The sequence below is a fragment of the Paenibacillus campi genome (assembly GCF_034659835.1).
Taxonomy (GTDB): domain Bacteria; phylum Bacillota; class Bacilli; order Paenibacillales; family Paenibacillaceae; genus Saccharibacillus; species Saccharibacillus campi.
Window position 1 is genome coordinate 346028 of sequence record NZ_JAXSQZ010000003.1, and the last position, 57671, is coordinate 403698.

General features: G+C 45.2%; 43 protein-coding genes (2 of these 43 running past the window's edge). 41 read left to right on the top strand and 2 right to left on the bottom strand.

From position 1 onward, the window contains the following. A protein-coding gene (locus U1I11_RS10190; RefSeq protein ID WP_322905987.1) for an aldo/keto reductase crosses the window boundary here: on the top strand, positions 1-553 show its 3' portion. It extends 275 nt beyond the left edge of the window; the window shows 553 of its 828 coding nt (coding positions 276-828); its start codon lies beyond the left edge, outside the window; it ends in the stop codon at positions 551-553. A gap of 107 nt (positions 554-660) precedes the next feature. On the opposite strand, the gene U1I11_RS10195 is transcribed toward U1I11_RS10190, so the two are convergent. Then, on the bottom strand, positions 661-2370 hold the full coding sequence (locus U1I11_RS10195; RefSeq protein WP_322905988.1) for a methyl-accepting chemotaxis protein: 1710 nt from the start codon (positions 2368-2370) through the stop codon (positions 661-663). Between the two features lie 262 nt (positions 2371-2632). Between U1I11_RS10195 and U1I11_RS10200 the strand changes: the two genes are divergently transcribed. The 23 genes from U1I11_RS10200 (at position 2633) to U1I11_RS10310 (ending at position 33218) form a co-directional block, all read left to right on the top strand. Next, entirely contained in the window at positions 2633-3109 is a 477-nt protein-coding gene (locus U1I11_RS10200) for a GNAT family N-acetyltransferase (RefSeq protein ID WP_322905989.1), read from the top strand. Next, the gene (locus U1I11_RS10205; protein WP_322905990.1) at positions 3106-4308 is read left to right on the top strand and encodes an alanyl-tRNA editing protein; all 1203 of its coding nucleotides are present in this window, start codon (positions 3106-3108) and stop codon (positions 4306-4308) included. Before U1I11_RS10200 ends, U1I11_RS10205 begins: the two co-directional genes overlap by 4 nt. Before the next feature lie 111 nt (positions 4309-4419). Next, complete coding sequence (locus U1I11_RS10210) at positions 4420-4965, top strand: GrpB family protein (RefSeq protein WP_322905991.1); 546 nt, start codon at positions 4420-4422, stop codon at positions 4963-4965. A gap of 448 nt (positions 4966-5413) precedes the next feature. Continuing rightward, positions 5414-7249: an assimilatory sulfite reductase (NADPH) flavoprotein subunit gene (locus U1I11_RS10215; RefSeq protein ID WP_322905992.1), complete on the top strand. Its 1836-nt coding sequence runs from the start codon at positions 5414-5416 to the stop codon at positions 7247-7249. Positions 7250-7298: 49 nt separating this feature from the next. Beyond that, on the top strand, positions 7299-9023 hold the full coding sequence (gene cysI, locus U1I11_RS10220; protein ID WP_322905993.1) for an assimilatory sulfite reductase (NADPH) hemoprotein subunit: 1725 nt from the start codon (positions 7299-7301) through the stop codon (positions 9021-9023). Positions 9024-9422: 399 nt separating this feature from the next. Further along, positions 9423-10745, top strand: coding sequence for a hypothetical protein (locus tag U1I11_RS10225; RefSeq protein WP_322905994.1), 1323 nt, complete (start codon positions 9423-9425; stop codon positions 10743-10745). A 54-nt stretch (positions 10746-10799) separates the two neighbouring features. Continuing rightward, positions 10800-12557 (top strand): hypothetical protein, encoded by a 1758-nt coding sequence (locus U1I11_RS10230; protein ID WP_322905995.1) that lies wholly within the window; start codon positions 10800-10802, stop codon positions 12555-12557. Between the two features lie 420 nt (positions 12558-12977). Beyond that, positions 12978-13514, top strand: coding sequence for a cysteine hydrolase family protein (locus U1I11_RS10235; RefSeq protein ID WP_322905996.1), 537 nt, complete (start codon positions 12978-12980; stop codon positions 13512-13514). Between the two features lie 597 nt (positions 13515-14111). Next, entirely contained in the window at positions 14112-15089 is a 978-nt protein-coding gene (locus tag U1I11_RS10240; RefSeq protein ID WP_322905997.1) for a sugar ABC transporter substrate-binding protein, read from the top strand. Continuing rightward, the gene (locus U1I11_RS10245; RefSeq protein ID WP_322905998.1) at positions 15086-16561 is read left to right on the top strand and encodes a sensor histidine kinase; all 1476 of its coding nucleotides are present in this window, start codon (positions 15086-15088) and stop codon (positions 16559-16561) included. The genes U1I11_RS10240 and U1I11_RS10245 overlap by 4 nt, the downstream gene beginning before the upstream one ends. After that, positions 16539-18083: a response regulator gene (locus tag U1I11_RS10250; RefSeq protein ID WP_322905999.1), complete on the top strand. Its 1545-nt coding sequence runs from the start codon at positions 16539-16541 to the stop codon at positions 18081-18083. Before U1I11_RS10245 ends, U1I11_RS10250 begins: the two co-directional genes overlap by 23 nt. Beyond that, positions 18080-19279 (top strand): D-xylose ABC transporter substrate-binding protein, encoded by a 1200-nt coding sequence (xylF, locus tag U1I11_RS10255; RefSeq protein ID WP_322906000.1) that lies wholly within the window; start codon positions 18080-18082, stop codon positions 19277-19279. The genes U1I11_RS10250 and xylF overlap by 4 nt, the downstream gene beginning before the upstream one ends. A 376-nt stretch (positions 19280-19655) precedes the next feature. Beyond that, entirely contained in the window at positions 19656-20774 is a 1119-nt protein-coding gene (locus U1I11_RS10260) for a sugar ABC transporter substrate-binding protein (RefSeq protein ID WP_322906001.1), read from the top strand. Positions 20775-20900: 126 nt separating this feature from the next. After that, positions 20901-22421 (top strand): sugar ABC transporter ATP-binding protein, encoded by a 1521-nt coding sequence (locus U1I11_RS10265; RefSeq protein ID WP_322906002.1) that lies wholly within the window; start codon positions 20901-20903, stop codon positions 22419-22421. An 11-nt stretch (positions 22422-22432) separates the two neighbouring features. Beyond that, the gene (locus tag U1I11_RS10270) at positions 22433-23608 is read left to right on the top strand and encodes a sugar ABC transporter permease (protein WP_322906003.1); all 1176 of its coding nucleotides are present in this window, start codon (positions 22433-22435) and stop codon (positions 23606-23608) included. Positions 23609-23861: 253 nt separating this feature from the next. Then, the gene (locus tag U1I11_RS10275) at positions 23862-24281 is read left to right on the top strand and encodes a hypothetical protein (protein ID WP_322906005.1); all 420 of its coding nucleotides are present in this window, start codon (positions 23862-23864) and stop codon (positions 24279-24281) included. A 252-nt stretch (positions 24282-24533) separates the two neighbouring features. Continuing rightward, positions 24534-26090 carry an ABC-F family ATP-binding cassette domain-containing protein gene (locus U1I11_RS10280; protein WP_322906006.1) on the top strand — a complete coding sequence of 519 codons (1557 nt, stop codon included), beginning with the start codon at positions 24534-24536 and terminating at the stop codon, positions 26088-26090. A gap of 404 nt (positions 26091-26494) precedes the next feature. Beyond that, entirely contained in the window at positions 26495-27217 is a 723-nt protein-coding gene (locus U1I11_RS10285) for a YebC/PmpR family DNA-binding transcriptional regulator (RefSeq protein WP_322906007.1), read from the top strand. Positions 27218-27422: 205 nt separating this feature from the next. Continuing rightward, positions 27423-28376, top strand: coding sequence for an MBL fold metallo-hydrolase (locus U1I11_RS10290; RefSeq protein ID WP_322906008.1), 954 nt, complete (start codon positions 27423-27425; stop codon positions 28374-28376). Between the two features lie 318 nt (positions 28377-28694). Continuing rightward, positions 28695-29168 carry a DinB family protein gene (locus tag U1I11_RS10295; RefSeq protein ID WP_322906009.1) on the top strand — a complete coding sequence of 158 codons (474 nt, stop codon included), beginning with the start codon at positions 28695-28697 and terminating at the stop codon, positions 29166-29168. A 315-nt stretch (positions 29169-29483) separates the two neighbouring features. Continuing rightward, a complete protein-coding gene (locus U1I11_RS10300) occupies positions 29484-31325 on the top strand; it encodes a UbiD family decarboxylase (protein WP_322906010.1) in 1842 nt (613 codons plus the stop codon). A gap of 375 nt (positions 31326-31700) precedes the next feature. Further along, complete coding sequence (locus U1I11_RS10305) at positions 31701-32399, top strand: protein kinase family protein (protein WP_322906011.1); 699 nt, start codon at positions 31701-31703, stop codon at positions 32397-32399. A 390-nt stretch (positions 32400-32789) separates the two neighbouring features. Further along, positions 32790-33218: a DMT family transporter gene (locus U1I11_RS10310; protein WP_322906012.1), complete on the top strand. Its 429-nt coding sequence runs from the start codon at positions 32790-32792 to the stop codon at positions 33216-33218. Positions 33219-33314: 96 nt separating this feature from the next. Here U1I11_RS10310 and U1I11_RS10315 read toward each other — a convergent pair whose 3' ends face one another. Further along, positions 33315-33890, bottom strand: coding sequence for a GNAT family N-acetyltransferase (locus U1I11_RS10315; RefSeq protein WP_322906013.1), 576 nt, complete (start codon positions 33888-33890; stop codon positions 33315-33317). A 212-nt stretch (positions 33891-34102) separates the two neighbouring features. On the opposite strand from U1I11_RS10315, the gene U1I11_RS10320 reads away from it, so the two are divergent. The 17 genes from U1I11_RS10320 to U1I11_RS10400 form a co-directional block, all read left to right on the top strand. Then, on the top strand, positions 34103-34804 hold the full coding sequence (locus tag U1I11_RS10320; protein ID WP_322906014.1) for a Crp/Fnr family transcriptional regulator: 702 nt from the start codon (positions 34103-34105) through the stop codon (positions 34802-34804). A gap of 89 nt (positions 34805-34893) precedes the next feature. Further along, a complete protein-coding gene (locus tag U1I11_RS10325) occupies positions 34894-35295 on the top strand; it encodes an NUDIX hydrolase (protein WP_322906015.1) in 402 nt (133 codons plus the stop codon). 176 nt (positions 35296-35471) lie between these two features. After that, positions 35472-35882: an RrF2 family transcriptional regulator gene (locus U1I11_RS10330; protein ID WP_322906016.1), complete on the top strand. Its 411-nt coding sequence runs from the start codon at positions 35472-35474 to the stop codon at positions 35880-35882. A gap of 172 nt (positions 35883-36054) precedes the next feature. Continuing rightward, positions 36055-36978, top strand: coding sequence for an NAD(P)/FAD-dependent oxidoreductase (locus U1I11_RS10335; protein WP_322906017.1), 924 nt, complete (start codon positions 36055-36057; stop codon positions 36976-36978). Positions 36979-37216: 238 nt separating this feature from the next. Then, a complete protein-coding gene (locus U1I11_RS10340; protein ID WP_322906018.1) occupies positions 37217-37717 on the top strand; it encodes a DinB family protein in 501 nt (166 codons plus the stop codon). Positions 37718-37865: 148 nt separating this feature from the next. Then, on the top strand, positions 37866-38441 hold the full coding sequence (locus U1I11_RS10345; protein ID WP_322906019.1) for a TetR/AcrR family transcriptional regulator: 576 nt from the start codon (positions 37866-37868) through the stop codon (positions 38439-38441). Positions 38442-38596: 155 nt separating this feature from the next. Further along, positions 38597-39838: an MFS transporter gene (locus tag U1I11_RS10350; RefSeq protein WP_322906020.1), complete on the top strand. Its 1242-nt coding sequence runs from the start codon at positions 38597-38599 to the stop codon at positions 39836-39838. A gap of 319 nt (positions 39839-40157) precedes the next feature. Then, positions 40158-41495, top strand: a complete 1338-nt coding sequence (locus U1I11_RS10355; protein WP_322906021.1) for a dihydrolipoyl dehydrogenase family protein — start codon at positions 40158-40160, stop codon at positions 41493-41495. Between the two features lie 466 nt (positions 41496-41961). Then, the gene (locus U1I11_RS10360) at positions 41962-42753 is read left to right on the top strand and encodes an NRDE family protein (protein ID WP_322906022.1); all 792 of its coding nucleotides are present in this window, start codon (positions 41962-41964) and stop codon (positions 42751-42753) included. 267 nt (positions 42754-43020) lie between these two features. Continuing rightward, positions 43021-43782: a copper resistance CopC family protein gene (locus U1I11_RS10365; protein ID WP_322906023.1), complete on the top strand. Its 762-nt coding sequence runs from the start codon at positions 43021-43023 to the stop codon at positions 43780-43782. Beyond that, positions 43782-44897, top strand: coding sequence for a copper resistance D family protein (locus U1I11_RS10370; RefSeq protein ID WP_322906024.1), 1116 nt, complete (start codon positions 43782-43784; stop codon positions 44895-44897). Before U1I11_RS10365 ends, U1I11_RS10370 begins: the two co-directional genes overlap by 1 nt. Before the next feature lie 542 nt (positions 44898-45439). After that, a complete protein-coding gene (locus tag U1I11_RS10375; RefSeq protein WP_322906026.1) occupies positions 45440-47179 on the top strand; it encodes a glycoside hydrolase family 43 protein in 1740 nt (579 codons plus the stop codon). A gap of 339 nt (positions 47180-47518) precedes the next feature. Then, entirely contained in the window at positions 47519-48232 is a 714-nt protein-coding gene (bglS, locus tag U1I11_RS10380; RefSeq protein WP_322906027.1) for a beta-glucanase, read from the top strand. 449 nt (positions 48233-48681) lie between these two features. Continuing rightward, complete coding sequence (locus U1I11_RS10385) at positions 48682-50037, top strand: glucoamylase family protein (RefSeq protein WP_322906028.1); 1356 nt, start codon at positions 48682-48684, stop codon at positions 50035-50037. 505 nt (positions 50038-50542) lie between these two features. After that, positions 50543-50932 (top strand): GNAT family N-acetyltransferase, encoded by a 390-nt coding sequence (locus U1I11_RS10390; protein WP_322906030.1) that lies wholly within the window; start codon positions 50543-50545, stop codon positions 50930-50932. 152 nt (positions 50933-51084) lie between these two features. Next, positions 51085-51750: a sugar O-acetyltransferase gene (locus U1I11_RS10395; RefSeq protein WP_322906031.1), complete on the top strand. Its 666-nt coding sequence runs from the start codon at positions 51085-51087 to the stop codon at positions 51748-51750. A 275-nt stretch (positions 51751-52025) separates the two neighbouring features. Continuing rightward, positions 52026-57671: the 5' portion of an S-layer homology domain-containing protein gene (locus U1I11_RS10400; protein WP_322906032.1), read on the top strand. The gene runs 138 nt beyond the window's last position; only the first 5646 of its 5784 coding nucleotides appear in the window; its start codon is at positions 52026-52028; the stop codon falls past the right edge of the window.

The window sequence follows — 57671 nt, forward strand, 5'->3', positions numbered from 1 at the left end:
GTTTGACCAAAGTTTGCACAAGCTCGGTCTAGATTATGTCGACCTGTATCTCGTTCATTGGCCGGTTAAAGGCAAATACAAAGATACATGGCGAGCGTTGGAAAAGCTACATCAAGATGGCAAAGTGCGTGCGATCGGGGTGTCGAATTTCCAAATTCATCATCTGGAAGATTTGCTTGCCGATGCCAAAGTGCGTCCGGTTGTAAATCAGGTCGAGCTGCATCCGCTGTTAAGCCAAGTGGAACTGCGTCATTACTGCAAACAGCAAGGCATCCAGATTGAAGCATGGGCACCACTTGCGCAAGGACGATTACTCGATAATCCGACATTGCAAACGATTGCGGACAAGCAGGGTAAATCGATTGCACAAGTACTGCTGCGCTGGGATGTGCAGAGCGAGATTGTCACGATTCCGAAATCAATTAATAAAGAGCGGATCGTGCAAAACGCGGATATTTACGATTTTGAACTATCGGCTGCAGAAATGAAGCAGATCGATGATTTAAATGAAAACCGTCGTTTTGGCGCTGATCCAGACAATTTTAATTTTTAAATGAGTAGAATGATGACAATGATCATATAAACAAAAAGAAGCGAACTGCCGCTCGCCGGCATCGCTTCTTTTGTTATTGATGATCTGTTGTTCATGCGCTGTCTCATTTAAATTTTAAATTGATCAACGACCTGCTGCAATGAAGTTGACATTTCTTTTAACTGTTCGGTCGTTGACACCATTTCGGCTAATGAAGCGGTCTGTTCTTCGGTCATGGCGGATACTTCTTCGGTAAAAGAAGCCATATCTTCGGTAATGCCATTAATTTCTTGGAGCGATGTACCGACGGATTGAGTGCCTTTGGACATTTCGCTAACCGAATCAGCGACCTCGGTAATCTGTACATTTAATTGCCCAATTTGTCCCATAATATGAGTAAATGTTTCCCCGGCTTCACCAAGCAATACAACACCTTCATCGACCTGGCTTGTAGTTGATGTTACTAGCTCTACCATACCTTGAATAGCGGTCGTCATCGCTTGAATGATCGCTGTAATTTCCTTTGTAGAATTTGACGATTGATCGGCAAGCTTGCGAATTTCATCAGCTACGACGCTAAAACCACGTCCGTGCTCACCGGCGCGCGCCGCTTCAATCGCTGCATTCAGCGCTAGCAGATTCGTTTGATTGGACGTTTCGGAAATATAGCTCGTAATCGATAAAATTTGTTGCGAGCGCTCGGATAGCTCGGTAACACCGTCTTCAATCGCACGGAATGCAGTTGCCATACTTTGCACACTTTGCACGCTGTTTTGAATTTTGGCGCCGCCAACAGTTGCCAGCTCCTGCGTCTGGCGTGCCATACCTGCTACCGAGTCACTCGTATCAGCTACCATTTCCAAGCCGGCGATCGATTGCTGCATAACGGAAGAAATATCTTCGGTACGTGAAACTTGGCGCTCCGAGCCTTCAGCGATTTTCTGAATCGATTGGGCGACTTCATCAGAAGCGCGTGCACTTTCGCGTGCGCCTTTTTCAAGTTGCAGACTGGCAGCAGCGAGCTGGACAGTGTTATGCTGAATATCTTGAATGATACGTTGCAAGCTAATTAACAATGTATTAGTTGCTTGCCCGAGGTCTTTGACTTCATCATTCGTTTGGACTTCAATCCGGCGTGTAAGATCGCCGCCAGAAGAAGCGATATCGTTAATCGTATAGGTAACGAGGCGCATATTGCGTGTGATCCGGTAGGCGGTAATAAAGCCGATAATGAGCGACAGTATGATGACAGCGGCAAGCAGCCCATACAGTATCATTTTCAAATGAACATTGCTGTCGTGCAGATTGTTAACACGCTGGTGGGTTAACTGATCTTCGGTATTTAGAAAATCGCTAATTTCTGTGCGAAAGTTATCCATATCTGTTTTGCCCGGGTCATCTACAAAAAAGCGCTGGATCGCTGCCGTATTGTTTTGTTGGCGCAGCGCAATGACCGGATCACCGGCTGTGCTGATCCACTTGGCAATGTTGGCTTTAATTTCGTTAAGCTTTTGCTGTTGCGATGGATTGTCTGCCAGCAACGTGTACAATGCGTCATAATTGGATTGCCACTGGGATTTACCGTTGTTATACGGAGTAAGATAGTTGTCATTACCGGTAATAACATAGCCGCGTTGCCCGGTTTCCATATCAATAATATTCAAACGAATATCGTTAGTCAGCTTATGCACATCCATATCGTGCTCTGAAATATAAGTAATATTGCTTTCCAGCTCATTAATTTTGATATGCACAATGACGATCGCTATCGCAAAGCAGCACATAATTAAAACATAGCCTGCTAAAATTTTACTTGTAATGCCAAATCGAATATTCATAGGTCACCTCATATTTGTAGTAATAAAATAGTAGTAACAAAGTAGTGGTAAAAAAGAATCATTAGATGCAATTCAACCAAATCGATTGCACTAAAAAGATCGAATATTGTCTAATACTTATTTGCTTTAATGTTAACCGTATTTGCATGATATTAATCTAGTAGCGACCAATTTCTTGATCTTCTTGTATCGATATGATTAACTTTTTCATAATGTATAACATGTAGCGTTTGCACCTACATAAGCCAAAGGAGTGGTACAATTGAACGAATTACACATTATACGCATTACAACTGCCGATCATGAGCGCTATGAGCAAACGCTGGAATTGCGCGACCGTGTGCTGCGGCGTCCGCTCGGTATGAGCATCCATCAGGAGCGACTTGAAGGGGAAGAAGGGGCGATTCATCTGTGTGCATTGTACGAAGATCGGGTCGTCGGTGTGTTGCTGCTCAAGCATACAGCTGAACATACACTGCAAATGAAGCAGGTTGCCGTCGATGAATCACTGCGTGGTCAGCAGATCGGGCGTCGTCTCGTACAAGCAGCCGAGCAGGTCGCTATGCAAGCAGGATATCGGCATATTATGTTGCATGCACGTCAGGTGGCAATTCCATTTTATGAAAAACTGGCGTATGAAACGTATGGAGAACCATTTACCGAAGTCGGCATTCCACATCAGGCGATGCGCAAAACAGTGATAGATACGGAAACAGATCAAAGGAGGGCTGAAGCATGAATGAACTGTATTTTGATTCCTCCTATTTGACGAGCTGGACGACAGCGCTGGAGGAGGCATTTACACAAGCTGGGCAACATTATGTCGTACTAAAAGAGACCGCTTTTTATCCACATGGCGGCGGGCAACCTTGTGATGGAGGTACGATCGATGGGATGCCTGTACTGGACGTATCTCGGGTCGACGGGCGCATTTTGCATCAGGTGCCTAGTCTGCCAGAGCAGTCGCCGGGTGCAGAGCTGTATTGCGAAATTGATTGGCAGCGTCGTTTCGATCATATGCAGCAGCATAGCGGTCAGCATTTGCTATCGGCTACATGCCTAGAAGTGCTGAATGCGCCTACGCTGAGTTTTCATCTTGGCGAGCACGAATGTACGATCGATATAGAGCTTGCCGAGTTGGAGCTTGCTAAACTGCAAGCGGTTGAGCGACAGGTCAATACATACATTTACCGCAATCTGCCGATTCGCAGCTATATGGTCGATGAAGCGCAGCTTGCCACATTGAAGTTGGTTAAGCCGCCGAGTGTGACCGAGCGTGTGCGTATCGTCGAAATCGAAAGCATTGAATATAATGCTTGTGGGGGTACGCATGTATCACGTACCGGCGAGATTGGCATCATTAAACTGTACAAAGCAGAGAAAAACAAAGGCAATATCCGTCTGTATTTTCGCTGCGGGTTGCGGGCACTAGACGATTATAATGAGAGTCTGGCGATTAACGATGCACTGGCGGCACGCTTTAATACCGGACGCAAACATATCGTCGGTCGCTTTGACAAATGGGACGAGGAACAAAAGCAGCAGCGCGAAGAAGTGGAGCGTTTGCGGCGCGAAAATGATCAATTTATGCTGGAACGGTTGTTAAGCCAAATACAGTCCGGCGCGACTCAAGCGATTGTGCAGCAGGAATGGACGGAGCGCTCATTGCAAGATTTGCAGCGGATCGCTAATCTGTTACTGGAGCAAGGCGAGTTGATTGTACTGCTGTCATCAACCGCTGAACGAAAAGTCGTACTTGCGCAAACTGGTCATGCCGAGCTGCAATGCGGCATCTTTTTCAAACAGCATCTGGCTCGCTTTGGTGGAAAAGGCGGCGGCAATGATCGGATCGCACAGGCGGGGTTTGAATCAACCGAGCAATTGCGTGAATTTGTCCATTTTGTGCGGGAGCAGTGGAGTGGAGACGGGGCGTTGTAATGGAGGCTTTTGCATGGGCGGAGGCAAATGATACGTTGGATCGGTTAGACTGCAAATGTACCAGTTTAAAACAGGTGTTATGATCCTATTAGCGATAGGGAGAAGATGAAGATGAATGATCCTATACTCGGTCTAAAACGAGGCGAGGTCAAGCTGGTTGATCATGATCCACGCTGGAAAGATGAATTTGGACGTGTGAAGCAAGCGATAATCGTCGCTATCCCTCAACTGGATGCACGGCAGATTGAACATATCGGCAGCACTGCAATTATCGACATGCAGGCGAAGCCGGTAATCGATATCGCTTTCGGTGTACATTGGCAACCAGCATATCCTGATTGTTATGATGCGCCATTAAAATCGCTCGGCTTTTATCGTTTAAACGTTCAGCGTGAACAGGAGATTGTGTTTGCCAAGTTTACAGATACAACGTATGCGGTGAAAACACATTTTATTCATATGATTCCATTCGAAGGCGAGCATTGGCAAAATATGCTGTTTTTTCGCGATTATTTAAATACACATCGATCTGTACGGATCGAGTATGAACGGTTAAAACAGTCTTTTAGCATCGAACACGGCGATATTAACGACTATACGGCGTATAAACAACAATGGATACAGTCCATTTTTGCCAAACGTACGGAACAGGATTAATGTGAAAATATGGTCATATCGTAACAGCGTATACGAAATAGACAGCGATTGGATGTGTAAAAGTGATAGTTTAGCAAAAGCGCTCATCCCAAGTGCAGCTTGCCTAATTGTGCCGGATCAACATACGAATCATGATAGATCAGATAACGAAAATTATAACAGCCTTTTTTGTCGGCAAGCTGGCGGATCAGCTGCTCGCTATGCAGCAAAAGAAGGCTTTTTGTCGTGTATATCGCTCCATATTACCGCTTGTTTGGGATCGGTTCATTGACCATTATTGTTAATGAAATATCGTTCATCAGGAGAACTGATAAAACCTATAAGGCATTCTAATTGACCGTTTACGCGCACTGTGATACCTTCAAATAAGCAGAATAAATCTGAGCACTATACTAGGAATTAGCGCATTGTTTGAAAGAACAGGTGCTAGATGATGGGGTGGATATCGTTGGAATTTCAAGCAACTAACAGTCCTTTTACACAGGAACAAGCCGAGCTGCTAAATCGCTTGCTACCTGGATTGACCGACACACAGCGCATTTGGCTAAGTGGGTATTTAACCGCTACACTGCAGACCGGTGCAGTGGCAGCTTCTCCAGCACTAACAACGTCAACCGAACCAGTATCCGCCATTCCAGCTGTTAGCGTACCGAAAGATGTTACCGTGCTGTTCGGTTCGCAAACTGGCAATGCACATGGATTAGCGAAAAAGCTGGCACAACAGCTGACAGCACAAGGTTTTGACGTCACATTGTCTGCAATGGGAGATTACAAACCGAACAATTTGAAAAAGGTAAATCATCTGTTCGTACTGGCGAGCACGCAAGGTGAAGGTGATCCGCCGGACAATGCGATTCCATTTTATGAATTTTTACACAGCAAACGTGCGCCACAGTTAACGGATACGAAGTTTGCCGTACTGGGGCTTGGTGATACATCGTATGAATTTTTCTGTCAGACAGGCAAAGATTTTGACAAACGTTTGGAAGAACTCGGTGCACAGCGCATCGTACCGCGTGCGGATTGTGATGTGGACTTTGAGGAACAAGCCGGCGAGTGGATCGGTCAAGTGCTTGCTGCGCTTGGCGAAGCGAGTGCCGCATCTGTAGCAGTAGCTGCACCGGAAGCGACTGCAAGTGAAGCGGAGGCAACATCGCCGTATTCGCGTACCCATCCGTTTCCGGCAGAAGTGTTGGAAAATCTGAATTTGAACGGACGCGGTTCCGATCAGGAGACACGCCATGTGGAATTGTCACTGGAAGGCTCCGGTTTGCAGTATGAACCAGGCGATAGTCTCGGTGTGTATCCGCAAAATCATCCACAGCTCGTGGACGACATTTTGCAGGCGACCGGTTGGAATGGCGATGAAACGATTACACTTAACAAAAATGGCGACACTGCCAGCGTACGCGATGCGCTGCTGCGTCATTATGAGATTACCGTGCTCACGAAGCCACTGTTGGAAAAGGTAGCAGGGCTGGCAGACAATGAGCAGCTTGATGCTTTGCTGGCAGAAGGGCGTGAGCAAGATTTACGCGCGTATTTGCAAGGGCGCGATTTGCTTGATTTGATTCAAGATTACGGACTGGGCAGCATCCCTGCCGATGAACTGCTGTCACTGCTGCGCAAAATTCCAGCACGACTGTATTCAATTTCCAGCAGTTTCAAAGCGTCACCGGATGAAGTGCATCTGACCGTGCGTAAAGTCGCGTATGAACAGCATGGTCGTCAGCGTTATGGCGTCTGCTCGGTACATCTTGCTGAGCGTTTGGAAGCGGGCGATACATTGCCTGTTTATATTCAGCATAACGACAATTTCAAGCTGCCACATGATCCGTCAACGCCGATCATTATGATCGGACCAGGTACAGGTGTAGCGCCATTTCGTTCGTTTATTGCCGAGCGTGAAGAAACAGGTGCAGAAGGAAAAAGCTGGCTATTTTTCGGTGATCGTCGTTTTGCGACCGATTTCCTGTATCAGACCGAATGGCAACGCTGGCTTAAAGATGGCGTGTTGACACGGATGGATGTTGCTTTCTCCCGTGATAGTGATAAAAAAGTATATGTACAACATCGCATGCTGGAACGTAGCCGCGAACTGTACGAATGGATTCAAAGTGGTGCCGTATTGTACGTTTGCGGCGATGAAAAACATATGGCGAACGATGTGCATCTGACATTAGAACAAATTTTGATTCAGGAAGGCAATCTAAGTCAGGAGGCAGCAGCCGACTATTTGAGCACGATGTTGCAGCAAAAACGTTATCAGCGCGACGTATATTGAGCAATCGCTCGATGGGGAATGTCCGTGATTACGAGAGGAGAACGAACCAATGGTCCAGTATGAAAAATATCCACCGCATGATCGTCCGCATAGCGATGTAGAAGACATCAAGCGGAACAGTAACTATTTGCGCGGTAGCTTGGAGCAGACGCTTCAAGACCCGATTACCGGTTCCATTCCTGAGGATGATAACCGACTGATGAAGCACCACGGCAGTTATATGCAAGATGATCGTGATTTGCGCAACGAACGGAAAAAACAAAAGCTCGAACCGGCGTACCAGTTTATGCTGCGTGTGCGCGCATCCGGCGGCATCGTTACCCCGGCGCAATGGCTAATGATGGACGATATTGCGCATAAATACGGCAATGGTACGATTCGTCTGACAACTCGCCAATCGTTTCAATTGCATGGCGTATTAAAATGGAATCTGAAAAATACGATTCGTGAAGTGAACGATGCGCTGCTTAGTACGCTGGCAGCGTGTGGTGACGTAAACCGTAACGTCATGTGCAATACGAATCCAGATCAATCAGCTGTGCATGCGCAAGTATATGATTGGGCATGTAAAGTGAGCACACATCTTGATCCACGTACCCGTGCCTACCACGAAATTTGGCTTGATGAGGAAAAGATCATCGATAGCCGTGAGCTGGAAATCGAGCAGGAGCCGATCTATGGCGAAGTATACTTGCCGCGTAAATTTAAAATTGGCATCGCCGTACCGCCATCTAACGATGTTGATGTATTTTCACAAGACTTGGGCTTTATCGCGATCGTTGAAAATAACAAACTGATCGGCTTTAATGTGGCAGTTGGCGGCGGAATGGGCATGACACATGGCGATACCGCCACCTATCCACAAGTATCCAAAGTGATCGGCTTTATTACACCAGAGCAGATGATCGAGGTGGCGGAGAAAGTCGTCACCATTCAGCGCGACTATGGCGATCGGGCGGTACGTAAACATGCCCGCTTCAAATATACGATCGATGATCGCGGATTGGACTGGCTCGTTGCCGAACTGCATGCACGTCTTGGCTGGCAATTGCAAGCAGCGCGTCCGTTCCATTTTGATCATAATGGCGACCGTTACGGCTGGGTAAAAGGCACGGACGGCAAATGGATGTTCACGCTATTTATCCAAAACGGTCGTATCGTCGATCTGGACGATTACAAGCTGATGACCGGCTTGCGCGAAATTGCCAATGTTCATACTGGCGATTTCCGCCTGACACCGAACCAAAACTTGGTCATCGGCAATGTGAGCAGCCAGAAGAAGAAAAAGATCGAAGCGCTCATCACGCAATACGGTCTGACCGATGGCGCTCATTATTCCGCACTGCGCCGCAACTCGATGGCATGTGTATCATTGCCAACATGCGGCATGGCGATGGCGGAAGCGGAACGTTATTTGCCGACGCTGATCGACAAGCTGGAACTTGAGCTCGATCAAGCTGGGCTGCGCAACGAAGATATCGTCGTACGTATGACCGGCTGCCCGAACGGGTGTGCACGTCCGATGCTGGCAGAGCTGTCGTTTATCGGCAAAGGGCCTGGTAAATACAATATGTATTTGGGCGGCGGATTCGACGGCAGCCGTCTGAACAAGCTGTACCGTGAAAATATCGGGGAGGAAGAAATTCTCTCCTCACTGAAGCCGATTTTCCAACGCTATGCAATCGAGCGCGAGCAAGGTGAACATTTTGGTGACTTTGTGATCCGGGCGGGATTTGTGGAAGCGGTGTATGATGGACAGCAGTTTCATGCTTAATGACAGATCGGCAAAGCGAAGAACGATAAACGTAAAATGATAGCAGTATTAGGGTGGATCATCATTTATGCTGACAAAGCTGTAAGCGAGGGAGCTGTAAAAGAAGGGAAATCCTTACTTTTACAGCTTTTTGTTTTTTGGTATACATAGCGATCCAGTACAACACCGCTAACTATAAGTTCATCGTCAAAACATATTTTAAAAAATCAATATATGAAAAATTCATAATAATAGATGCACATGATGCACATAAAATAACACTAACAAACCAAATCGATCCTACACAATCATTTCATCTCGCAACGCATAAGTAACTAGCGACACAAAACTGGAATTATTTTATAATCATACTTAATAACCGCTATACATAGATCGAACAGAATGGAGCGAGATGCTGATATGGAAATGGAATACCCATCACACAAGCCTTCATCACCGCAGGCAGATGTTAATGTAGAACGAATGCAAACTGTGCAAGACACAGCTTATACAGCATACAGAAGTGGAACTGGCAGCAATGCCAGCAGATCGACAGCAAATGGCAACCTGCCGTTAAAATCATCGAACTTGTTGCTCATGCAGCGACAGCTTGGCAATCAGGCAGTCAAACAGTTAATTATGCAAACACGTCCCCATGCCATACAATCATCTCCATCCGCTGATATACAGCCAGCATGGCAAGTAGATACAAGTGTACCTTTGTCAACGCTGGATCATTCATCTGCTAATCATGCACAGCCATCTGCCAACGACGCATTAAGTTCAGCTTCTGAATTAACATCAACATTGAATGGTGGTAGTAACCGCGTTTTACAAGCAAAATTCATTTATACGAATACAGCCCGCTTAAGTCGGTCAGATGGGCAGGCGAACGTGAATAAAGTCAACAATTACAAAATAAACGCAATTCAATTACCTGCTTCTTTTCGACCGCCTACGCAATTTGGTCAAGCTCAGATGGCTCACTCCATCTCATGGACATTACTCAAAAAAGGATACGAATCTGTCCATGAGATGGATGCAAACGATTTTATTATAAATTATTTAAAAAAAGATTGGAGTGCTTTACGTGAGCAATTAAACGTAATTAAGTCACGACAAGATGAAGCATCACTCGCTCCACAACTCGATTACACAGATTTTACGAAGTATGCAAACAAATATTCTGATGATTATTTTGATCATTTACTGCAAAAAGATGATACCTCTTTGCAATGGGTAGCTAATATTCAACAAGCAGTATCTGATTATTTTGTCGCATTACAGCTAGCTCCGTTAACAACCCATACAGGATTTACGCAAAAAAAGGGGAAAGCGGGCGTTAATGAATCCAAGCCTTCCGGGCATGGAGAACCAGCCGCTAATTTGGTATTAACGGAATTAGAAGCAATCATAGCCCAAGCGCCGTCTTATGTTCCTAACCCACAACATCAAATGCTCGTTGAAAAGGCAGCAGCAATGTATTGGGACCCTGGTGCAGATAATATAAACGGAATTAGTGATGAAAATGAATTAAAGCTGCTCAGACAAGAATATGGAACGGCATTTCAGCGTGTTTATCCAAAAATTTGGCAATTTTATCAAAAAAATGTGGAGTCCAAACTTGGTGCGAACTCAATACCAGCGAATGAATCCGAATCTGTTGCAGAGCTTATAAATGTAGCCAAGACGATTAATAAAGATGAACTAGAGGAAGAATTGCAAGAACAGCAAGCTGAATAAGAACAAGCGGAAGCCGAAGTAAACGAACTATCAACTCCATCGAATTTTCGAGCTTTGGTTGATTTACAAGATAAACAAGAAGCTGACAATAAAGTACCAGCCAGTGTATTTAACATAGATGAATTACTATTATCTAATGATCGACCACCAACTAAATATGGCCCAATCGGTCAAAAGTCGCACACGGTATCATGGTCGCTTACACTTAACGCATTAAGCCAAATCGGAGAACATCGACCATTAACTAACATGCTCATAGATATGAGTCTGAAATGGGATCATTTAGCAGCACAAAGTTGGAATGAAATGCTTTCTGATTCTTTGATTGCTAAAAGTGACTTTCAAGCAATAAACATGTCGGACCAAACCTATGAAAAGCACCTTAAAAATAATAAAGATCGATTGCAGGAAATTAACGAGTTAATTGTAATTAATCAAAATAAAGTGCAACACGCATTGAACGATCTTGAATTAAGTGAGTTAGGCTGGCAAAGCTTTATTCAAACGATGGTTTCCGATTATGTTATCGCTTATCAATCAGCACCGCTTACTTCTGCTAAAATGGGTAAACCAGACGGTAGGGGGGAAGCGGATGCCAATAAGTATTTAGATTTACTTGATCAAAACTATACTGAAAAAGCTGAAAAAGCTTCCGATTCATCTGCTATAATCAATGACCCGCATGCTGTTGCTCAACAATATGTTCATCACGATATTTTGCTTAAAAAGTTTAAAAGTGAGTTTACCAAGGAAAAAATTAATAAATATAACAAAGATACACAAAAATCAATTGTCGAACTAAAGGACAAAGCAAAAAAAGTTATAGACCAAAAGCAGCAAACAACAAACCCTACAACATTGAGTCAAGAAGATTGGGATAAAATGATGACGCTACTTGCTGTACACGAAGCGTTAAAGCATATGGAAGTCAATTGGAAGTTATTTCAAGGAAAAGACTATAATAGTCAATATAAAAGAACAGCTATGGCGAGCATTTTACACGAATGGGAGCAAAGTATCGGGAACTCTTATCCAAATATTAAACCATATATATTTAATAGCCTAAAAGAGTATTCTGATTCAATGTTAATTAGTGAAGGCATGCAGAAAGAAGAAAGAAACGACAATGCAGCAAACAAAGATTGGAAACTCGAACCGACATTAAAAAGAGACATGGAAAAACATCGCAAAAGCCATACTGACCAACGCAAACACTTACTAAACAAACATCAAGAAGATTCAAGTAATTTAAAAAAACGTTCTTTTTTGGAAGCGCAAAAAACTCGCAAACAAGAAGATGCTGCTTCTGACATGGAGCAGATCGCGAAGCATCAGAAATTGAATTCAGAATCGGAAGATCAGCAGAATCAGCAGGACATGTTATTACTGGGCAGTCAATCATCAACAGGCAGTACAATAGGGCAAAATAATCAACTGATTGGCTTACCACCAGCTAACCCACTGTCTGCATTTTCATTTACACCGCCGCCCAGCTTTAACTTCAATCTTAATTTAACGCAACTACCACATACATTCCCATCTATGAATTTTGGGAATGCACAAAGTCTATTTAACAATAACCTATTTAACAATAATCAAAATGGGTTTGGAAACGCTCAAAATATGATAAGCAACGGAATTCCAAATATAATGCTTAATTCCACCCCTTCGTCATTAATGAATGGAAGTTTCCAGCAACAAGCACAAAACGATATGATGCCAGCACTACAAACAAGTGCAATGGAAGATATAGAGGAAGCCGAGGAGGAACAGCAGCATAAAAATGATGAAGGCTCGATGAGTAACTTTTAAACAAACTTTAAAATTTCATCATCCTCTCTTGTGTGCTGTTAAAATGCTCCGCTTGCGCCGGAGACGGGCATCATACAAGAGAGGATTTTTTATTTGCAAATTATGTTACAACTTACATTTACAAATAATTTCAACAATTGAATGATTAAGCGACATTGCAATTTATAAATATAGCTCAAATGATCGCTAAAATAAAAAATTCAATATATGAAAAATTCACAATAATAAAAACCTAAAAAACCGTATAAAAAGCTATTAAACCACCCACCAAAACTAACTTGAAACACCTGCCCTTGCCCAAATGCTACAAAACATTTATGCTTTCAATAAAGCGAACCAAGTACGATCAAACTACACAACCAACAGTAAAACAACTAACAATCACGCCCTATGCTTAAATCCACCCCACCGGAGGAACCTATGATCAAACAAGCGCTCGTCATTATCGACATGCAAGAAATCTTCTTCAACAGTGCACAAAATGCACTGCATGCACGCGAATCTTTAATCGAGCAAGTCAACACCATAATCGAGCGGGCGAGAGCCAATCATATCCCTGTCGTATTCATTCAGCACTGTGATGAGCATGCAGGGGATGAATTGTATCCAAACACACCGGATTGGGAAATTTGCCATCAACTGAATCGGTTGCCAGGCGATCCGGTGTTTTGGAAAACCAAATGGGATTCGTTTTACCGTACCGGTTTGCTCGATTGGCTGCGTAGACATGGGATCGAGCAGATTATTTTTGCCGGTGCGCAGACGGAATTTTGCCTGGATACGACATTGCGCAATGCGTATAGCCTCGGATATCAGCAAAATATCGTCGTTGCCGATGGACATAGCACATTGGATAGTGATGTACTGTCAGCAGCGCAAATCATTCGCCATCATGAATATGTATGGCATAACCGATTTGCCAAAGTGCAACCGATCGAGCAAATTGTATTGCATTAAGGGTTGCAATAAAGTACAGAACAAAGTACACAACGCAACAATGACAGCGAATCTTGCGTAATCGCTATCATTGTTGCGTTTTAGTTTGGATGCATTTTAGTTATATTTTATACGATTTAAAATGTATAGCATGTCATACATACTGAACCGAGTCGTGAATAGCCCTATTTATTGTGCACAATTTAAACAGATCATAAGGCAAAACATACGCTTAAACATCTAAAAAAAACAGTATTTCTCCTTATTAATAAAAAATCCAACAAAAACACTTTTTTCAATAAATTGTATATAAATTCGTAAAAATAGCCGCTGAATATGCTATCATCAAACAGAGATACCAATCCATTTAACCGATCGCTGCATGCTTAGCGACTAAATAATCGATCGGTATATTGAGACTGTTGGCTATACCGATGCCTATATACTATGATTTCATTTTAAATAATCGGATAGTTTTGGATAATTACCGTGCGTTTTTCATATCATTATATTATATAAATAACTAAGACTCTTAAAAAATGTTCCATTTCTATCTTCTAGCTTTATGCCTCCCGATGCTATAATACAGTATCGTAACTGAAAAGAGAGGTAGTTCATTTGCACAAAAAAGTAAGCGTTTTATTGACGGTGGTCTGTCTGACACTTTTAGCTTTTACATTGTGTGCGGCAGTGCGGTTTGTCGATTCTGAACGTGAGCTGCCACAATCGAGTACACTGCGGCAGTCTCAATATCGACTCGTGCTGATCACTTCTAATATGGGCACACCGTTCTGGCAAAAGCTCGGTACGAGTGCAGAGCTGGAAGCACAACGTTTGGGCGCTACGCTGGAAATTTGGGGCAGTTATGGACAGGATCGCGAAAGCTTTCTCAAACAATTGGAGATTGCGATCGATTCGCGTGTTGATGGCATTATCGTGCAAGGCATCGATACGAATGAATTTAAAAATTTGACCAAAGTTAAGGCAGCCTTTTACGGCATCCCGATCATTACCGTTGCCAGCGATGTGCCGGTACAAGAAAGTTTGCGCAAAATGTATGTCGGTTCAAGCCCGGTCGCCGCTGGACAGATGCTGGCGCGGCAGCTCATTCATGATTTGGGCGAACGAGGTACGGTCGTATTAATGGGCGATAACCGGAATGAATATGATCAACGGCAACGACTTGCCGGCATTGAGCAAGTGTTAAAACAATATCCTCAAATTCAATTCCGTTACGTACAAACACCGGAAATCCGCGAAAGCATTATTGCCGCCACACAAAATGTGATGAATGAGCTACCAGGTGTAAGCGCTTTTATATCCATTGATTCAAATTTGACGGAAGCGATGGTACAGGAGATTAGCCAGCGTGCACGTGTACAAACGTACAAAATTTATTCATTTGACGACAATCCGGATGTGCTTCCACTGCTGCAAAGTGGCAAAATAGACGGCATTTTGGAGCAATCGCCTGAAATGATGGGAAAGGTGAGCGTACAAATGATGATGAAATGGCTAAAAGGAAGCCCGCTCCCGTTAGAGAGCGAAGGCTATTTGACAAATATTCATATGCAAATGGCGGCGCATGAACGATGATCGGTATTCAACGTAAAATATGGACGCTGACGGCGATTATTATGTTCATTATGCTAATGATTTGGATTACATTGATGTATTACAACCAAAAGACGGAAAATCAATACAATGAAATTTTACAGCGTTATTTGCGACTGAATGAAGTGACCACATCGAGCCAACAAGTCGTTACCTCACTCAATAGTTATTTGATCACACCGGCGGAAGGCAATTTGAGTAGTCTGCGCCGCAAAGAAGAACTGTTGCGTGATGCGCAGCTTGATATTAGCAATTTGCGCAATCGTGAGAATGACTTTGCATTGACCGGATATATTCATTTGATCGATAGTTTAATCGATACGTCTGAACGTGCGGTCATGTTTCATGCAGAAAAAGAAAGCGAAGATTCAGCGGATGCCTTTGCTGAAGCGACGCGCATTTCCAAATACATTTCCGATATGACGTTAACGCTGCTTGATAAAGAATTAAGCACGTATGAGCAATTTTATCGCGGCATTATTCAGCAGTCGGCAGAATTGAAAACGTTAGGCATTTGGATTTTGGTCACGATGACATTTTGGCTACTGCTGTTTACGTATTGGTTTTCGCTCAGCATTACGCGACCGATCCAGCAACTGACACGGGCAGCGCAAGAGCTGGCGAAAGGGCGGTTTGATTTGCAAGTACGGGTGAACTCATCTGATGAAATCTCTTTTCTCGCCAAAATGTTTGAACATATGCGCATTAGCATCAACGGATTAATTTCGGAAATTCAGCAAAAGGCACAGCTTGAAAATGAGCTGCAACGCAATAAGCTGCTATTACAGGAAAGCCAGCTGCGCAGTTTGCAAAGCCAGATTAATCCGCATTTTCTGTTTAACATTTTGGATACATTATCCAAAAAAGCATTTCTGGAAGGTGCCGAGGAGACAAGCGATCTGCTAGTCAGTGTGGCAGGGCTACTACGTTACAATTTGAAGCGTCTCGATCGCTCGGTCACATTGTATGAAGAAGTACGTGTAATGAAACAATATATGGAAATTCAGAAAGCGCGGTTTACCGATCGTCTGCATTTGTATACCGATATTGATGAGGAATGTTTATCCGTGCAAATGCCTGGGTTGACGCTGCAACCGATTATTGAAAATGCGATTAATTACGCAATCGAGCCGAAAGAGCACGGAGGTACGATCGAAATGATCGTACACGATGAAGGCGAGCATGTGGTAATTGAAATTGCTGATGACGGACCGGGGATGAGCAGCGGGAAGATTAGACAAATTTTGGATGAGCAGATGTTGCAGCAACCAGTGGAAAGTGAAGGGCATTCGACCGGAATCGGTTTTACGAATGTGGTACAGCGCTTGCGATTATTTTACGGCGTGCATGATGTGATTCATATCGATAGTACCGAAGGTGCTGGCGTACGTGTACGATTGACTATACCGAAAACGAGGAGATTGGACGCTTATGATGAAGCTGCTTATCGTTGATGACGAGCAGGTGGGACGTGAAGGACTGGAAGCGATTTTGCGCCGGGACTTTCCCGACCTGACGATTCAGCAGGCAAAAAACGGTAAGCTTGCGGTAGAACTTGCCGAGCAATTTCAACCTGATCTGATTTTGATGGATATTAAAATGCCCGGTATGGACGGTCTGGAAGCGACCGAAGTGATCGGGGCACGTTTTCCCGATATCAAGTTCATTATGATTACTGCCTACGATACATTTGAATATGCGCGCCGTGCGCTCAAGTTAGGGGTAAAAGATTATTTGCTCAAGCCAAGTAAAGCGAGCGAGATTACTGCCACCGTAAAACGAGTGCTAACACAGATTGACCAGGAGCGAGCGAATCGCGAACAAAATTTACAGCGAGAACATACATTACAGCGACTGTTGCCGGTAATCGAGACCGATATGGTCACACAATTGCTGTTTGACCATGTGCATGAGGTGCATTTGGATGAGATGGTTGGCTGGCTCCATGTAAACCCGGATTGTGAAAAGTTTGCGTTAGCAGTTATCATTCCCGAGCAGGGAGAGCATCTGTATCCGACGATCCGTGATAAAGTAAGTCGTACCGGTAGCGGCTTAGTCGGTGCGCTCAATGGACGGCAGATTCCAATTATCGCTTTTCGGCGTAGTGGACAATCACTACGTGCACAAGCATCCGAGCTGGCACAAGAGCTGCTTACCGCTGCCGGACCTAAGCTGCGCGCACAATGTTTTATCGGCATCGGCAACGCGTATGGTGTTCATGCTCAATTGCGACAATCGTATCAAGAAGCGTTAATCGCAACGAGCAATCCAAACTTGCCGGTTAAATATCGCTTTTATATGGATCATGCGTCCCATCATATCCCGGACAATAGCCATCGTGAAGCAAGGCTTGCCGAACAGCGGTTGTTTGATCAGGTACGCGTAGGCGATTGGGATCATATGCGTGAAGATACGATGCAGTTCATTCGCTTTTATGAAGAACAAGGACTGGATCGTTTGCATGCACAGCAGCTTGTTTTGCAGCGGCTATGGATCGCTTCGCGAATGCTAACCGAAATGGGCGTTGAACTGGAAGCACCGGTCTATTCGTCCAGCATACAGGACTATCGGCAACTGCGTTATGAAACCGCGATGATGTTAGAGCAAATGCGCAGTCAGTCGGATGAATACAGCCAGAAGATTAAACCAGATACGATTCGGCAAATTAAACAGTACATTATGGAGCATTCTAGCCAGGACATATCGCTCGAAGGGATCGGTGATCAATTTGGGTTGAGTCCATTTTATATTAGCAAACTGTTTAAAGAGCAATTAGGGGTAAACTATATCGATTTCTTGACCGAGTGCAGGATCACACGCGCAAAAAAGCTGATGTCTGACCCAAGTTTAAGTCTGAAAGAAATCACATATGAAGTCGGCTATCGCGATCCGAATTATTTTAGCAAAGTATTCAAAAAGCTTGCCGACGTCTCACCGACTGAATATCGCAAAACATTGCTCGGAGCACGCGAATGAACACAACTAAGCGCAAAAGACAAATGCCGGATCATTCCAGTCACTTGTGGCATAGCAACATGTCGGTAATATTTCCGTTCTTACTATTGTTGCTGGTTGCGATGCTGCTCGTCTCTTGTTCTAGCGATGAAGCGATATCCAGTGAACGATCAGGCAAGACAACGAGCAGTACGACTAATAGTGATACGCGCCAGCAATATAAACCGGATGAACAAACGAGCCAAACCAACTCACAGCAATATGCTGTCCGTTCAGGCAACAAACCGATTCGGATCGGTTTTGCGATGGATACGCTAGTAGAGGAACGTTGGAAAAAAGATCGCGACTTTTTTCTGCAAGCAGCCAAACGACTTGGTGCCGAAGTCATTGTCAAATCGGCAGACAGCAACGATGCTAGACAGATCGAGCAGGCAGAGCAGATGATTGCCGATGGCATCGACGTATTGGTATTAGTGCCACATAATGCCGATGCGACCGCAGCGATCGTTAACCGTGCACATAAAGCAGGTGTAAAAGTACTTTCTTATGATCGGCTAGTCAAAAATGCCGATGTTGATCTGTATGTATCTTTTGACAATGAACAAGTGGGACGCTTACAGGCGGATGCGATTACAAGCATTGTGCCAGAGGGCAAATACGTCTATATTGGCGGTGCGGATACTGACAATAATGCCCATATGTTCAAACAGGGTGTATTCGATGTATTACAACCGAAGATCGATGACGGCAAAATCCGCGTCGTCTACGATCAATGGTCAAAAGACTGGAAACCAGCTTCAGCACTACAACATATGCGCGAAGCATTGCAAGCGAGCCATAATCATATCGATGCCATCATCGTCGCCAATGATGCCACCGCGGGTGGTGTCGTGCAAGCGCTACGCGAACAAGGACTAGTAGGCAAAATTCCAGTTGCCGGTCAAGACGGTGATGTGGCGGCTGCCAGGCGCATCGTACAAGGCACACAAACGATGACCGTATACAAACCAATCGGTAAACTCGCTCAAGTCACAGCCGAGCTTGCTATCAAACTCGCCAAAAATGAAAAGATCGAAACGACCCGGCGCGTAAACAATGGCAAACTCGAAGTGCCTTCCGTACTGCTTGCCCCAGTAGCGGTCGATAAGTCCAATATCGATACGACGCTAATCGCAGATGGATTTCATACGAGAGCGGAAGTGTATGGGAAGCAGTAGTGGAGCAACAATGGAAAGTTAATGGAATAAGGATTGTAAGGCATCCTTTAAACCCCGCGAGTGATACAGCAATATGCTGCTATATCACTCGCGGGGTTTTATTTGATACTATGAAGTATTTTCAAATTGCTGTACAGACTATTTGCTGCCATTGTTTTGCGTTAGTTTCGGCTATGTATGCGGCTTCTTTCATTGCTAGAGTTTGCATACATACGTTCTTCTCAAACTACCAGCAACATTTTACTCTATCCACTCAAAGGATAAAAATTTCCAGAACGTAACAAAAGAATGCTATATTTAAGCGCTTACATCAGCTGCTGTCGATGCTATGATGAATTTGTAGCAAACAGACAAGCATTGAGAGGGGTTCATACCATTGAAAAAACATATTAAAGGTATTTCGCTGCTAATCGTTATTATGATGTTCTCGATCATCATGTCCGCATGTAATAACGGAAGCGGAGGCAATAGTGCAAACGGTGCAGTAAGCATAGGTGTCGTATTGCCTACAAAAGATGAAACAAGATGGGTACAAGATGAGCAACGCTTCAAAGAGGCACTTTCCGGAGCGAAGTATTCCACTGAAGTTTTGTTCAGCCAAGGTTCTTCTGCTAAAGAAAAAGAAAACGTGGAAACACTGATCAATAAAGGAATCAAAGTGCTGATCATCTGCCCACAAGACGGTGCAGCAGCAGCAGCGGCTGTAGAATCCGCGAAAAAAGAAGGCATTACTGTTATCTCGTATGACCGTCTGATTACCAACACCAATGCAGTCGACTACTATGTAACATTTGATAGCCTTGCGGTAGGTGCTGCACAAGCGAAATATCTCGTTGATCACGCTAAAGGCAAAGGTGAGCCATTGTACCTGTACGCTGGTGCTTCATCGGATAACAACGCATTCTTGTTCTTCCAAGGTGCATGGGAAGTGCTGCAACCAAAAATTGCTGACGGCACATTCAAAATTGCCAACTCTACACAAGCTGATGCACTGAAAGGTACAAAAGAACTGACTCGTGACCAACTGGGCGCCATTATCGGTCAAGTTACAACGAACTGGGACCCAAACGAAGCGAAAAACAAAGCACAAACTCACTTGACTGCCGCTCCAGCTGATATGAAAGGTGATGTTGCGATTTTGGCGCCAAATGATGGTACCGCTCGTTCGATCGCTGACGTATTCGGTTCAGATTCTGCAATCAAAAGCTATGTAATCACTGGTCAAGATGCAGAGCAAGCATCTATCCAATACATTATTGATGGCAAACAATCGATGACCGTATTCAAAGATGTGCGTACACTCGTTAAAGATGCAATGGGCATGGCTGTTGACGTACTCGACGGCAAAACACCTGAAACAACAGGTTCTTACAACAACGGCACCGTCGACGTAAAAGCAAAACAAACGAACGTCATCGTTGTCGACAAAGACAATGTGAAAAAAGAGCTGATCGATTCCGGTTACTACAAAGCTTCCGATTTCACCGGACTGTAAGCGCAGCAGCGTTATAGCTACACGGCAAAACAGGGACGGGAGGCTGTTCCTGTTTTGCAATTCATTTGGCTACGGGTATCCGGTATGTAGTTTGCATAAAGCAGCCCGGCAAGGGAGGAGCATTCCATGGACGGCAATATTCTGGAAATGCGCGGCATTTCCAAAAATTTTACAGGTGTAAAAGCATTATCGGACGTAAATTTTAAAGTGGCTAAAGGCGAAATTCATTGCCTGATCGGTGAAAATGGCGCTGGTAAATCAACATTGATGAAAGTACTGAGCGGGGTGTACCCGTATGGAACGTATGAAGGCGATATTATTTTTGAAGGCAATGTGCAAAGTTTTAACAAAATTAGCGATAGCGTCAAAACAGGCATCGCCATCATTTATCAGGAGCTGGCGTTATTCCCTGACTTGAGCGTATACGAAAATATTTTTGCCGGTAATGAAGTAAAAAAAGGCGGCATGATCGACTGGAACGAAACGATTATCGAAGCCCGCAAAATGCTGCAAAAGGTAAAACTCAATGTCAATCCCGAAACGCTTATTCGCGATCTTGGTGTCGGCAAGCAGCAACTTGTAGAAATCGCCAAAGCGCTCAGCAAAAACGTAAAATTGCTTATTTTGGACGAACCGACCGCTGCATTGAATGAAAATGACAGCGAAAATTTGCTCGAACTACTACGCGATCTGAAAGAGCAAGGCATCACCTGCATTATGATCTCGCATAAACTCAAAGAAGTCATCTCGATTGCAGACAAAGCAACCGTACTGCGCGATGGCAAAACGATCTGTACGCTCGATGCAGCTAAAGGTGAACTGTCTGAAGCGACGATCATCAAAAACATGGTCGGTCGCGACATCGAAGATATCTATCCAAAACGTCCAGATAAAAAGTTCGGTGGCCCGATTCTCGAAGTGAAAAACTGGAGCGCCTACGATCCGCAATTGGGTCGCCATGTCGCCAAAAATGTTAATTTGCAAGTGAGAAAAGGCGAGATCGTCGGCATCGCCGGACTGATGGGTTCGGGACGTACGGAGCTGGCATTGAGCATTTTTGGTAATCCGAAAAACTACAAGCTGGAAGGCGAACTGCTTGTCGATGGCAAACCGAAAACGTTCCGCCATACAAGCGATGCGATTCGTTCTGGTATCGCATATGTGACTGAGGATCGCAAAGGGGATGGATTGTTCCTCATTCAAGATATTAAAAACAACGTAACCGCAGCGAACTTGAAAGGCATATCCTCCGGTGGGCTGATCAATGAGAACGAGGAGGTTCAGGTCGCTACCGGCTATAAAAGCTCTATGTACATTAAAGCATCTTCCATTGAGCAGGTGGTCGGCAATCTGAGTGGCGGCAATCAGCAAAAAGTATCGCTTGGCAAATGGCTATTCGTTGGACCGAAGCTGCTCATTCTGGACGAGCCGACACGGGGGATCGATGTAGGCGCCAAGTTTGAAATTTATACGATTATGAACAAACTGATCAGCGAAGGCATGAGTATTATTATGATCTCCTCCGAGCTGGGTGAGGTGCTCGGCATGAGCGACCGCATCTATGTCATGGCAGAAGGCAAAATTAAAGGCGAACTGCCGATCGAAGAAGCCGATCAAGAAAAAATTATGAAATTTGCAACTCAATAGGGGGATTAGCCGTGAACTTCTTGACTGAAGCCAGATCATTGCTCAAAGTGAATATCCGCGATTACGGGATGTACATTGCGTTATTCGTTATTATGCTTACCTTTTCCATTCTGACGGACGGTTTGTTTATGTCGTCGCGTAACATTAGTAATCTGCTGGATGCGACCGGCTATATCGCTGTACTTGCGGTCGGCATGACACTCGTTATCGTCATTCGACATATCGACTTATCGGTCGGCTTTGCCGCTGGTTTTATGGGCGCGATTGCCGCCATTATGCTGTCCCAGCTTGGTGTACCCGTTTACTTGACCATTCCGATCATTCTTGTGCTCGGTATCGTCATCGGTATGTTCAACGGTGTATTGGTCGCTTCCGTCGGCATTCCTTCATTCGTTTCCTCGCTTGCGGCGATGCTCATTTTCCGTGGCGCTTTGCTGCAAGTGACCGAAAATACAGGTACAATTATCGTCAAAGACAAAACATTTAATGCGCTCGGTAACGATTATTTGCCAGCACTGGCTACAGTAGGCGGACTGAACCTGCTGTCGCTTATTATCGGCGCTTGTATCATCTTGTTCTTCATTTACTCCGAATTCAGCAAACGCAATCAGAAGCTGAAATACAAATTTGAAGTAGTATCGATGCCGATCTTTGCCGTTAAACTCGTATTTGTGTCAGTGATTATCGCTTATATCACATGGATTTTGGCTGGTTACAACGGTTTCTCCTGGACGGTTGTGATCACATTAATCGTTGTCGTTATTTACCACTTCCTGACAACACGCACGGTGCTAGGTCGCCATATTTATGCGGTCGGCAGTAACCCGGAAGCAGCACATTTGAGCGGGATTAACGTGAAAAAGATTACGTATATCGTGTTCGGCTCGATGGGTATGCTGTCTGCATTGTCCGGTATTTTGTACACGGCTCGTCTGCAATCGGCAACAACGACCGCAGGTACACTGTTCGAGCTGGATGCGATCGCTGCCGCTTATGTAGGTGGTGTATCCGCAGCCGGCGGTGTTGGTAAAATTACCGGTTCCATCATCGGTGCGGTCGTTATGGCATCGTTGTCCAGCGGTATGAACTTGCTCGGCGTGGGCATTTCATATCAATATATGATTCGCGGCGCAGTACTCGCCCTTGCGGTTATCTTCGACGTCATGACACGTAAGAAAAGAGGCTAATCGTTGGCTAGTTCGTTATCTCTATGCAAAACGAGGTGTTTGCACGTATCTACATGCGCTCATTATGAAGCTATTTGAAGCTATTCAGAGATCGGCATACCGCGAATTAAAATGAGATAACATGGTCTAATCGTATAACTGGCAAATGCTTTATCTGCATCCAAGTCTCCTGTATGATAACATACAGGAGACTTTTACTATTTCAACTATTATTTTAACCTAATATTCAAAGTTAAAGGAGTGACTAAATTCGATGAAACTCATCCCTTATGAAAGCGTAGATGATTACCAATTCGGCAGTAAACAAACCCAAATCGCCAAAGCTGTCGGCAAACCGGAAAATGTTGAAAACGACAAAATCATGCAAGAAATCAGGGAAATACGAGCTAATATTACCTGTACATATGTAGACAAAAAGCTGGCGGACATCATTATCGTTAAAGGCGGGCAGCTTCAGGTGGGCAATATCGATATTTTCGCCGATCCACATCCGGTGCAGCAATTGGAGCAAACGTATCAAGCTGTCTATAATAGCAAAGGTACTTATGTGCTGTTTGCGGAGCTTGGTCTTTGTCTTGGTGGATTTACCGGCAAAAAGGTGCCGGAAGGACAGATTGCGATCTGTTTTGCCAAAGAACGGCTAGACTTTTACGAAATTTATTTGGACATGTGAGCGATCGATTCGCGATTGGAACGGTAAAGATTATGAGCTAATCCGATTCCTTTTGATTATGTCATACGACCAATGTACATAGCTACCAGCGGAAAATTAGGAATAGCATTCATATTACTGTCAAAATACTGCCCAAGCGCACAACTTTCCATTGAGTTGTACCTCATATATCTCTATAATAGGACAAGATGAGCCAGGCACTATTGATCCGCAATCCGCACAGGCTCAAGTCTAACAGAAAAGGTGTAATGCATGAGTATATTAAACGTAGAAAAGTTAAGCCACGGTTTTGGTGACCGGGCTATTTTTAAAGATGTATCGTTCCGTTTGCTGAAAGGTGAGCATATCGGACTGATTGGTGCCAATGGTGAAGGTAAATCGACGTTTATGAACATCATTACCGGCAAGTTGCAGCCGGACGAAGGAAAAGTCGAATGGTCGAAACGGATGCGTGTCGGCTATCTCGATCAGCATGCCGTACTGGAAAAAGGCATGACCATTCGCGATGTGCTAAAAAGCGCATTCCAATACCTGCTCGATCTGGAACAAGAAATGAACGATATGTACGGCAAAATGGGCGATGTAACGCCTGAAGAATTGGAAGAACTGCTAGAGCAGGTCGGTACGATTCAAGATACGCTGACCAACCAGGACTTTTACCTAATCGATGCCAAAATCGACGAAACAGCGCGCGGTCTCGGCTTGACCGACATCGGTCTCGACAAAGACGTAAACGATCTGTCCGGCGGACAGCGTACGAAAGTATTGCTGACGAAATTGTTGCTGGAAAAACCGGATATTTTGCTGCTCGATGAGCCGACTAACTATTTGGATGAAGTGCATATTACATGGCTTACGCGGTATTTGCAGGAATACGAAAATGCATTTATCCTCATTTCACACGATATTCCGTTCCTGAACAGCGTCATCAACATCATTTACCATATGGAAAATCAGGAATTGAACCGTTATGTTGGTGACTATGATTATTTCCAAGAAGTGTATGAAATGAAAAAGCAGCAGCTAGAGTCTGCCTTTAAGCGCCAGCAGCAAGAAATTTCGCAACTCAAAGACTTTGTGGCACGCAACAAAGCAAGCGTAGCGACACGTAATATGGCGATGTCGCGTCAGAAAAAGCTCGACAAGATGGAAGTGATCGAGCTGGCACAGGAGCGTCCAAAGCCGCAGTTTAACTTTAAAGTCGGACGTACAGCTGGCAAATTGATTTTTGAAACGAAAGACCTGGTGATCGGGTACAATGAACCTTTGTCCCGTCCGCTTGATCTGCGGATGGAACGTGGACAGAAGATTGCGCTAGTCGGTGCGAACGGGATCGGTAAAACGACACTACTGCGCAGCATTTTGGGCGAAATTCCGGCAATCTCCGGTACGGTGGAGCGCGGTGAGCATCAGCTCATCGGTTACTTTGAACAAGAGAGCAAATCGGACAACTACAATTCCTGTATCGAAGAAATTTGGAATGAGTTCCCGTCTTATTCCCAGTTTGAAGTACGTGCAGCACTTGCCAAATGCGGTCTGACGACCAAACATATCGAAAGCAAAATCGCCGTGTTAAGCGGTGGTGAAAAAGCAAAAGTACGTCTGTGCAAACTGATCAACCGTGAAACTAATATACTCGTACTCGATGAGCCGACCAACCATTTGGACGTCGATGCCAAAGACGAGCTGAAACGTGCATTGCAAGCGTACAAAGGCACTATTCTAATGATCTCACATGAACCGGAATTTTACCGTGATATCGTGACAGAGACGTGGAACTGTGAATCGTGGACGACGAAGGTATTTTAAATGATTTGGTGTGGTGTTGCCTAGTACAAGCTTTGCGCTTATCGTAACAGTGGCGCACAACCAAACATAAAATTTAACTTGATTTAAGTAGTACACAGACCAAGTTAAATTCAAACTTTGATTGTGCGCTGATATCCTTATCTATAAGAGCTTAAGCCATCTTCAAAAATTAAATTAATCTGTTTTAAGATCGTTTTGATCAGGCTTTCAGTACACCATCAAAATTAACATTTAACTTGGTCTGCGTAGTAGTAAGTGTGGACGAAATCCTGTTTGAGCGATGACTTGAACAGGATTTTGTTTTGCGTTTTATCGTTCAAAATTCGCAAAATATTTTGCTTACGATTCAAATCGCGTTATAATAAATAGCGTATAAATTCACAAGTAGAAAGAGAGCGGATCGTATGGGCCGTAAGTGGAACAATATTAAGGAAAAAAAAGCGAATAAAGACGCTAACACAAGCCGAATTTATGCCAAATTTGGCGTGGAAATTTATGTAGCTGCGAAAAAGGGCGAACCTGATCCTGTTTCCAACAGTGCTCTGAAAGTCGTACTTGAGCGTGCGAAAACATATAATGTACCAAAAGCGATTATCGATCGTGCGCTGGATAAAGCGAAAGGTAGCGGAGATGAGCAGTATTTCGAACTTCGTTATGAAGGCTTCGGACCAAATGGTTCGATGATCATCGTTGACGCGCTCACTAACAATGTGAACCGTACCGCACCTGAAGTGCGCTCTGCATTTAACAAAAATGGCGGCAATATGGGCGTAGCCGGTTCGGTAGCGTACATGTTTGATTCAACAGCCGTGATCGGTGTGAGCGGTAAAAGCGAAGAAGAAGTGCTGGAAATTTTGATGGACGCGGATGTGGATGCACGCGATATCGTGCAAGAAGACGAATCGGTGATCGTGTATGCAGAGCCGGATCAATTCCATGCGTTACAGGAAGCGTTCAAGCAAGCAGGGATCGAAGAATTTACGGTTGCCGAGCTGACGATGTTGCCACAAACGTATATTACGCTGCCAGATGCCGATGCAGAAGCTCAATTTGAGAAACTGATCGATGCGCTGGAAGATTTGGAAGATGTACAACAGGTGTATCATAATGTGGAGTTTGCCGAGTGATTTAGTTTAATACAGCTCCTGTATCAAATTGCATAAAGCTGAAAGCACTGTGCCGTATTCATTAGAGTGAAAAGGCATAGTGCTTTTTGTGTTGCCAGCATTGCCAACGAAACGAGTTCTCGCATCCGCTATAGTCGTATACGATGAACTGTATTAAAATAGTACATGATGGTTGCAGTGATAATCTATCTTCAAAGGAGATATCATGGTTAAACGACTCGTTAGACTTGCAGAGCATGTATTTCGCCTGGCATTACCTTATGGAGACGGCACGGTGAACAGTTATCTGTTTGAAGGGCAACGCGGGTATACGGTTATGGACACCGGAGCGAATGATGAGCCGACTAAACGCGAATGGAGCCAGCTGTTGGAAGGCGGATTGAAGATTGAGAAAGTGGTCATTACGCATATTCATCCGGATCATATCGGGCTAGCACTCTGGTTTCAGCAGGAGCTTGGCATTCCAGTCATCTGTTCTCAACATAGTGTAGCATTAATGAATCGATATGAAGCGTATGCGGAGCAGGAGCTTACCGATGCGCATGCACCGTATGCATTTAATCGTAAATACGATGGGCCGGAGCTGTCAGAACGGCAATTTTATCGTTTCATGGGCAGTATTCGATTAGAGCCGGATGGCGTGTATCGCAACCATGAGCGCATTGTGCTCGGTGATGAACAATATAAGGCATTATGGACACCTGGTCATGCGCCGGATCATTATTGTTTCTGGCATGAGCCTTCACGTTTATTAATGGCGGCGGATATGATGTTTGCTGATACCGCACCGGTCGTTCCGTTTTGGATGGAAGAAGACGGCAATCCGCTAAGCGACTATTTCCGTTCACTTGATCTGATCAAATCGTATCCAGCCGAATTAGTGCTACCGGGTCATGGTCATGTTATTCATGATCTGAGCCAGCGTGCGCGTGATATTCGCAATGGTCATCATTTTCGAATGCAGCAAATTCTCGGTCAGCTTGTCGATAGACGGAGAACCGCAGGTCAACTGTGCGCGGACATTTATGGCAATGATCGTCCAGTAACGCAGGAGTTGCTGGAATTTTATACGGCATTGGCAAGACTGATTTATTTGCAAGATGAAGGTTTTGTAGAAACGATGGAACAGGAAGGGAAAGTGTATTTTCAGCGGACGTAAAGATATCGTATTCATTTAAAATGTGCTTATATATGTGTTAGATATTAGGTCGATATTGCACAGGAAGTATGAGATACTGACCTACAATTTCATACATGCAGCTTACTAATATGTTGCTTCTGATAACGAAAGCGCCAAACACTCCAATTCATCTCGGTCAAGGCAATAGGGCAATCCCCTGTTATCGATAATTCGAGCAAGGTAAGCTGCCTTATTCGTGTATGCATATGCATAATTGGACAGCAGCGGTTGGATCGGGTTAAGATGTTCAAGGATCATGCTAAGACGATAAAGCCTAATATACAGGAGGAATAAAACATGTCCAACACATTTATTTTTGATTGGCTGGCAAGAAATCGCCAAAATATGCTGAAACATCTCGATCGTATCCCGGCAGAACAGTTAACCGTAATTCCGGAAGATTTTAACAACAATATTTACTGGCAATTCGGACATATCGTGATGGTCGCAGATAGCATTGTTTACGGTTTGTCCGGACATACGCGCAAGCTGCCACAAACGTATGCTACATTTTTCGCGCCTAATACGCGTCCAGCCGATTGGCATGGCGAACCGCCGGCATGGGAAGACGTGCTGAGTGTGTTCAATTCACAAATCGATGAACTGCGTACCGCATTCGCAGGTAAACTGAACGATCCGGTTGCGGTCGCGGATAATTTTGCTGGTGCCAAAACGGTACATGATCTGTTCGAACTGAATCTGTCCCATGAAGCTTCCCATGCGGGCATGATTAATGCGATGACCCGTTTGCTGAAACGCGCAACCGTTTGAGAATGATGAACGTGATCGTATATTGATCGACTGACCGCAATGGACTTTATTGAAGTAGCCTATTTATAATTGTGTAGAATTATATCCCCTGCCGTGTACAGTGGATCAAGCTTATACATAAGCTGATCGACTATATGGGAGGGGATATTTTGATATGTTTCTTCGCTTGCTATCGTATGTTGTATGGCGGCACTGTTACACAATTGTCAAAATTGTACCGAGCATCGCTTTTGTATCCATTTCAAATTGCGATTATAATAAGGGGCATAGGGGGCTTTCCCTCATATCTGTCGCATCATGAAATGGAGAAATGATATGTACAATAGCCTGGAAGACTGCCTGCTCGATCTGGAACGAAATGGTCATCTAATCCGTGTCAAGGAAGAAGTTGATCCTCAGCTGGAAATGGCTGCGATACATTTGCGTGTATATGAAGCCGGGGGCCCGGCATTATTGTTTGAAAATGTAAAAGGAACGCGGTTTCGCGCGGCTTCCAATATTTTTGGTACGATGGATCGGAGTCGCTTTATTTTCCGTCACACGTGGGAGTCGACCCGTAACATTATCGCGCTGCGCAATGATCCGATGCAGGCGCTAAAGCGTCCATTTGATCATGTCAAAAATGGGCTGGCTGCATACAAAGCACTACCGAGTAAACGTGCTAACAGTTTGCCCGTAGCAGCAGAACAGATTCAAATTTCCGAGCTGCCGCTGATCAAGCATTGGCCGATGGATGGCGGTGCATTTGTTACGCTGCCGCTCGTATATAGTGAAGACCCAGATAAGCCAGGCATTATGAATGCGAATCTGGGCATGTATCGAATTCAGCTAACGGGTAATGATTATGAGCTGAACCGTGAAATCGGTCTGCATTATCAGATTCACCGTGGCATCGGTGTGCATCAATCGAAAGCGAATCGTGACGGCAAACCGTTAAAAGTGAGTATTTTTGTTGGCGGGCCACCTGCGCATACGTTGGCAGCAGTTATGCCGCTACCGGAAGGATTAAGTGAAATGACCTTTGCTGGATTGCTAGCAGGTAAACGGTTTAGTTATAGCTATTTAGACGGTCATGCGATAAGTAATGATGCGGATTTTGTCATTACAGGCGAGATTTTTGCCGACGAGACGAAGCCGGAAGGGCCATTTGGCGATCATCTGGGCTACTATAGTCTGGCGCATCCGTTTCCAGTGCTTAAAGTACATGGTGTGTATGCACGTCCACGGGCGATTTGGCCGTTTACGGTTGTCGGACGTCCGCCACAGGAAGATACCGTGTTTGGTGAATTGATTCACGAGCTAACCGGCGATGCGGTCAAACAGGAAATTCCGGGTGTCAAAGAAGTGCATGCCGTCGATGCGGCAGGCGTACATCCGCTGCTATTTGCGATCGGCAGCGAACGATATACGCCATATCAGAAAGTAAAACAACCTGCTGAAATTTTAACGATTGCGAATCGGATTTTGGGTACAGGGCAAGTCAGTCTAGCTAAATATTTGTTCATTACCGCCGAGGACGGTGAGCCGCTTAATACGCATAAGGAAGCTGAGTTTATCGGGCATATTTTGGAGCGGATGGACTTACGCCGGGATATTCATTTTCAGACGAATACGACGATCGATACGCTCGACTACTCTGGTACAGGGCTAAATACAGGTAGTAAAGTGATTTTGGCAGCGTATGGCGATAAGCGACGTGAGCTATGCCGTGACGTACCGGAAGCGCTTAAAGGGTTGCGTACTTTGCATGAACCGTATCTAGTCATGCCGGGTGTAGTGGCTGTGCAAAGTCGTCCTTTTACCGATTATGCTGCCGCACGACAGGAGCTGGCTGATGTATGTGCAAGTCTTGAAGCACGTGAAGGGTTGGGGCTGGATAGTGTGCCACTTCTTATACTGTGTGATGATAGCGCGATGGTCAGTCAAACGCTAAGCAATTTTCTATGGGTGACGTTTACGCGCAGCAATCCATCTCATGATATGTATGGCACAAACAGCAGTTATGAGTTTAAACATTGGGGCTGTGACAATATGATTATCGATGCACGGATTAAACCGCATCAAGCGCCACCACTCGTACCCGATGCTGATGTGGAACGCCGTGTAGATCGGTTATTTGCAAAAGGGGGCAGCTTGAGTAGTATTAAGCAGAGCTGATTAGCAGTAATCGGGTATGAAAATAAGCCGCTATTAACATCAGCACTCGCATGATGTTTCCAATCGATGAGCATGGCTGAATGAATACGATCAAATTGCAAGTATTAGCAAGTATTATCTTGTCTACAAATCATCCATCATACTAAAATAGCTGCCCTCAAATCGGCAGCTATTTATTTTTGCTACGGCTATCGATAATAATTGCAGCATTCCGATACAAAACCATTTATAATATGGGATATATTCCTACATAAAGAAAAAAACGAATGTACATATGATAATTTGTGAAAAGTAAACGTTAATAACAAAAGAAGTTGAACAGGATGAGATCGTCCACTTATTCCATGTTCGCTATGAAAGGTGAATCAAAAGCAAATGAATCAAATGATCAGCATAAACGATGTAAAGCAATTCGTAGCGCAAATTACGACGCAATTGATACCGCAGTTGCAGTTGGACAGCACCGATCCGCTTGAGCCGATTCAAGTGCTTGCTTATCCCCAACCGTGGTTGCTGCTTGGTGCAGGCAATTATGCTGCCGTGTTTACGCATCCGGAGTATCCTCGTTATGCCGTTAAAGTGTATGCGCCAGGCAAGCCGGGTTTGGAAGCAGAATGTGAGGTGTATCGTCTGCTGGGGGATCATCCCTCTTATTCTACCTGTCATTATGCAGAAGACTCATTTCTCGTATTAAAGCAATTGATGGGCACGACGATTTATGACTGTTTTCAGCGTGGCATTTTTATTCCCGAGCAGGCGGTGCGAGATATCGAACAAGCGATGCATTATGCGCGCTCGGTCGGTCTGCGTCCGCATGATGTGCACGCCAAAAACATTATGCTTTATCAAGGACGTGGTCTTGTCGTCGACGTATCGGATTTTCTGAAGCAGGAGCCTTGCCGAATGTGGGAAGATTTCAAAAAAGCGTATGACCGTGTTTATTATCCGATCGCTTCACGTCTACTGTTTCCATTACCGCCATTTTTGCTGGAAGGTGTGCGTAAAGGCTACCAGATTTACCGCAGACGACGGCGCAAAACGAAACAACTTCCGCCCCAAGTGCCACAGGCTTAAGCTATTTGATTTCAGCTAAACGAACGGAATATTGTGGAAGAAGCTGGCATGGATATGTCGGCTTTTTGGGCTGTTTTAATATCGTTTACGATTAGATTCCGTGTCTTGACGCAATTGTAATATAAAGCCAAAATTGAGAGCACTAAGAGCACTAAGAGCACTAAGAGCACTAAGAGCACTAAGAGCACTAAGAGCACTAAGAGCACTAAGAGCACTAAGAGCACTAAGAGCATGGTTGCTCACCCGCTATTAGCATATATGTAACAGCAGCTTATCTGTTGCCTGTTCGCTTATATTTCCGCAACGAATAATCGCATCCAAGACATATGTCCTGGTGATGTGTTTATGCTGTATGTGTATAATGGACAAGATTGAAATGGAGGGGACAGAATGAGTGGTGTAGTGTTTGCGATATTGGCGGGATTTTTTGTCGCTTTGCAAGGCATTGTGAATGCTCATACAGGCACCGTTGTCGGCACCTGGCATGCGGTGATGATTAATCAGCTGGGCGGCTTTGTGCTCGCGGGCACGATTTGGTTGTGCAGGGGCGGTGGTGGTTGGCGTCAAATGGTCGAAGTGAAGAGACTATATTGGTTTGGTGGAGCGTTTGCAGCGATTATCGTATTTAGCAATATTACTGCTATGCACTATGTTGGTGCGACATTGACGGTAGCAGCGCTACTCATTGCCCAGCTATGCATGACGTTTCTGATCGATGCACGTGGCTGGTTTGATACGATCAAACAGCAAGTTGGGCGTGCGCAATGGCTTGGGATTGCGCTAATGGTTACAGGCGTTGTGTTGTTACGATTTTATTGATGCGGTTAAGCTTCCGTGTAAAATACAGCCGCACAACGAGCGCAAAGTGTTGCTCATTGTGCAGCAGTATTTTATGAACGAGTACTTACTTTTTCCTTACTGTAAGCTGCCTTTTTGTTTGCGAAACGAGCGTTCGTGGAAATCGGTAATTTGCTCGAATAGGTGCTCGCCGTCATCGTCAATACGGAAATCCGGCTGTAACGGCAAGACGAGCGCACGATACGTTTCCGGAATCCAAATATAATGATGCACATATGATGTTAGTAAAAAGCCGCATTTTTCCCAAAAGACGATCCGCTCGCGATTGTCGCGTGTATCTTCAGCTTCGGCTTCAATAATGATCGCATCAATGCGATGATGCGTCACGCCCCAATCGCGCAGCAACTCAAAAAAGATTTTACCTTCACCGTGTCCACGACGATCTTGGCGAATCGCCATATAATCGATGATCATCGTTGGTTGTGAAGATGTGCCGCTAAAACCAGTCAGCGCCATCGCTATTAGTTCATCTCCGTCATAGCCTGCATGCAGATGAGCGATTTGCCGATCCAGCATTTGGCGAATAATCCGCTCTGGCTTGGCACCGTGAATAAACGCTTCTTCGTAAATGGGCTTGAGCTGCTGCCAAATTTGCTCATTCCAGCTATCCCATGTGTGCAGTATAAGTGTCATCGATTCGACCTCCTGTATGTCTATGTTAGTGTATAACCTATCTGCCGACAACTGATTATCGTATTTTTAAGGACATATGTCCTAGTCTTATCATGATGTTGTTTCGGTATAATAAGGCGAGTAGTGTGCCTAACAGATCGGATTAGATTAATAGTGGAGCCGTAATCAAGTGAACAGTGTAGTCATTTTTAAATATAGAGAGCGGTGTCATAATGCAGGAGATTCAGGATCGGAAGCGGCTGCAAGCTTATTTGCAGCATTATAACATTGAAGATGTATTTCACGAGCCATTGCTACCTCAACTCGGGCTGTACCGATTTGAGCCAGGTGAAGTATTGTGCGCGCAGGGTGAGCGCTCGGACATATTATATGTACTCGTCAAAGGGACGACCAAAACATCGCTCACTTCACCTGAAGGCAAAACGCTTGTGTTATCGTTTAAAACACCGCCCGAAATGATCGGAGATATCGAATACGTCGAGCAGGTTGAATTGATGAATACGGTTGAAGCGGTCACACCGGTAGAAGTGCTAGGTATTCGCTATCAGTGGCTATATCAATATGGGCAGGATCATGCCCCATTTTTGCGTTTTTTACTGCATATTATTACGTATAAATTTCGGGTCAAATCCGATTCGATGAGCTTTAATCTGATGTATCCGGTAGAAGTACGACTGGCAAGCTATCTACTGTCTGTGACTACGGCGCAGGACAATATAGTGATGACCGGTGATCCGGCAGATTACAGTTTGACCGATATCGCCAATCTGATCGGAACGAGTTATCGTCATCTTAATCGGGTCATCCGCCAGTTTAGTGAAGATGGATGGATGCAGCGGAGCCGAGGAAAGCTAGTTATTTTAGATCGAGCAGGTTTGGAGAAGCTGACAGGTGCTAGAGAGATTACGTTTTGAGCTGTTACAATTTTAGAAACTAGCTTAGAAACGGATCATGATGAAATGAACGAACAAACGAGATGGAACGAGCGAAGGGAGCTTTTTAGATGGCAACAATTATCGATAAAATAGCTTGGATTTATCTAAGTGAACGCAAGTTGTTATGCGTTCGTTCGCAAGGTAAACAACTGTATTATATTCCAGGTGGCAAAAGAGAACCAGGTGAGCAAGATCAACAGACATTGATTCGTGAAGTACAGGAAGAACTGGGCGTCACGTTACAGCAAGCAACGATTCGGCATGCAGGGACATTCGAAGCAAATGCAGATCGCAAGGCGGCAGGAACGATCGTTCGTTTAACGTGTTATACCGCCGATTATGAAGGCATACTACAGCCGGATAGCGAGATTGAGGAGATGGCATGGCTAAGTTATGCGGATCAGGATCGCGTATCGGCAGCAAGTCAGCTCGTATTGGCGCACTTAAAACAGCAGGAGTTGCTGGATTAATTGCGATGCTGTCAGAGCTGTACGGCGCCTTATCCTAATGACAATGCCAAGTGTCAATCGATTGTTGAGCGAACTATAGTTAGATCGTTGCAATCGATCGGTTGACATGATTTCATATCAGCTATATTATAGACCTATAAAGTCTGTAATACTCGTCGTAAAGGTGGCGTTAGTGAATGAAGTTTTCCAAAGCAACCGATTATGCGCTCCATACGATGTTACATTTGGCTGTAGCTGCGCCGGATCGTCTGATCGGTGTTCAGCAACTGGCTGAGTTTCAAAAGGTATCACCTACGTATCTGTCCAAAATTTTGACCAAGTTAGCGAAGGCGGGCATGGTGGAATCATCGCCTGGAGCGCATGGTGGGTATCGTTTGAAGCGTAACTGGGAGCAGTTGTCCTTTTTGGATGTGATTCATGCGATTGAAGGGACGGCATCGCTATTTGAATGTACGCTCGATCATGGGCCTGAATGTATCGTACAGCAAGTGATGATGCAAGCTGAACGTACGATGGAGCATTATTTACGCCAACAGAAGCTGGCTAATCTCGTTGCACGTATGCCAGTCACTGACGAGCAACATTAACTCGCAGTGACGGTATACTCCTGTTGTCAGTTGGAACCGATTATTCGGGTTTGAGTAAGATTCATGTTTAAGTAAGAACACCGTGTACATTTATTACGGATATTAAGAGTCTTTAATGGGTTTAATATAAAGTGCATAATATAGCTTACTTAGCGCTAGAGGAGGAACAGAAATGATCTATGATTGTGTTATAATTGGTGGCGGCCCGGCTGGGTTGAATGCAGCACTCGTATTAGGACGTGCACGGCGTAATGTAGTTATCGTCGATGATGGGCAACCACGAAATCGCGTAACACATGAATCACATGGCTACTTAACACGCGACCATATCAAACCGGACGAATTTCGCAAAATTGCCTATGAAGAAGTGCTTCGTTATCCTTCGGTTGAGCATCGGGTGGCGCTTGCTGAGCAGGCGCAGCGACTGGACGATGGACATTTTTGCATTCAGCTACAAGATGGACAACAACTCGTTACACGCAAACTACTCATAACAGCAGGAATCAAGGAAGTATTACCTCCTATTCAAGGGGTGACAGATTGTTATGGCAAAAGTTTGTTTAATTGTCCTTTCTGTGATGGCTGGGAGTTACGCGATCAGCCGCTGGCGGTCATTGGAACCGAAAGTCGAATGATGCACCTGAGTAAAATGGTACACACTTGGAGTCAGGACATTATCGTATTTACCAATGGCACTTCAGTGCTTGAACCGGCGCAACAGCTTGAGCTACACGAAAAAGGAATTCGAGTGATCATGACACCTATCGCTGAACTACAACATGAGCAAGGGAAATTGCAACGGATTGTGCTAACGGATGGTGTTGTGATCGAGCGGAGCGGTGGCTTTGTGATGCCGCAATTTCTGCCGAAAGCTACTTTTCACGATACACTTGGCTATAAGCTGAATGAACAAGGTTATATTAAAGTCGATGCGATGGGACAGACGAGTGTCGAAGGGCTTTATAGCGCTGGAGATTCGGCATTTAATGGCCCATCCCAGCTTATTAGAGCCGCTGCAGAAGGAAGTTTGAGCGGGGCAATGATTCACGGTACATTGATGGAGGAAGACTGGAACCGTCAATCAGCAGTGCAGTAATATCGTTCGGGTAAGGTATACACCAAATTTAAAGCAGTCGTATAGGCAGGAATGATCCTGTTAACGACTGCTTTAACCTATATTTATTGATCTGCATATCGTGTTTGTGCAAATCCGTAATCAATATTGACACACACGAACAGGGGTTCTATGATGGAATTGCACTGTGTTATCGTGCTGTCAGTACAATCAGGTGTAACTTAGTTCAGGTAGCCTGGCCGGAATGGAGATGTAGACGATGAACCCGACAATTAAGCTGTACAATTATCATGTGTGGGCAAATAAGCTCGTATTTGAACATTTGCGTACTCTCCCTGAAGAAGCGTGGAGCCGTGAAGTGAAAAGTGTATTTCCTTCGATTCGACAATTGTTGTCTCATCTGTATGCAATGGACACGATGTGGCTAAGTGTTATGTGTGAGCGTCCATTTGATGAATCCAGACAATTGATTATGAAATTGATGGATGAGACGAAGCTTGCTACAGTAGAAGAAATGGAGCAACGTTTTGCCGAAACTGAGCGTGCTTATCGTGGCTTTTTTGATGGACATGATTTGGATGGAAGCGTAAAGGTCACTCATCCTGTCTATGGAACAACCGACACCCCGCTAAGTGAATTGTTACAGCATGTGGTCAATCATGGTACGTATCATCGTGGGAATTTGACCGCTATGTTGCATCAATTAGGCTATCGCGGAATTCCGACCGATTATGCATTTTATATGTATACCCCTTCCTAACCTAAAACAAGTAGTCTAGTTTTTTAAAATGAATACGCTCCCAATGCCGTCTTATCCTATAAGGCGGTATATTTTTGCGAAAATAATGGAACAATCGTTCCGAAAAGAGTATACTGTGTTCACCGACTACAGAAGGAAGGCTACACAAATGGGCAGAACAAAGGAATTTGACTATGAACAAGTGCTTCATGCAGCTACACTCGTCTTCTGGCAAAAAGGCTATGAAGCGACAAGTATGGCTGAATTGCTGCAAGCGATGAATATTAGCCGTTCTAGCATGTATGAAACGTTTATCGATAAGGAAAATTTGTACATGCAGTCGATTGAGCATTATAAGCGGCTTGGTGAAGACAAGCGCAGTTGCCTACACCATGCTACATCAGCGAAACAAGGCATTCGCCATTATTTTAAAAAACATATCGATGGTGCGTTCAATCCATCCTCTCCGCGTGGATGTCTAATCACCAATGCAATTGCTGCACTCGATGCACCTGACGAGCAAATTCGCCAAATTGTACAGCAGCGCTTTGAAGATTTGGGAGCAGCTTTTTATCGTCTACTGCAACAAGGGCAGGCAAGCGGCGAAATTGCGGCGGAGCGCGACATTCGTACATTCGCTTATTTGCTACTTAATTTGAATCATGGCATTAATATCGCAGCCAAAGTGGATACAGATCGCACCCATGCCGAGCAAATGGTGGACTCGGTTATTCGTATGCTGTGACAGGCATATCGAATGGAGATTGTGTTTAAACGTCCCTAAATCGATTTAACACCAAGCGATTGTTGGATCGATAAACTGTAACTGTATTTAAGACAAGCTACTAGATTGCTTGACCATACTGTTGTTGACTTCTATTAGGATAGGGAGTGTTCATAATGAGTACAAAGGAACATACAAAAGTTGCATCCACCGATCAGCATACGATGTCGGGGTGGTTAATGATCTTTTTGGCGATTGCCTGCGGCATTATTGTCGCTAATCTGTATTATGCACAACCGCTAGTAGGGCTAATTCGTACCGATATCGGTCTGTCAGCAGAAGCAGCCGGTCTGATTGTCACATTGGCGCAGATCGGTTATGCGGCTGGTCTGTTATTTATCGTTCCGCTGGGCGATATAGTGGAAAATCGTCGGCTCGTGTTCGTCTTGCTACTGTTTACGGCGCTAGCACTCATTATGGCAGCTTGGGCAGGGCAAGCGACTGTCTTTCTTGCTGCCTCGATGTTGATCGGTCTCGGTTCAGTAGCGGCGCAAATTCTCGTGCCCTATGCATCCCATCTTGCACCAGAACCGTCACGCGGACGAGTCGTTGGCAATATTATGAGCGGGCTACTGCTTGGCATTATGTTGGCACGTCCGGTATCCAGTTTAATTGCCGCTCATTTGGGCTGGCGTGCGATATTTGTAATCTCGGCTGTGCTGGTTACACTGCTTGCGCTCGTGTTGATCCGTGCTTTGCCTAGCAATCGCCCGGCTGCTCGCCACCGGTATCCGTATTTGATTGCATCGATGGCACAGCTTGTGCGTCATACGCCTGTACTGCGGCGGCGTGCATTGTATCATGCGGCTATTTTTGGCACATTCAGTTTGTTTTGGACGACCGTGCCGTTGCTGCTGGCGGGGCCGGTATTTCATTTTTCACAGACTGGTATTGCGATCTTCGCGCTTGTAGGCGTGGCTGGTGCAGCAGCAGCACCGATTGCGGGCAGACTGGCAGATCGCGGCTGGATTCGTCCAGGCACTGCGATTGCGTTTGCGATTGTAATTGTATCGATGCTGCTGCCTTTGTTAGCGCGGGATGGTTCGATGATAAGTGTATTGCTGCTTGTACTGGCGGCGATTTTGCTCGATCTTGGCGTATCGGCAAATTTGGTGCTCGGTCAGCGCGCGATCTTTTCGCTTGGAGCAGAAGTGCGCAGTCGGTTAAACGGATTGTATATGGCAACCTTTTTTCTCGGCGGTGCGCTCGGTTCGTCTGTTGGTACATGGGCATTTGAAACAGGCGGCTGGACGGCGGCGGTGGGAATCGGTATTGCGTTACCGGTAGTGGCGTTTATGTATTTTATGACTGAATTTCGTCGTAGTTCGGTAAACGTATCCGCCAAATCTGCGGAATGAATGTTGTAACGGAAAGCGAGAGGATGGATGCCATCGACTTATAGGGAGAGTGTCGATGCTGCGCTGTTTTGTCATCTATGTAAGTTGTTAAATGAAATGAACAATAGTGATGGGAGAGCAGGCTGGAATAGCCTGCTTTTTAGTATGTTTTGTTTATAGATTAGGTAGACGACAGCGGAAACGATAACTTTTTGGCTCTACCGTTATTGCATCATGATGAAATGGGGTAATGGTAAAACAGAATGGCAAAATTTGTTGCCGATCCAAATAATAATGCACAATTAATCACGGTATGAACAGGAATAGAGGAGGAAATACAATGACAACATTTGATATTTTATTTATCGGTAGTGGGCAAGGTGCCTGGAATGCAGCCCTTCCGCTAAGTATGAGCGGTAAAAAGGTAGGGATGATTGAACGCGACAAAATACTCGGTGTATGCACCAACTATGGCTGTAATCCGAAGATTATTCTCGACGGGCCGATTAAGTTAATGGAGGATGCCGAGTTGCTGCAAGCGGCAGGGTTACACAGTGAATTTAAGCTCGATTGGGGCAAATTGATGGCACATAAAAACAAAATCCTCGACGAATTGCCCAAAACGATGGAGCAAAATTTAAAAAAAGCGGGCGTTGACATCATTCGCGGTGAAGCGCATTTTACGGATGCCCATACGGTGGAGGTCGACGGAACCGCTTATACAGCAGATACGATTGTAATTGCGGCTGGCCAGCGTCCCGCTGAGCTAAATATTCCAGGTGCAGAGCTGGTCAAGACGAGTAATGAGTTTTTGTATTTGCCGCAACTACCACAAGAGATCATATTGATCGGAGCCGGTTATGTGGCGATGGAAATTGCGTCTATCGCGGCTCGTGCCGGATCGCGTGTGCATATTGTGCAAGTTTCGGATCGTGTGCTGAATGGCTTTCACCAGCCGTATGCGCGCCAGTTAGTTGAGAAAATGCAACAAGATGGCATACAGTTCCATTTTAATGAAAAAGTGACCACAGTGCTGCAAATCGGCTCCGAGCTGCAACTGCAAACCGAAAGCGGTCTGTCACTACATGCCGATCTGATCGTAAACGCAACTGGACGTATCCCGAATGTGGAGCCACTCCAGCTTGAAGCGGCAGGTGTTAACTATACTACACGCGGGATTGAAGTTAACGAATATTTACAAACATCACAGCCCCATATTTATGCCACCGGCGATATTCTCGATAAAACAGCGCCCAGACTGACGCCGACCGCCGTGTTTGAAGCTAAATATGTAGCGGGTAAGCTGCTTGGTCAGATAGAGGAGCCGATTCAGTATCCACCGATCGCCACGATCGCTTTTACCGCGCCGCGTATCGCCCAAGTCGGTGTGACAGCCGAGCAGGCGGAGCAGCATAGCGATGAATACACTGTAAAACCAATCGAACTCGGCAAGCAATGGGATTTTGCTGGACGCGGTGAAATGAATGCTCATCTGACACTCATTCACGATCAACAGAATAAGCTCGTTGGTGCAACATGTTACAGCCAAGAGGCGCTGGAAATTGTTAACAGTCTGACTCCATTTATTACACTTGGATTGACAGCAGCAGATGCGGCTAAGCTTGTTTATGCCTTTCCATCGTTTGAGACGATGATTCCGCGTTATGTTCAGTCTTAATTGCTGGTGAAGCAGTATCGATAGGTGGAGATCAGAATTCGGTGCATGATCATGACGATCCTTTGAAGTGTGAAACTTGCGATTATAGACAGTAGCTTAAGCACAAACAGTAGTCAAGCCGCATCATTCTAAAGTCATGAGATACGATAAAATGCTCATGTCGCAGGAATATGCGGCTTTAGTGTAGGCTGTATGCTATATAATTTTAACAGTTATATTGTACAAATGCGGACTATGAATAACAGAGCATGAATAAGAGTGCTCGTCTCCTATAGGAGATGGATAGTGTGTAGCTGAATACGTTTCGGAATTAGCTACTTCTAAAAATATACATGTGAATTTCAATCTGTGATTACATCATTATCAGATTCTTTATGCTGCGCTTATGCTTTCCTATGCTAAAATAAAAAAGTGCTTAGCCGAGTCACTATACATACGAATTCCATAGCAAAGGAGCTATGACTGCATGTGTCTTATTTTATTTGCGTATCATATTCATCCGGACTATCCGCTCATCGTTGCCGCCAATCGAGATGAATTTTATGATCGTCCATCTGCGTCAGCGCATCGTTGGTCGGATGCTCCACAAGTAATCGCCGGACGTGATCTGCTTAAGCGGGGAACATGGCTAGGTATAGCGGATAATGGGCGTTTTGCCGGGTTAACTAATTACCGTGATCCGCTGGAACAAACTCAAGGTAAGCGGTCACGCGGTGAGCTGGTAGCGAACTTTTTGACCGGGGAGATAGCACCTGGCACTTATATGGAGCAGATTCACGCGCATGCGCATCATTATCCGGGCTACAATTTGCTGGCGGGCGATAGGAACGAACTATATTATTATTCCAACATCAGTCGGCAACGACAGCGGTTGGAACAAGGTATTTACGGAATTAGCAATCATTTGCTGGATACGGATTGGCCGAAAGTGGAGCGTGGCAAAGACGGATTACGTCAATTGCTTCAGCTGCCGCTTGCTGCAAATTCGGAACAGCTTGGTAATGCGCTGTTCACATTGTTACAGCTCGCTGATCGCCCAGCAGATGAATTGCTGCCAAATACGGGCGTGCCGCTGGAATGGGAACGTGTGTTATCGTCCATTTTTATTCACAGTGAAGCATCACGATATGGCACACGTTCCTCTACCATTGTGATGATGAACGAACAGCATATTCATTTGCGAGAACGAACGTATGCACCTGAATTGGCGGATGAGCAGCGTTTTACGATTGCGTTGCAGCGACAAAATGAAGTGTAGCTAATACGAAAATCAAACGAAACTGATCGATCATCCGCAGCAACGTAGATGCCCCACATCTGTACAAATTCATATACTGACTGCTTGTAATATATAGTTTGGTGTTGTACAGGTTGCTGCTATAAATAAGAGGGATCGCGGATTTAAAGCCAATATTGAAAATAGTCAAGGTATTAGTGTTGTCACGCATTATCCGTTCAGTTAACAAAGCGCCCTACACGATCCGTATCGTTATTCCATCCTTGACTTCAAGAGAGGAGCACCATCATGTCCATATCCCAAATGCTCTCCCGTAAAACAATATTCAGCGCACTCGGTATTATGCTACTCTGGCTAACAATCCCATTGACCGCCTTTGCTCATACGAGCTTGGAAAGCGCCACTCCAGGCAAAGATGAACAGGTACAACAAGCGGTTAGCGAGATTCAAATGAACTTTAACACTCCGATCGCCGCCCTCAGTTCTTTTACCGTCGACTCCACTGCTGGCGATAACGTTGTGATCAAGGACATTCAAGTCGATCGTTCTGCGATGTCTGGCAAGCTTGCCCAGCCGTTAACGTCAGGTACGTACACCGTTCATTGGAAAATTGTCGGTGAAGACAGTCATCCGATTGAAGGTAGCTATACGTTTACAGTAGCAGCTAGCGATGCGGCAACGAATAATGCAGCCGAATCATCCGTAGCAACGGATACAGAAGCGACTGGCGCCAACAATACAGACACTACATCCAATAGCACATCTGACAGCACGGCAGCTAACGATTCGAAAGCCGGGGAAACGGACACTTCGTCCGCAACCGATAAAGCTGTGCAAAATCCGGCACCTGCATCATCTGACACCAAAACGACTCCAGCCGATGATGCGACAACCGACCAGCAACCTACTAATGACAGTACATTACAAGTTCCTCCGGATGAAAAAGATAATGAACATGTATCCCCCGTAACGTGGATTATTACGATTGCCGTTGTATTGATCGCGATTATTGCGGCTGTGACAACGATAAGCAAACGGAGGAAGCGCTAGTGCTGTATGGTATGATGCTGGCTGATCTGCTGTTATACGTCTGCCTATCACTAGTTGTAGGCAGATTGCTACTGGGCATAATGCAGCCTGACCAGCAGCCTGGCATCGATATGCCCCGTAAATGGTTAATCGGCATGATCATCGGTATGATGATACTGGCAGCGATGCCGATGATTCAGGTGATTGTCTTTTTTGTGACCGAGTTTGATTATAAAATAGGCTTTGTGCTTGCTTATGTGCTGGGTAGTTACAATGCGGGGCATGGCTGGTTAATGACGGTCATTTGCGGCTTATTGCTGATCATTGTGCTCGGTCAGCGAGTAGGAACGAGTCGTCCACGCAGCTTGTCGGCAATCGGTATCGTACTTGCGATCGGGATGCTGGCAGGCATTGGTTACACAAGTCACTCTGCCAGTCTGTATGGATGGTCAGGTTTTATTACGCATTCAGTGCATTTGTTGGCGGTTACACTCTGGCTTGGTGTACTGTTTGTGGTGGCATGGTTTACGAAGCGACCTGGCAATTGGCAGACATGGCTCGGCTGGATGTCCCCGTTTGCTATGATCTGTTATGTGGCGGCGATTGCTTCTGGTTTGCTTATGATGCTGTCATTTACGGACAATTATGCCGGCAGTTTGGCGGTTCCGTTTGGACAGGCGCTATTGATCAAACACGCTTTGCTGCTGCCTTTGACTGCATTAGCGGCAACGAATGGATTTGTGCTGAAATGGCGTCTGGCGCAACAGCCACAATTTAATCCGCTGCGCTGGTTGCGGATCGAGACGGTATTTGCGCTACTCGTACTGCTTGGTACTGCGTATTTATCCAACCAGTCGCCGCCGCATGATTTGGTGCCAGCGCTGGAAAGTAAAGCGATTGCGTTATCACCGCTATGGACGCTATTTTATGAACCATTTGCGCAAGTAGTGGCATATGGATGGCTGCATCTGAATGGGTCGTTTATTGGAATATGCGCTGCTTTATTAGCAATCATACTCGTAGTTGCAGGCATCTTGTTGCTCGTTCGCTGTCGCAGCATCTGGACAACGATTGGCTTGCTCGTCTGCTCAGCGATCTCGCTGTATACGGCTGTCATGCTAAGTGTGCATTTGTAAAAGGATAGCTCGTAACATTAGCGATATCCCAATAGGGAAATAAGGAACTTCCCGCTATCATTAGCTCTTGTCCTCAAGCGATTCACATCATTCTCTGAAGCGATAATAATGCGATTGTATATTGCCTATCTATCCATAGAGCTAATCCACTTTACTAAAGGGATTAGCTCTATTCGTTGCCAGCGTATTAGCATGACGGCAATTCGCCACGTACTCAAATCGAAATCCATATTATTTAACGATCACCTTTAACGCAAAATTGAGTTTGCCTAAAATGCGCTATTTATAAGCATTTTGCAGCTACAATTCGGTCGGCAAATGCGATCGTTTTATTGATGTTGTGATATAAAATAGGGCATGTTATGCTTTTTTTAGATAAAAAGTATCCATTATTTCAATTAAATAGTATACAGTTTTGTCTGTATACCTGCGGCTTCGTTAGAACGCAGGCATGGTGGAAAGGTATTCTTCTTTTTATAAAGAATGCTTTTATACACGTTTTATGTAAGCGTTAACAAAATTGGAATGGAGGTTGTATAAGAATGAGGATTCGTAAATGTATGGTCATGCTATTATCTTTTATGCTACTGCTTGGCACTTTTTCACAGTTGCGTGCAGAGGCAGCCACCAACCCGCTTGCCAAATTGCCGGGTAATTCCAATCCACTGATGGATCACAAGTTAGGTGCTGATCCCTATGTGCTAGTGTACAATGGCAGGGTTTATGTGTACATGTCCAGTGATACATATGTGTACAACAGTAACGGAACGATCAAAGACAATGATTTTAGTGCACTTGATCGTGTACAGGTCATTTCTTCGGCAGACATGGTGAACTGGACCGATCATGGAACCGTTCCGGTCGCAGGTGCCAACAACAAAAATAACGGCAAAGGGATCGCCAAATGGGCAGGCAACTCCTGGGCACCTGCCGTTGCTTACAAAAAGATTAACGGCAAAGACAAATTTTTCTTATACTTTGCCAATGGGGGAGCAGGTATCGGTGTATTGACAGCAGACACGCCGATCGGCCCGTGGAGCGATCCGCTCGGTAAAGCGTTGCTCACGCAAAACTCGCCGGGTATGGCTGGTGTGAAATGGCTGTTCGACCCGGCTGTACTCGTGAACGATGATGGTACAGGTTATCTGTACAGCGGCGGCGGAATTCCAAACGAATCCGATCCAGCCTCCATCGCCAATCCGAAAACGGCGCGTGTCGTGAAACTGGGCGCGGATATGATCAGCATCAACGGCAGCGCTAGCATGATCGATGCGCCATACTTGTTTGAAGATTCGGGTATTCACAAATACAATGGCAAATACTATTACTCGTATTGCATCAACTTTGCCGGTAGCCATCCCTCCCAGTATCCGGCTGGTGAAATCGGCTATATGGTAAGTGACAACCCGATGGGCCCGTTCACTTACAAAGGTCATTTTCTGAAAAATCCGTATTCATTCTTCGGCGTAGGCGGTAACAATCACCATGCGGTGTTTAATTTTAATAATCAATGGTATGTCGTCTACCACGCGCAAACGGTCAGCAAAGCACAGATCGGAGACGGCAAAGGTTATCGTTCCCCACATATTAACAAACTGGTGCATAACGGAGATGGCAGCATCGCTGAAGTGCAGGCAAATATGGCAGGTGTGCCGCAGATCGCTAACCTGAATCCGTATACACGGGTAGAAGCCGAAACGATTGGCTGGCAAGCGGGCATCAACACCGAGCCAAGCCAGGCAAGTGGCCCGACTAACAATCTGAACGTAACGAATATTAACAATGGCGATTGGGTCGCTGTAGGTAGAGCGGACTTCGGTTCGGTTGGCGCCAAAGCATTCAAAGCGATCGTCGCTTCCACGTCCGGCGGCAAAATCGAAGTGCGTTTGGACAGTGTAAACGGTACGCTTGTCGGTACACTGCAAGTGCCAGCAACCGGCGGCATGCAAACGTGGAAAGAAGTGCAAACGAACATCAGCAATGCGACCGGTGTGCATAATCTGTATCTCGTCTTTACCGGTGGCAGCGGCAATCTGTTCAATCTGGATGCATGGCAGTTTGTGCCAAATTCCGGCATTGCGCCAAGCGGGATGGAGGAGCAGACGACAGCTACTGAGGAACAATCGACCCCAGCGGCAAATGGTGCGGAACAACTGAATTCAAATGCAAGCGAAAGTGAACAAGCTGGAGCGCAGCAACAGACTGCATCAGAAGGTACAGCTGTGACAGAGCAGACGCAAATGAGCTCAGCCGAGTCCACTTCAAGTGCAACTCCAGAGTGAGTGAATGCGTAGCTAGTAGCTTGTCTCAAATTTATTCAGGGATTGCGTTCGTCTAAATGCTGCACGGTTCAAGCAGGGTTCAGATGGACGCAACCCTACATCTTCTTCTTGAGACAAGTCACTAGCCACTGTTAAGCTTGATTTGCACAGACTGTAATCGTTGTGCTCTTATCCAATATCGGATTGGAGGCAGTCGTATCGTTCAAGTATGAAATGGATCGTGTAGCTGCTATGAAAGTATGGAAAGCAGCTATATCATGCCTTCATTCTAATATGGTGTGTATGCACATATTGCAAACGTTTACCTTTTATATTCCTATACTAAGATGGAGGTTTTATATGAAAAAGAAAACTTGGGTTACCTTATTAACTGCAGGAGTGTTGTCGCTTTGTTTCTCAGCAAATACGTTTGCTGCTACCGTGTTCTGGGAGCCACTGACTTATTTTAATCCGAGCACTTGGCAAAAAGCGGATGGCTATTCTAATGGTAATATGTTCAATTGCACATGGCGCGCCAACAATGTTAATTTTACGAGCGATGGCAAAATGAAACTCGGTCTGACCAGCTCCTCGCAAAATAAATTCGACTGCGGTGAATATCGCACAACGAACAAATACGGCTATGGCAAATACGAAGTTAGCATGAAGCCTGCCAAAAATACAGGAATCGTCTCGTCTTTCTTTACGTATACCGGCCCTGCCAACAACACACAATGGGATGAGATCGATATCGAGTTCCTGGGCAAAGATACGACCAAAGTACAGTTTAACTACTATACAAACGGTGTTGGTAACCACGAGAAAATCGTCAACCTCGGTTTTGACGCTTCTCAAGGTTTCCATACGTACGCATTTGACTGGCAGCCCGGTTCGATCAAATGGTATGTAGACGGGGTGCTGAAGCATACGGCAACTAGCAATATCCCAACAACACCAGGTCAAATTATGATGAACTTGTGGAACGGTACCGGTGTGGATGAGTGGTTAGGGCCTTACAATGGTGCGAATCCATTGTATGCAGAGTATGATTGGGTGAAGTATACGAGTAATTGATTACATCATAAAAAATAATGGGAAGGGCAGCCTTGATAAGGCTGTCCTTTTTGTATGGTCTGATAATGAGCGTTTAAATGATTAGATGATTTATCATTAATTATCGTAAAGGGATAAATGCATTGTCTCGATTACTATTAGGTTTTAACATACTTAAACGTGTTCATGGTCAAGTAACTAGGCGATAAGTAGAACAGCAGTTAAAGTGAGGCAACATACTAACGCCAGCTATATGATTATAGACATTAGAGCAGCATATAAAGCAAATGATATAACAACAGTTTAACGTCAAAAATGAAACGTTTCGCAATGAGTTCATAACTACGACGAAACTAAAATGCCTAAAAATGTTTATAGTAAACGCTTACAATTTAGTGTTTACCTCAACTGCTCACTCATGCTATCATAAAAGCGAAACGTTTCAAATTTATTTAGAAGGGAGCAACAGCATGAACAAAGTAAAACTACTCAGCATCCTGTTCACTTTCTGTCTACTGACAAACATCACTTTCACTCCAATCGTTTCAGCAGCACCACATACCAAAAACACCTTCCAGTTCAATAAAGAATTGAAAGCGATTGCAACCAAAACGTATTTATACTTTCAAAACTATACTGATCCGCAGACAGGCATGACCTATGACGAAGTACGCACAACCAACAAAGGCATCGAAGAAGCCAAGCGCACTTCACCGACGAATATCGCCATGTACATGATGAGCACCGTATCCGCCCAGCAAATGGGCATCATCAGCAAAAAAGAAGCGGTCTCTCGTCTGCAAACGACACTAAACACGCTGGAAAAGCTAGACAAATGGAACGGTCTCTTTTATAACTGGTACAATACCGATGATGGCACCGTCAAAACAGATTGGGGGCAATTTATATCTCAGGTCGATAATGGCTGGATGTCCGCCGGCTTGATCGTTGTCGGACAAGCGTACAAAGAGCTACACGGACAAACGAGCAAGCTCGTTAACCAAATGAACTACAAAACACTATACGACTCGCAAGTCGGACAATTCCGCGGCGGATACGATGTCGCTAAAGGCGCGCTAACCGATCACCATTACGGCATGTTCTATACCGAACCGCGTGTAGCAAGTTATATCGCAATCGGTAAAGGCGATGTGCCACAAGATCACTGGTGGAAAATGTACCGTACGATGCCAGCCGAATATGATTGGCAATCCCAAATTCCGACCGGCAAAACGGTAAATTATGATGGAGTCGATGTATTCGAAGGCAGCTATGTATACAAAGGCAAAAAGTTCGTACCAAGCTGGGGCGGCAGCATGTTCGAAGCGCTAATGCCGGGCATCGTAATCAAAGAAAAAGAACTGGGCAAAAAAGCGCTCGGTCTGAACAACGCCCGCCATGTACAATTGCAGATCGAATATGCAAAAGACAAAGGCTATCGCGCTTGGGGATTCTCGCCTGCTGCCACACCGACAGGCTATAGCGAATTTGCCGCTACACCGCTCGGCACATCAGGTTACAAAGATGGCGCAACCGTTACGGCTCATGCCACATTCCTGGCGCTTGAATACGCGCCTGAAGCCGCACGGCAAAACATTGAGGCGCTGAAAAGCTTCAATATGCTCGGCACATACGGCTTTTACGATTCCGTGAATGTGGAAACTAGCGAGCTGGCGAAAGCTTATTTGGCGCTGGATCAGGGTATGATTATGGTATCGATCGCCAACTATCTCAAAGATGGCGTAATCCGCGATTATTTCCACAACGATCCGATTGGCAAAAAGCCGGAAGCTTTGCTTCGCAAAGAAGTGTTTGCAATTCAGTAATTTGGACCCCATGATCCAGCAGTTGGCTCGTATGTAGACCGAGATTAATTGGCATGTTGAAGTCAGTTCAATTTCCGAATGATATAGTCGCTTGATCATGGACACGTCCGGGTATGTTCAAACTTGATTTTTACTTGAAACAGTCTACTAAACTTTTAACGAAGACATCCTAATAGCGACTTTCGAATCGATTGATAAAATAGCCAGACAGAATACAGCAGTATACGATGCTGACACATTCTGTCTGGCGTGTTTGATATCAGATCATCCATCTATTCTGTATATGGTATAGTGGCAGAAAAGGTCATTCTACCGCTAAGGAAAGATTATCATGAAGCAAAACGACATCCTACGTTCGCAAGCAGGTTAATGGGGCGATCAAGGGCACGATACGTATATTAATCCGGTGTTACCCGGAGCTTACAGCGATCCAGATGTGATTCAGGTAGGCACAGACTATTATTGTATTTCGTCTACAACCGTTTGAGAAAAGGAGGCACAACTATTGATTCACATTAATTTGGCAATCAACAATGAGGAAGTTCCCAATTTGCGAGCAGCCGTCGGTTGGACGAGGAGGGATTGCGACTATCCAGCATTATTTCAGCGATGCACTTTCTGGGCAGGAGCGAGAGACGAGCAAGGAATGTTAATCGCATTTGGCTATGTGGCAGGGATGGGGTTGGAACATGGTTATATGGAAGACATTATGATCCATCCCAACAAGCAGAGCCAAGGAATAGGTCAGCGACTGGTGACAACGTTACTCGCTGAGTCAAAGGTGCGCGGTTTGGACATTGTTACGTTAACTTATGTCAGTGAGCATCAGACTTTTTATGAGCAATGTGGATTTGCAGCTAGTCATGCAGGCATATGGAGAGCAAAGCATTTGTAATTTGGATGCAGACATAACATAGTAAGTGGAACGTTTATTTTAAATGTACGATGTTGATTATAAATACAGTAATTTCGATTTATGATACGATCGTTTATCGTAGTACGATCTTTTATAGCGATGAATAGCAGCAGACAGAGGAGGAGAGCAGCTTGAGAGAAGAAGAACGCATTATGAACGGCATCCTGTTTAGCCCGGCTGATCCGGAATTAAAGTCGATTAAACGCCAGGCACATCAGTTAAGCCAGCAATACAGTCAGACATTTGAAGATGAGACCGAAACAAGGGCACGTATTTTGCAGCAGCTGATTGGAAATATAGGCGAAGGCGGCTTTATTCAAGGGCCGGTATTTTTTCACTATGGTGTACATACACGTATTGGGAAAAAGTTTTTCGCTAATTATAATTTGACGATCCAAGACGATGCGCTCGTTACGATCGGGGATTATAACAGTTTTGGTCCAAATGTAACGATCGTTACGCCGATCCATCCGCTAATTGCCTCTGAGCGCAGAGAAATGATAGACCCGCATGGTCAAATCAAATCGCTCTGTTATGCCAAGCCGGTGACGATTGGAAACGATGTATGGATTGCTGCTAATGTGACGATTTGCGGCGGGGTTACGATTGGAGATGGCTGTGTAATCGGTGCGGGTAGTGTGGTGACACGCGATATTCCGCCATATTCGCTCGCAGCAGGTGTGCCGTGTAAAGTCATTCGCGCGATTACGGAAGCGGACAGTATGCGCCATAAACCGGATGTTTTGGCGGATTGCAGCGTTATAGATTCGATTGAGAGTGTAAAGGATACACCGTAAACGTGTTGGGTAGCTGAATGTGTACGAAAGCAATTTTATATGAAATCAAATTTAGTCTGTTCTTTTTTAAACATTTAAAGTATGATGTACTTAATTTAGATGCAGCACGGGGAAGCACCTCGCAAAAGACGATTGTCTTTTTGCGGGGTGCTTTTTTTGTTGTGCACATACAGGAGGGTGAATCGATAAGCAACAATGTCAGGAAACAAGAGACTAAGCAACAGCAAATGTGAAAACAAATGTCAAAATGTCAAAATCAAAAGGCGGTGAAATCGTTGAGAAGATGCTGTAATTTCATCTTAGTTGTGATCGTGTTGTTAAGTACGACATTAGGTATGAATGTGCGGCACGCGGATGCTGCGAAAACGATGGTGGCTGATGAGACTTTTAGCTATAACAAGACGAGCAGTACATACGGTATCAATACAGGTTTAGGCGCTAGTATACCGTCCGGCAGTAAAGATTACTCTTTTCGTCTCTATGCTGCTTTTCCTAATTCGGCAAGGCAAACTACGTTGACATTTTCATTGTATACGGAGCAAAGCGTAAATGATCACTATGTTGGCAAGACGTTATATAGTTATACTTTCCCGGCAGGTTGGAGTGGATGGATTGCTATCGATAATGTGCCGCAAAGCCCAAATGGACAGCCGTATATCACTTACAATATTAGTGCAAAATCAGCGACAACTTATGAATTACGCACATTGCGTTTACAGACGTATTTTGAAGATGTAACGCCGCCGACTGTGCCGCAGATTATGATTGATACTGGCTCGAACATTAACTATTGGAGCAATAAACCTATTGGAATTACGATCAGTGACAGCAATGATGATCATGGCATTGCACGCTATAGCTATCGTATCGATGGTGGAGGGGAGCAATCTTATACCGGCGCGTTTCAAATGCCAGTTGGTGCACATACAGTAGAAGCGATTGCTTACGATAATAATGGATTGAGCAGCGGCTGGAGCAGTGTAAGAAAAATCTATTATGCGCCTGATCCGCCAACGGCACCGGTAATTAATGGACTGCCGAGCGGTTGGACGAACCAGGATGTGCCATTTACCATCACGGCGGGAACGGACAATGTAGCAGGTATATTATCGACCGAATATATGTTATTTGATGGCAGAACGTTGTTTGATTGGACAAGTAGTACACAAGGCACAATCAGCCAGGAAGGTGAGAATACGATCACTGCCCGGTCGACAAATAGGGCTCGTACAACAAGTACGACCGAAGCGAGGGTATATGTGGATAAAACAGCGCCAGTCGGCACATTAACCGTGCCGCAAGGATGGACACGCTCACTCGCAATCCATGCGGTCGGCAAAGATGCTTTATCCGGCATGAAATCGATCATATTACCATCCGGCGATGTTGTCATGGGAAGTCAAGCGGATTATGCGGTGACGGCGAATGGAACCTACACCTTTGTTTTTACAGACATCGCAGGCAACACCGTTATCAAGTCGATTACGGTGAGCAATATCGATACGACGGCGCCTACCGCGCCAACAGTTACAACAAGCAGTGCAGGATGGAGTGCCAATCCGGTACAAGTAAGCATTGGCGGTAGCACCGACGCCAGCGGTATTGCACGATATATGTACAATATTGATGGAGGCACATGGCAGACCTATACAGCTCCATTTGATACGCCGACCGGGCAGCATACAGTTGTTGCAAAGGCGTATGATAATACAGGTCTGAGCAGTAATCAGAGTGATACCGTTACGACATACTATGATCCGCAGCTACCGACTTCTCCAACGATACGGGATTGGGATGCGTCGAAGTGGTATACCAGCTTCACATTACGGTTTATACCCGGCAATGTAGGCGTATCGGGTCTAAAAGGCACCTTCTATAGCCTATCTGGTGCTACAACGCAAACGCAGCAGGTTTCTCGAGGTCGTAACCCGCAGACCCTTACCACTGAAGGTATTACGACAGTCTCAGCCGTGACTATCTCTATGGCTGGAACCGAAAGTCAGCCTGTAACGGGTGATATCAAAATCGATGCAACACCACCTACCGGCACACTTACCATGCCGCAAGCATGGGCGAAATCGGTAACCATTCATGCTGTTGGTACAGATGCATTGTCGGGGATACAATCGATTACGCTACCTTCTGGCGATGTCGTTTCAGCGAGCCAGGCGGATGATATCGTATCTGCTAACGGCACCTATAACTTTACATTCACCGACATCGCGGGCAATTCCGTCACTAAATCGATTACGGTGAGTAATGTGGATACGACCCCTCCAACCAAGCCGGTGATTATAACAAGTAGCCCGGAGTGGAGCGCTTCACCTGTACAAGTTACGATTGAGGGCAGTACGGATGACAGTGGCATAGCCAAGTATATGTATCGCATCGATGATGGCACGGAGCAATTGTATACGGGATCGTTTACTGCGCCAAAAGGCAGCCATCACATTTACGCGATGGCTTACGACCACACGGGATTAAGTAGTGGTTGGAGCAGCCCGGTGACAACGTACTATGATCCTGATCCGCCGACAACGCCTGTAATAACCAATCTGGACTCCTCCAAATGGTACAACAGTTTCACACTGCAGCTTATGCCTGGAAAAGCATTGTCGGGAATTAAAGGAGTCTATTATACATTGGCAGGCACAACCGAACAGCCGCGCCGCCTATTCGAACAAAGCCAAACGATTACAGCGGATGGTTCGACGACAATCACAGCAACAACGATAAATAATGCTGGTGGAGAAAGCGAAGCGGTTACCGGTACGATCCAGATCGATAGTACGCCGCCTGTTGGTATTGTGACCGTTTCACAAGGATGGGCGATTTCGAAGTCAATCCATGCTATCGGAAGCGATACATTATCAGGTATGCAATCGATTACGCTGCCATCTGGTGATCAGGTCATTGGCACGCAGGCAGATTATAGTGTGACTCAAAACGGTACGTATGAGTTCACGTTTACCGATGCAGTAGGCAATACCCAGACCAAGTCTATTACTATTTCCAATATCGATGATCAACCACCGACCATTACAGTATCGCAAAATGGTTCAGTCTGGACTGATGAGTATATACCGGTGACATTTATGATAAAGGATGCACAATCGGGTTTGGATCATAACCAACTGTATTATCAATGGACAACATCTCCATACGTACCTAACACTTGGCAACAAGCAAATGATAGTGAGCAAACAACTGTACTACGTCAGGAAGGTATTTGGTATTTACATGTGAAAGCTACGGATCGGGTAAATCATGAAACGGTTTTTATGTCACAGCCTTACCGACTTCAGCGGCAACCTGTAACGCCGATCTTGTCTGTTACTGGCACAGCAACGGATAAGATGTTATTATCCTGGTCACTACCTACTGGTACTACCAATACGGATCGATTGCACTATATCATCCAAAATAGTACGACAGGCAAATCGTGGACGGTTAACTATCCGATCAACCAAGTACTCGATATTTCACTTGCTGGCGGCAATGCGTATGCGTATACGATCGTCGCTCAAAATCATGTCGGCAGCAGTACAGCAAGTGCAAATGTAATCGGTGTGACCTTGCCGCAAGCGCCAACGGGTGCATCTATTTACGCCAAAGATACGGATTATAGTCGTGCTTTGGTCAATATTGTGCCTGTAATATCAGCTACCGCTTATCGGATCACAGCAACCAATTGGACGACAAAGCAGATCGATACAGATGTGACGGTAACAGGTAATATTTATCAGGAAATAACTGGACTTAAGCCATATACGATGTATGATTTTTCGGTTTTGGCTATGAATGCAAGTGGAGAAGGGGCGGCGTATCATACGTCATTTTTATCGTTGTCCGATCAGCCTCATGGCTTTAAGTCAGCTCAAATTACAACTGATACGATTGACTTGACTTGGAATTCGGTTACACGTGCAGTTTATAACTGGAGCAGCGTGATGGATGATACATATTACCGCTTGCGCCGCGATAATCAGATTATTTTTACCGGATCGATTCCTGCGTATACCGATAGTGGCTTAGAGTCAGGCACAGCCTATGATTATGATGCTCAAGCAGGTAATGCCACAGGTTGGGGAAGTAAGGCGATCCTCAGTCAGATATGGACACTGCCAGCCGCACCACGCTCATTACGACAAACACAAGCGACAACAGATAGCTTTACCGTGCAGCTTGATCCGCCTAAAGGCAGCACAGGCTTTCAAGCAAAAGTAGACGGTCAGCTGGTCGCTAATCTGGGTTCGGTACTCAATAAATACACCTTTACAGGTTACAAGCCGGGCACTACGCATACGCTTGAACTGGCTGCATATAATCGTTCAGGAATCGGTATATTGAGTAGTGTTATCGTTACTACGTTGCCGGATCAACCGACAGAGCGTAGCATTCGATTGACCGATGTGACCGACCATAGTGTTACGCTCAATGTATATAAGTTGCCGGGTGCGACCAAATACAAAATTACGATCAATGGTAACGATTACGAAGTAGCTGCCGGGCAAACAACGTTGTCCGGCTTACAAAGCGGTACCCCGTACGAATATACAGTTGCTGCAGGTAACGCTGCTGGCTATGGAGCAGTTTACACCGGTCATCTGTTAACGCTGCCTGCTGCTCCATCAGGCTACAACGTGATCAAGCGTACACCAATAGATATAACATTTGCTTGGACAGCAGTGAAAGGAGCAGACAGCTATGAAGTTATCAGCCATACGGGTAAGCTCATCGCACAGGTTTATACGCCTGAATATAAGACATCAGAATTGAAGCCCGGCAGCATCACGACGCTGCATATACGCGCTGTCAATAATTCTGGGAACGGGGTAACTTCTTCGTTTGCCTTCCGGACATTACCGGGATTTAGCGATGACCAGATTGATTATAACAAGCTGGTGCATATGGATAACGTTGGCTTGCATGATGCGACACTGAGCTGGCTTGCAGTACCGGGGGCGGATCAGTATTGCGTTTATGATGCACGCCAGCAGCTTATCGCTCAAACGACGGAGCATCGCACGGTGATCGATAAGCTCTCCAGTGCGACATCCTATGCCGGGTATACGATCGTGCCAATTAATGATACAGGAGCAGGTAAGCCAATACCGGTGCCAGCTTGGGTAACGTTACCGGACAGCACCATCAAGATCAGCTATGATAGCACTCGCGACAGCATAACACTGCACCTGCAACATAGCTTGACAGCGGAGAAGCTGGTTGTTGCTGAAGATGGAAAAGAGTTGTATCGCGGTTCGGCAATAAGCACATTTGTCCAAGATGGACTTTCGCCGGGATCGGCATACACGTTTAAAGTTTGGACAGAAAATGCGGCAGGTCAATCATCTCAAGCTCAGCTGCTGGAGATTCATACACACAAAAATCGTATTATAAAGCCAGAAGTGCCCGCTCTACAACAGTTACAGCCGATCGTCGACGAGCCTATTCAGTCAGAGCAAACGGTTGTACCAAGTAGCCAAGAAGATAACAAGACAAGCTTTATCGATATCAATCACAGCTTTGCTAAAGCCTCAATCCTACGCTTAGCCAACATGGGCATCGTAAAAGGAATTTCTGCCGATCGATACGCTCCAACGAATGGAACAACTCGCGCTGAATTTATGGCACTGCTGACTCGATTAAACCTTACATCGGAGCAGATCAAACAAGCCGACACTACGATCGATTTTACAGATGTGGATGTTAATGCTTGGTATATGCCGGAGCTGTGTGCAGCGATGCAGTATAGTATCGTCAACGGCTTTAGTAGCGATCGATTCGCACCGGAGCAGATGATCGACCGTGAACAGGCAGTCAAAATGCTTGCTAATGCATTGCATGTTCGGGCTGAAGCGGATTATGATTTTTATGTCGATATTCAGGCGATATCACTGTGGGCGCAAAAAGAGGTACAT

What these genes read in the sequence shown, in the direction of transcription:
- U1I11_RS10195 (WP_322905988.1), bottom strand. Translation starts at nt 2,370, where the DNA reads ATGAATATTCGATTTGGCATTACAAGTAAAATTTTAGCAGGCTATGTT.
- U1I11_RS10205 (WP_322905990.1), top strand. Translation starts at nt 3,106, where the DNA reads ATGAATGAACTGTATTTTGATTCCTCCTATTTGACGAGCTGGACGACA.
- U1I11_RS10210 (WP_322905991.1), top strand. Translation starts at nt 4,420, where the DNA reads ATGAATGATCCTATACTCGGTCTAAAACGAGGCGAGGTCAAGCTGGTT.
- cysI (WP_322905993.1), top strand. Translation starts at nt 7,299, where the DNA reads ATGGTCCAGTATGAAAAATATCCACCGCATGATCGTCCGCATAGCGAT.
- U1I11_RS10225 (WP_322905994.1), top strand. Translation starts at nt 9,423, where the DNA reads ATGGAAATGGAATACCCATCACACAAGCCTTCATCACCGCAGGCAGAT.
- U1I11_RS10235 (WP_322905996.1), top strand. Translation starts at nt 12,978, where the DNA reads ATGATCAAACAAGCGCTCGTCATTATCGACATGCAAGAAATCTTCTTC.
- U1I11_RS10245 (WP_322905998.1), top strand. Translation starts at nt 15,086, where the DNA reads ATGATCGGTATTCAACGTAAAATATGGACGCTGACGGCGATTATTATG.
- U1I11_RS10250 (WP_322905999.1), top strand. Translation starts at nt 16,539, where the DNA reads ATGATGAAGCTGCTTATCGTTGATGACGAGCAGGTGGGACGTGAAGGA.
- xylF (WP_322906000.1), top strand. Translation starts at nt 18,080, where the DNA reads ATGAACACAACTAAGCGCAAAAGACAAATGCCGGATCATTCCAGTCAC.
- U1I11_RS10265 (WP_322906002.1), top strand. Translation starts at nt 20,901, where the DNA reads ATGGACGGCAATATTCTGGAAATGCGCGGCATTTCCAAAAATTTTACA.
- U1I11_RS10275 (WP_322906005.1), top strand. Translation starts at nt 23,862, where the DNA reads ATGAAACTCATCCCTTATGAAAGCGTAGATGATTACCAATTCGGCAGT.
- U1I11_RS10280 (WP_322906006.1), top strand. Translation starts at nt 24,534, where the DNA reads ATGAGTATATTAAACGTAGAAAAGTTAAGCCACGGTTTTGGTGACCGG.
- U1I11_RS10285 (WP_322906007.1), top strand. Translation starts at nt 26,495, where the DNA reads ATGGGCCGTAAGTGGAACAATATTAAGGAAAAAAAAGCGAATAAAGAC.
- U1I11_RS10290 (WP_322906008.1), top strand. Translation starts at nt 27,423, where the DNA reads ATGGTTAAACGACTCGTTAGACTTGCAGAGCATGTATTTCGCCTGGCA.
- U1I11_RS10295 (WP_322906009.1), top strand. Translation starts at nt 28,695, where the DNA reads ATGTCCAACACATTTATTTTTGATTGGCTGGCAAGAAATCGCCAAAAT.
- U1I11_RS10300 (WP_322906010.1), top strand. Translation starts at nt 29,484, where the DNA reads ATGTACAATAGCCTGGAAGACTGCCTGCTCGATCTGGAACGAAATGGT.
- U1I11_RS10305 (WP_322906011.1), top strand. Translation starts at nt 31,701, where the DNA reads ATGAATCAAATGATCAGCATAAACGATGTAAAGCAATTCGTAGCGCAA.
- U1I11_RS10310 (WP_322906012.1), top strand. Translation starts at nt 32,790, where the DNA reads ATGAGTGGTGTAGTGTTTGCGATATTGGCGGGATTTTTTGTCGCTTTG.
- U1I11_RS10315 (WP_322906013.1), bottom strand. Translation starts at nt 33,890, where the DNA reads ATGACACTTATACTGCACACATGGGATAGCTGGAATGAGCAAATTTGG.
- U1I11_RS10320 (WP_322906014.1), top strand. Translation starts at nt 34,103, where the DNA reads ATGCAGGAGATTCAGGATCGGAAGCGGCTGCAAGCTTATTTGCAGCAT.
- U1I11_RS10325 (WP_322906015.1), top strand. Translation starts at nt 34,894, where the DNA reads ATGGCAACAATTATCGATAAAATAGCTTGGATTTATCTAAGTGAACGC.
- U1I11_RS10330 (WP_322906016.1), top strand. Translation starts at nt 35,472, where the DNA reads ATGAAGTTTTCCAAAGCAACCGATTATGCGCTCCATACGATGTTACAT.
- U1I11_RS10335 (WP_322906017.1), top strand. Translation starts at nt 36,055, where the DNA reads ATGATCTATGATTGTGTTATAATTGGTGGCGGCCCGGCTGGGTTGAAT.
- U1I11_RS10340 (WP_322906018.1), top strand. Translation starts at nt 37,217, where the DNA reads ATGAACCCGACAATTAAGCTGTACAATTATCATGTGTGGGCAAATAAG.
- U1I11_RS10345 (WP_322906019.1), top strand. Translation starts at nt 37,866, where the DNA reads ATGGGCAGAACAAAGGAATTTGACTATGAACAAGTGCTTCATGCAGCT.
- U1I11_RS10350 (WP_322906020.1), top strand. Translation starts at nt 38,597, where the DNA reads ATGAGTACAAAGGAACATACAAAAGTTGCATCCACCGATCAGCATACG.
- U1I11_RS10355 (WP_322906021.1), top strand. Translation starts at nt 40,158, where the DNA reads ATGACAACATTTGATATTTTATTTATCGGTAGTGGGCAAGGTGCCTGG.
- U1I11_RS10360 (WP_322906022.1), top strand. Translation starts at nt 41,962, where the DNA reads ATGTGTCTTATTTTATTTGCGTATCATATTCATCCGGACTATCCGCTC.
- U1I11_RS10365 (WP_322906023.1), top strand. Translation starts at nt 43,021, where the DNA reads ATGTCCATATCCCAAATGCTCTCCCGTAAAACAATATTCAGCGCACTC.
- U1I11_RS10375 (WP_322906026.1), top strand. Translation starts at nt 45,440, where the DNA reads ATGAGGATTCGTAAATGTATGGTCATGCTATTATCTTTTATGCTACTG.
- bglS (WP_322906027.1), top strand. Translation starts at nt 47,519, where the DNA reads ATGAAAAAGAAAACTTGGGTTACCTTATTAACTGCAGGAGTGTTGTCG.
- U1I11_RS10385 (WP_322906028.1), top strand. Translation starts at nt 48,682, where the DNA reads ATGAACAAAGTAAAACTACTCAGCATCCTGTTCACTTTCTGTCTACTG.